The sequence below is a fragment of the Salinicoccus sp. ID82-1 genome (genome assembly GCF_021991715.1).
In the GTDB taxonomy this organism is placed as follows: Bacteria; Bacillota; Bacilli; order Staphylococcales; family Salinicoccaceae; genus Salinicoccus; species Salinicoccus cyprini.
The window spans coordinates 55,732-113,402 of sequence record NZ_JAGFLY010000002.1 but is presented as its reverse complement, the minus strand read 5'-3'; the positions used below and the strand labels follow the sequence as shown (position 1 = coordinate 113,402).

The 57,671-nt window shown below is 48.6% G+C and carries 58 protein-coding genes and 1 other annotated feature (1 of these 59 running past the window's edge); of the genes, 14 read left to right on the top strand and 44 right to left on the bottom strand.

The window, feature by feature from the left end; all coding sequences use genetic code 11:
• Positions 1 to 4 precede the first annotated feature (4 nt).
• A complete protein-coding gene (locus J4760_RS06090; RefSeq protein ID WP_237605103.1) occupies positions 5 to 1,243 on the bottom strand; it encodes a helix-turn-helix domain-containing protein in 1,239 nt (412 codons plus the stop codon).
• Positions 1,244 to 1,353: 110 nt separating this feature from the next.
• Between J4760_RS06090 and J4760_RS06085 the strand changes: the two genes are divergently transcribed.
• Positions 1,354 to 2,721, top strand: a complete 1,368-nt coding sequence (locus tag J4760_RS06085; RefSeq protein ID WP_237605102.1) for an MFS transporter — start codon at positions 1,354 to 1,356, stop codon at positions 2,719 to 2,721.
• Between the two features lie 50 nt (positions 2,722 to 2,771).
• On the opposite strand, the gene J4760_RS06080 is transcribed toward J4760_RS06085, so the two are convergent.
• The 5 genes from J4760_RS06080 to J4760_RS06060 are packed head-to-tail and all read right to left on the bottom strand — an operon-like array spanning position 2,772 to position 7,098.
• Positions 2,772 to 3,671, bottom strand: a complete 900-nt coding sequence (locus J4760_RS06080) for a Cof-type HAD-IIB family hydrolase (RefSeq protein WP_145290005.1) — start codon at positions 3,669 to 3,671, stop codon at positions 2,772 to 2,774.
• Positions 3,672 to 3,721: 50 nt separating this feature from the next.
• The gene (tadA, locus tag J4760_RS06075) at positions 3,722 to 4,192 is read right to left on the bottom strand and encodes a tRNA adenosine(34) deaminase TadA (RefSeq protein WP_145290320.1); all 471 of its coding nucleotides are present in this window, start codon (positions 4,190 to 4,192) and stop codon (positions 3,722 to 3,724) included.
• The gene (locus J4760_RS06070) at positions 4,185 to 4,901 is read right to left on the bottom strand and encodes an HAD family hydrolase (RefSeq protein ID WP_237605101.1); all 717 of its coding nucleotides are present in this window, start codon (positions 4,899 to 4,901) and stop codon (positions 4,185 to 4,187) included. Before J4760_RS06070 ends, tadA begins: the two co-directional genes overlap by 8 nt.
• Positions 4,902 to 4,946: 45 nt before the next feature.
• Entirely contained in the window at positions 4,947 to 5,891 is a 945-nt protein-coding gene (locus J4760_RS06065; RefSeq protein ID WP_237605100.1) for an L-threonine 3-dehydrogenase, read from the bottom strand.
• A 16-nt stretch (positions 5,892 to 5,907) separates the two neighbouring features.
• Positions 5,908 to 7,098, bottom strand: a complete 1,191-nt coding sequence (locus tag J4760_RS06060) for a glycine C-acetyltransferase (protein ID WP_145289996.1) — start codon at positions 7,096 to 7,098, stop codon at positions 5,908 to 5,910.
• Positions 7,099 to 7,234: 136 nt separating this feature from the next.
• Between J4760_RS06060 and J4760_RS06055 the strand changes: the two genes are divergently transcribed.
• Genes J4760_RS06055 through J4760_RS06045 form a run of 3 tightly spaced genes read left to right on the top strand, consistent with a single transcriptional unit; the run spans position 7,235 to position 10,754 of the window.
• Complete coding sequence (locus J4760_RS06055) at positions 7,235 to 8,416, top strand: amidohydrolase (protein ID WP_145289993.1); 1,182 nt, start codon at positions 7,235 to 7,237, stop codon at positions 8,414 to 8,416.
• On the top strand, positions 8,398 to 9,588 hold the full coding sequence (locus tag J4760_RS06050) for an amidohydrolase (RefSeq protein WP_237605099.1): 1,191 nt from the start codon (positions 8,398 to 8,400) through the stop codon (positions 9,586 to 9,588). The genes J4760_RS06055 and J4760_RS06050 overlap by 19 nt, the downstream gene beginning before the upstream one ends.
• Positions 9,585 to 10,754 carry a M20 metallopeptidase family protein gene (locus J4760_RS06045; RefSeq protein ID WP_237605098.1) on the top strand — a complete coding sequence of 390 codons (1,170 nt, stop codon included), beginning with the start codon at positions 9,585 to 9,587 and terminating at the stop codon, positions 10,752 to 10,754. The genes J4760_RS06050 and J4760_RS06045 overlap by 4 nt, the downstream gene beginning before the upstream one ends.
• A gap of 85 nt (positions 10,755 to 10,839) precedes the next feature.
• Here the strand turns inward: J4760_RS06045 and tuf are convergent, their stop codons facing one another.
• From tuf to J4760_RS05895, 30 genes are all read right to left on the bottom strand, one after another.
• Complete coding sequence (gene tuf, locus J4760_RS06040; protein WP_145289984.1) at positions 10,840 to 12,027, bottom strand: elongation factor Tu; 1,188 nt, start codon at positions 12,025 to 12,027, stop codon at positions 10,840 to 10,842.
• Between the two features lie 122 nt (positions 12,028 to 12,149).
• Positions 12,150 to 14,231 (bottom strand): elongation factor G, encoded by a 2,082-nt coding sequence (gene fusA / locus J4760_RS06035; protein WP_237605097.1) that lies wholly within the window; start codon positions 14,229 to 14,231, stop codon positions 12,150 to 12,152.
• A 63-nt stretch (positions 14,232 to 14,294) separates the two neighbouring features.
• The gene (gene rpsG / locus J4760_RS06030; protein ID WP_145289978.1) at positions 14,295 to 14,765 is read right to left on the bottom strand and encodes a 30S ribosomal protein S7; all 471 of its coding nucleotides are present in this window, start codon (positions 14,763 to 14,765) and stop codon (positions 14,295 to 14,297) included.
• 47 nt (positions 14,766 to 14,812) lie between these two features.
• Positions 14,813 to 15,229, bottom strand: coding sequence for a 30S ribosomal protein S12 (gene rpsL / locus J4760_RS06025; protein WP_145289975.1), 417 nt, complete (start codon positions 15,227 to 15,229; stop codon positions 14,813 to 14,815).
• 227 nt (positions 15,230 to 15,456) lie between these two features.
• A complete protein-coding gene (gene rpoC / locus J4760_RS06020) occupies positions 15,457 to 19,080 on the bottom strand; it encodes a DNA-directed RNA polymerase subunit beta' (protein ID WP_145289972.1) in 3,624 nt (1,207 codons plus the stop codon).
• Positions 19,081 to 19,117: 37 nt separating this feature from the next.
• Positions 19,118 to 22,654 carry a DNA-directed RNA polymerase subunit beta gene (gene rpoB, locus J4760_RS06015; protein WP_145289969.1) on the bottom strand — a complete coding sequence of 1,179 codons (3,537 nt, stop codon included), beginning with the start codon at positions 22,652 to 22,654 and terminating at the stop codon, positions 19,118 to 19,120.
• 226 nt (positions 22,655 to 22,880) lie between these two features.
• Complete coding sequence (locus tag J4760_RS06010; protein ID WP_237605096.1) at positions 22,881 to 23,480, bottom strand: class I SAM-dependent methyltransferase; 600 nt, start codon at positions 23,478 to 23,480, stop codon at positions 22,881 to 22,883.
• Between the two features lie 98 nt (positions 23,481 to 23,578).
• Positions 23,579 to 23,947: a 50S ribosomal protein L7/L12 gene (gene rplL, locus J4760_RS06005; RefSeq protein ID WP_145289963.1), complete on the bottom strand. Its 369-nt coding sequence runs from the start codon at positions 23,945 to 23,947 to the stop codon at positions 23,579 to 23,581.
• A gap of 24 nt (positions 23,948 to 23,971) precedes the next feature.
• A complete protein-coding gene (rplJ, locus tag J4760_RS06000; protein ID WP_145289961.1) occupies positions 23,972 to 24,472 on the bottom strand; it encodes a 50S ribosomal protein L10 in 501 nt (166 codons plus the stop codon).
• Between the two features lie 28 nt (positions 24,473 to 24,500).
• Positions 24,501 to 24,646, bottom strand: a sequence feature (ribosomal protein L10 leader region).
• Between the two features lie 49 nt (positions 24,647 to 24,695).
• On the bottom strand, positions 24,696 to 25,391 hold the full coding sequence (gene rplA, locus J4760_RS05995; RefSeq protein ID WP_145289959.1) for a 50S ribosomal protein L1: 696 nt from the start codon (positions 25,389 to 25,391) through the stop codon (positions 24,696 to 24,698).
• Between the two features lie 77 nt (positions 25,392 to 25,468).
• Positions 25,469 to 25,894: a 50S ribosomal protein L11 gene (gene rplK / locus J4760_RS05990; RefSeq protein WP_145289956.1), complete on the bottom strand. Its 426-nt coding sequence runs from the start codon at positions 25,892 to 25,894 to the stop codon at positions 25,469 to 25,471.
• A 139-nt stretch (positions 25,895 to 26,033) separates the two neighbouring features.
• On the bottom strand, positions 26,034 to 26,573 hold the full coding sequence (gene nusG / locus J4760_RS05985; protein ID WP_145289953.1) for a transcription termination/antitermination protein NusG: 540 nt from the start codon (positions 26,571 to 26,573) through the stop codon (positions 26,034 to 26,036).
• A gap of 16 nt (positions 26,574 to 26,589) precedes the next feature.
• Positions 26,590 to 26,766 (bottom strand): preprotein translocase subunit SecE, encoded by a 177-nt coding sequence (gene secE / locus J4760_RS05980; RefSeq protein WP_017549978.1) that lies wholly within the window; start codon positions 26,764 to 26,766, stop codon positions 26,590 to 26,592.
• An 18-nt stretch (positions 26,767 to 26,784) separates the two neighbouring features.
• On the bottom strand, positions 26,785 to 26,919 hold the full coding sequence (gene rpmG / locus J4760_RS05975) for a 50S ribosomal protein L33 (RefSeq protein WP_145289951.1): 135 nt from the start codon (positions 26,917 to 26,919) through the stop codon (positions 26,785 to 26,787).
• Between the two features lie 40 nt (positions 26,920 to 26,959).
• Positions 26,960 to 27,598, bottom strand: coding sequence for an RNA polymerase sigma factor (locus J4760_RS05970; protein WP_237605095.1), 639 nt, complete (start codon positions 27,596 to 27,598; stop codon positions 26,960 to 26,962).
• 62 nt (positions 27,599 to 27,660) lie between these two features.
• Entirely contained in the window at positions 27,661 to 28,188 is a 528-nt protein-coding gene (locus J4760_RS05965) for an NYN domain-containing protein (RefSeq protein WP_237605094.1), read from the bottom strand.
• A 1-nt stretch (position 28,189) separates the two neighbouring features.
• Entirely contained in the window at positions 28,190 to 28,930 is a 741-nt protein-coding gene (rlmB, locus tag J4760_RS05960) for a 23S rRNA (guanosine(2251)-2'-O)-methyltransferase RlmB (RefSeq protein ID WP_145289942.1), read from the bottom strand.
• A complete protein-coding gene (locus tag J4760_RS05955; RefSeq protein ID WP_237605093.1) occupies positions 28,923 to 29,324 on the bottom strand; it encodes a Mini-ribonuclease 3 in 402 nt (133 codons plus the stop codon). The genes rlmB and J4760_RS05955 overlap by 8 nt, the downstream gene beginning before the upstream one ends.
• Positions 29,317 to 30,711, bottom strand: a complete 1,395-nt coding sequence (gene cysS, locus J4760_RS05950; protein ID WP_145289939.1) for a cysteine--tRNA ligase — start codon at positions 30,709 to 30,711, stop codon at positions 29,317 to 29,319. The genes J4760_RS05955 and cysS overlap by 8 nt, the downstream gene beginning before the upstream one ends.
• Positions 30,695 to 31,351 carry a serine O-acetyltransferase gene (gene cysE, locus J4760_RS05945; protein ID WP_237605092.1) on the bottom strand — a complete coding sequence of 219 codons (657 nt, stop codon included), beginning with the start codon at positions 31,349 to 31,351 and terminating at the stop codon, positions 30,695 to 30,697. The genes cysS and cysE overlap by 17 nt, the downstream gene beginning before the upstream one ends.
• 258 nt (positions 31,352 to 31,609) lie before the next feature.
• Positions 31,610 to 33,064, bottom strand: coding sequence for a glutamate--tRNA ligase (gene gltX, locus J4760_RS05940; protein ID WP_281287306.1), 1,455 nt, complete (start codon positions 33,062 to 33,064; stop codon positions 31,610 to 31,612).
• A complete protein-coding gene (gene ispF, locus J4760_RS05935; protein ID WP_237605091.1) occupies positions 33,061 to 33,546 on the bottom strand; it encodes a 2-C-methyl-D-erythritol 2,4-cyclodiphosphate synthase in 486 nt (161 codons plus the stop codon). Before ispF ends, gltX begins: the two co-directional genes overlap by 4 nt.
• Positions 33,539 to 34,225, bottom strand: a complete 687-nt coding sequence (gene ispD, locus J4760_RS05930; protein WP_237605090.1) for a 2-C-methyl-D-erythritol 4-phosphate cytidylyltransferase — start codon at positions 34,223 to 34,225, stop codon at positions 33,539 to 33,541. The genes ispF and ispD overlap by 8 nt, the downstream gene beginning before the upstream one ends.
• Positions 34,226 to 34,227: 2 nt before the next feature.
• Positions 34,228 to 35,280 (bottom strand): PIN/TRAM domain-containing protein, encoded by a 1,053-nt coding sequence (locus J4760_RS05925; RefSeq protein ID WP_145289925.1) that lies wholly within the window; start codon positions 35,278 to 35,280, stop codon positions 34,228 to 34,230.
• An 11-nt stretch (positions 35,281 to 35,291) separates the two neighbouring features.
• Positions 35,292 to 36,668: a DNA repair protein RadA gene (radA, locus tag J4760_RS05920; RefSeq protein ID WP_237605089.1), complete on the bottom strand. Its 1,377-nt coding sequence runs from the start codon at positions 36,666 to 36,668 to the stop codon at positions 35,292 to 35,294.
• A 136-nt stretch (positions 36,669 to 36,804) separates the two neighbouring features.
• Positions 36,805 to 38,100, bottom strand: coding sequence for an NAD(P)H-dependent oxidoreductase (locus tag J4760_RS05915; protein WP_237605088.1), 1,296 nt, complete (start codon positions 38,098 to 38,100; stop codon positions 36,805 to 36,807).
• Positions 38,101 to 38,114: 14 nt separating this feature from the next.
• Positions 38,115 to 38,477 (bottom strand): PTS glucitol/sorbitol transporter subunit IIA, encoded by a 363-nt coding sequence (locus J4760_RS05910; protein WP_145289918.1) that lies wholly within the window; start codon positions 38,475 to 38,477, stop codon positions 38,115 to 38,117.
• 23 nt (positions 38,478 to 38,500) lie between these two features.
• The gene (srlE, locus tag J4760_RS05905) at positions 38,501 to 39,511 is read right to left on the bottom strand and encodes a PTS glucitol/sorbitol transporter subunit IIB (RefSeq protein ID WP_145289915.1); all 1,011 of its coding nucleotides are present in this window, start codon (positions 39,509 to 39,511) and stop codon (positions 38,501 to 38,503) included.
• 12 nt (positions 39,512 to 39,523) lie between these two features.
• On the bottom strand, positions 39,524 to 40,057 hold the full coding sequence (gene srlA / locus J4760_RS05900) for a PTS glucitol/sorbitol transporter subunit IIC (protein WP_145289912.1): 534 nt from the start codon (positions 40,055 to 40,057) through the stop codon (positions 39,524 to 39,526).
• 20 nt (positions 40,058 to 40,077) lie between these two features.
• Positions 40,078 to 40,449, bottom strand: a complete 372-nt coding sequence (locus tag J4760_RS05895; protein ID WP_145289909.1) for a transcriptional regulator GutM — start codon at positions 40,447 to 40,449, stop codon at positions 40,078 to 40,080.
• Between the two features lie 196 nt (positions 40,450 to 40,645).
• Here J4760_RS05895 and J4760_RS05890 point away from each other — a divergent pair, with 196 nt between their 5' ends.
• From J4760_RS05890 to J4760_RS05875, 4 genes are all read left to right on the top strand, one after another.
• Entirely contained in the window at positions 40,646 to 41,626 is a 981-nt protein-coding gene (locus J4760_RS05890; protein ID WP_145289908.1) for a thiamine pyrophosphate-dependent dehydrogenase E1 component subunit alpha, read from the top strand.
• 12 nt (positions 41,627 to 41,638) lie between these two features.
• Positions 41,639 to 42,634: an alpha-ketoacid dehydrogenase subunit beta gene (locus J4760_RS05885; RefSeq protein WP_145289906.1), complete on the top strand. Its 996-nt coding sequence runs from the start codon at positions 41,639 to 41,641 to the stop codon at positions 42,632 to 42,634.
• Between the two features lie 2 nt (positions 42,635 to 42,636).
• Positions 42,637 to 43,908 (top strand): dihydrolipoamide acetyltransferase family protein, encoded by a 1,272-nt coding sequence (locus tag J4760_RS05880; protein ID WP_237605087.1) that lies wholly within the window; start codon positions 42,637 to 42,639, stop codon positions 43,906 to 43,908.
• Positions 43,909 to 43,983: 75 nt separating this feature from the next.
• Positions 43,984 to 44,934, top strand: a complete 951-nt coding sequence (locus J4760_RS05875) for a sugar-binding transcriptional regulator (protein WP_237605086.1) — start codon at positions 43,984 to 43,986, stop codon at positions 44,932 to 44,934.
• Between the two features lie 58 nt (positions 44,935 to 44,992).
• Here J4760_RS05875 and J4760_RS05870 read toward each other — a convergent pair whose 3' ends face one another.
• The 4 genes from J4760_RS05870 to J4760_RS05855 are packed head-to-tail and all read right to left on the bottom strand — an operon-like array spanning position 44,993 to position 49,441.
• On the bottom strand, positions 44,993 to 47,431 hold the full coding sequence (locus J4760_RS05870; RefSeq protein ID WP_237605085.1) for an ATP-dependent Clp protease ATP-binding subunit: 2,439 nt from the start codon (positions 47,429 to 47,431) through the stop codon (positions 44,993 to 44,995).
• 1 nt (position 47,432) lies between these two features.
• Positions 47,433 to 48,461 (bottom strand): protein arginine kinase, encoded by a 1,029-nt coding sequence (locus tag J4760_RS05865; RefSeq protein WP_145290314.1) that lies wholly within the window; start codon positions 48,459 to 48,461, stop codon positions 47,433 to 47,435.
• Positions 48,451 to 48,969 carry a UvrB/UvrC motif-containing protein gene (locus J4760_RS05860; protein ID WP_145289896.1) on the bottom strand — a complete coding sequence of 173 codons (519 nt, stop codon included), beginning with the start codon at positions 48,967 to 48,969 and terminating at the stop codon, positions 48,451 to 48,453. Before J4760_RS05860 ends, J4760_RS05865 begins: the two co-directional genes overlap by 11 nt.
• A 4-nt stretch (positions 48,970 to 48,973) precedes the next feature.
• Complete coding sequence (locus J4760_RS05855) at positions 48,974 to 49,441, bottom strand: CtsR family transcriptional regulator (RefSeq protein WP_145289893.1); 468 nt, start codon at positions 49,439 to 49,441, stop codon at positions 48,974 to 48,976.
• Between the two features lie 203 nt (positions 49,442 to 49,644).
• Between J4760_RS05855 and J4760_RS05850 the strand changes: the two genes are divergently transcribed.
• Positions 49,645 to 50,856, top strand: coding sequence for a NupC/NupG family nucleoside CNT transporter (locus tag J4760_RS05850; protein WP_145289890.1), 1,212 nt, complete (start codon positions 49,645 to 49,647; stop codon positions 50,854 to 50,856).
• A 78-nt stretch (positions 50,857 to 50,934) separates the two neighbouring features.
• Here the strand turns inward: J4760_RS05850 and J4760_RS05845 are convergent, their stop codons facing one another.
• On the bottom strand, positions 50,935 to 51,648 hold the full coding sequence (locus J4760_RS05845) for a Crp/Fnr family transcriptional regulator (RefSeq protein WP_145289888.1): 714 nt from the start codon (positions 51,646 to 51,648) through the stop codon (positions 50,935 to 50,937).
• Between the two features lie 126 nt (positions 51,649 to 51,774).
• Positions 51,775 to 53,670 (bottom strand): heavy metal translocating P-type ATPase, encoded by a 1,896-nt coding sequence (locus J4760_RS05840; protein WP_237605084.1) that lies wholly within the window; start codon positions 53,668 to 53,670, stop codon positions 51,775 to 51,777.
• 190 nt (positions 53,671 to 53,860) lie between these two features.
• Here J4760_RS05840 and J4760_RS05835 point away from each other — a divergent pair, with 190 nt between their 5' ends.
• Both J4760_RS05835 and J4760_RS05830 read left to right on the top strand, forming a co-directional pair.
• Complete coding sequence (locus J4760_RS05835) at positions 53,861 to 54,070, top strand: heavy-metal-associated domain-containing protein (protein WP_145289882.1); 210 nt, start codon at positions 53,861 to 53,863, stop codon at positions 54,068 to 54,070.
• Between the two features lie 173 nt (positions 54,071 to 54,243).
• On the top strand, positions 54,244 to 55,053 hold the full coding sequence (locus tag J4760_RS05830) for a metallophosphoesterase (RefSeq protein ID WP_145289880.1): 810 nt from the start codon (positions 54,244 to 54,246) through the stop codon (positions 55,051 to 55,053).
• 21 nt (positions 55,054 to 55,074) lie between these two features.
• Here J4760_RS05830 and J4760_RS05825 read toward each other — a convergent pair whose 3' ends face one another.
• Both J4760_RS05825 and J4760_RS05820 read right to left on the bottom strand, forming a co-directional pair.
• The gene (locus J4760_RS05825) at positions 55,075 to 55,347 is read right to left on the bottom strand and encodes a hypothetical protein (protein ID WP_145289877.1); all 273 of its coding nucleotides are present in this window, start codon (positions 55,345 to 55,347) and stop codon (positions 55,075 to 55,077) included.
• 95 nt (positions 55,348 to 55,442) lie between these two features.
• Positions 55,443 to 55,730 carry a YerC/YecD family TrpR-related protein gene (locus J4760_RS05820; RefSeq protein ID WP_237605083.1) on the bottom strand — a complete coding sequence of 96 codons (288 nt, stop codon included), beginning with the start codon at positions 55,728 to 55,730 and terminating at the stop codon, positions 55,443 to 55,445.
• Between the two features lie 160 nt (positions 55,731 to 55,890).
• Between J4760_RS05820 and J4760_RS05815 the strand changes: the two genes are divergently transcribed.
• The 3 genes in view from J4760_RS05815 to hisD are tightly spaced (each overlapping or abutting the next) and all read left to right on the top strand, a layout consistent with a single transcriptional unit that may run on beyond the window.
• On the top strand, positions 55,891 to 56,694 hold the full coding sequence (locus J4760_RS05815; protein ID WP_237605082.1) for an ATP phosphoribosyltransferase regulatory subunit: 804 nt from the start codon (positions 55,891 to 55,893) through the stop codon (positions 56,692 to 56,694).
• Complete coding sequence (gene hisG, locus J4760_RS05810) at positions 56,691 to 57,296, top strand: ATP phosphoribosyltransferase (RefSeq protein ID WP_237605081.1); 606 nt, start codon at positions 56,691 to 56,693, stop codon at positions 57,294 to 57,296. The genes J4760_RS05815 and hisG overlap by 4 nt, the downstream gene beginning before the upstream one ends.
• Positions 57,293 to 57,671, top strand: partial view of a histidinol dehydrogenase gene (gene hisD / locus J4760_RS05805; protein ID WP_237605080.1) — the beginning only. Its footprint extends 854 nt past the window's final position; 379 of the gene's 1,233 nt are visible here — the first part of the coding sequence; its start codon is at positions 57,293 to 57,295; its stop codon lies beyond the right edge, outside the window. The genes hisG and hisD overlap by 4 nt, the downstream gene beginning before the upstream one ends.

Sequence of the window (57,671 nt, the reverse complement as noted above, 5' to 3'; positions counted from 1 at the left end):
CTTTTCATTTTTCAAATATGATGTCACGGATCATGTAGAACTCAGTAGTGAAAATGGAATCCTTGATGTCATCGATGGTCGCTTCGATTGTATTGAAAGCTTCACGTGCTTTCTCTTTTTCACTCATGTAATAGAGGCTCAGCGGATAGACACATGAGCGGATCGCCATCAGAATCCGGTCGACTGGGTACTGAGCGGTCGTCCGAATATACATATTGTCATGATAGGCCTCCACAACTTCTTCGTAATCACCTTCAAAATAGGAATGTTCCAGTTCGAAAATCGGTCTGTAGAAAGACATCCCGGTCATCTTGTCATCATCTTGATCATATACCCTCTCGAGCCTCTCCATATAGTCCCTATAAAGTGCCGCCTGCTTTTTTTTATCATCTACCAGCACATAAAACTTCGGTATGGGGTTGTCTTCATCTATAATTTCAATTTCATGCTTATCCTGCTTGTTGAACTTCAAGTATCGCTTTATATTATCATCACATATTTCATACTTGGTTCTCTCTCCAATCAATGCATAGTAGTAGCCGAGTATAACATTTTCGGAGAAAAAGTATTTGAAATTTTCATGTTCATACGACAGTTCAATCGACTGGTTCAGAATATCTTCCAACGTATCCATATTTTTTGCCAGTGCAAATATGCCTTTTACATAATAGTAATCGAGCTCTATACGGGAATCATACTCCTTGAAGGAAAGAATTTCTTCCTCCGATTCGACAAGGCGATCAAATGCTTCAGCATAATCCTGGCTGTACATGAGCGAGACGGCATCATTCATTATATTTTTAACAACTAAATGTTCCATACCCATGCCTCTATAGAAGTTGCTGATTTTCTCAGTATAGTTGTCAGCCTGTCTATGGTCTCCCTTATAGCGATAATAGATGCGTATGATGTAATAGAGCTCCATCCCTTTTACATTTTGGGACACTCTATCGATATGGGGCAGAACCTCTTCTTCAATATAATAAAAAGGAAAAGTGAACATATTATTAAATTCTGCACTATTTAAAATTCCATTCGTCCATGCCTCATCCCCCTCCTGGGTCAGGTAGCCGATCGAAACATCGAGTTTCTTTGCGATATGGTTCAATGTTTCCATGGAAGGCTTCGATTTATCATTTTCAATCAGACTCAGCATGCCTTTGGTAATCTGCTCGCCGGCAAGATCGACCAGGGTCATTTTCCGTTCTTTACGCAGTTGTCTGATGCGTGCTCCAAGACTCATATTTTCATCTCCATAATATTATATGTTTAATTATATTAAACTTTTATTTGACAAGCAAGGTTTTCCGCTATATAATAAGTTTAATTAAATTAAACAAATGAGGTGGAGTAATGATTTTCAATCAGCAGTTGCCTTTACAGGAACGAATCAACTTTGTCGTGTATGCACTGAGCCGCTTCATTCTGAGTGTCGGAAAATATGTATATCTTTTCGCTGTCAGCTACTTCATCATGTACGAGACCGGATCTGCATTCTATTTTTCCATCAATATGGCCATCAGCATTATCGTCACATTGATTCTGCTGCCCTTCTCAGGTGTATTGAGTGATCTTGGCAATAAAAGAAAAATTGTCATCTCGGGTGAGATCTTGAACTCACTGGTGATTATGGGTCTGTTCCTCTATACTGTCATCTACGATATCAACCTGATTGCCATCTATATCGTGACGTTCCTGACATCCATGATTGAACCCTTCGTCTCGAATGCCTTCCAGACTGCCATAACGGAACTGTTTCATAAGGATCGGATTCAGCAGGTGATGGGCTACACTTCAGCCATCCTGTCATCAACCGTCATCCTCGGTCCGATACTCGGAGGCGTGCTGTTCGGCCTCCTGTCCTTCTCGCAAATCATCCTGATCTTCCTTATTGCATTCGCACTCTCTGCGCTGCTCGACTTCTTCCTGAAGTTCGATCTCTACTATCAGGAGAAGGATTATGAAGAAAACCATACTGAGGGTGCCAGCTTTGAAACGTTCAAGCACGACGTCAGCCAAGGTTTCATTTTCATCGCCAGAAATAAAGTGTTCCAGTCTCTTCTGATCATTGCCGCACTGGTCAACTTCATGTCCGGTGTTATAACGATCTTTCCTGAAAAGATGATGATCTATGAATTGGCCTTCCAGCCGGAAACGGTGGGCATCGTCAATGCCATCGCCGGTATCGGTGTTCTGATCGGCGGGGTGACGGTCGCCAGAATAAAAAACCTCAAGAGTCCATTCCGACTGATGAAAAGAGGGCTTTTCGTCTTTGCCGGTCTGGTTGCCCTCTATCTACTCCCGCTCCATCTCGAAGTGGATATTGCCACACTTGTCGTACTGCTCGGATTGATCGGTACCAGCGTGGCCATGACACTCCAGTTCGTTAATATACCAATCAACCTTTTTGTACAGCTCGTCACACCGCAGCATATCAAAGGCAGGGTGTTTTCCACCATGAACCTGTGCTCGATGAGCATCATGCCGGTCGGGGCAATATTCTACGGCTATCTATATGACTTTGAACTCTACTGGGTCATCAATGTTGTCAGTGCCATCCTGATCATCGCAATCGTGTTCACCATCTTCAATGAGAAACTCATAGCAAGATCCAAAGACATGTATGATGCAGCCAAGACGGAAAATGAAGCGCCGGATGAAACAGTACTTGAGACGTCTGATGTATTATTGGATGGCAAAGCCGATCCGCAAAGCATATAGGCATGCAAAAAGCCCATTTCCTATTTCAGGAAATGGGCTTGCATGTTTATCTAGGCTTCTGTATCGCGTGCTCCTGCTTTTTCCTTATCCATTTCTTCAAGCGCCTCTTCAATCGCAATGGCGACGCCATCTTCGATGTTCGTTGCTGTAACCTTGTCGGCTATGCCTTTGACTTCTGAAGCAGCGTTGCCCATGGCAACGGATATGCCGGCGCGTTTGAGCATGGAGATGTCGTTCAGGTTGTCGCCGACTGCCATGACGTCTTTCATATCGATACCCATGATCTCTGCAACGTTGGCAAGTGCAATCCCCTTTTGTGCATTGACGTGTGTCAGCTCTATATTGTGTGGTGCAGATGCGGATACGGCGAGGTTGCCAATCTCATACAGACTGTTCTTTGCCCGTACAAGTTTCGGTTTGCTGGATGAAGCGGCCAGCAGTTTCAGAACATTTTCATCTTCCCGTTCAAAGATCGACTTATAATCATCCGTTTCGATCAACGTACCGCGTTCGAGCCTTTCTTCCATGAACCGGCGGATCTTGTCTTCTTCCGGCTTCTGGCCCATCTGGGTGGAAAGGTCCTTGAATATTTCTATATCCTGTTCGATGCTCGCTGTGTAGATGGCACGGTCTGTATAGACCTGATAGAAGATATCTTCAGCTCTGAACACATCTGCAGCCTGTTCGATCAGCTCGGCATTCAATGCGTTGGTTGTCATGACTTCGCTTGATTCATTGCGGACCTCTGCACCATTCAGACAGATATACGGCAATTTCATATCCAATTTATTGATGATGCCATGTGCTTCGTAGAAAGCACGTCCTGTAGCGACAACAACCTGTACCCCACGTTCCATCGCTTTGCTGATTGCAGCCTTGTTCCGGGGACTGATTTCATGGCCCGGGGTGAGCAGGGTCCCATCCATATCTAATGCGATTAATTTGACCATAAGCGCTCCAAAACTCCCTTATTGTTTTTAACTTCATTTTATCAGAAAATTTAATCAATCGGTTGATTTTTCCGTTTTTCCCTCAAAGCTTTGAAAAAAGACTTCAGCATCCCGCTGCATTCCGCTTCCAGCACACCACTGGTGACGATGGCCCGATGATTGAAGCGGGGTTCATCAAGCAAGCGCATCAGACTGTCCACAGTACCGCCTTTCGGGTCTTTTGCACCGTAGACGACGTGAGGAATCCGGCTCATCACGATGGCACCGGAACACATGACACATGGTTCGAGCGTGACATAGAGTGTACAGTTTTCAAGCCGCCACGATCCAAGGACTTCACTCGCCTTATTGATGGCGATGACTTCCGCATGGGTCAGCGGGTTCTGTGATGTTTCCCTCAGATTGTGGCTGCTTGCGATGACCTTGCCTTCATGGACCACTACTGCCCCGATCGGCACTTCACCGATGGCCTCTGCCTTCCGGGCTTCAGCCAGCGCCAGCTTCATATACGCTTCATGCATGATCCGCACCATCTTCCGCCAGAATGAAACGTCCGTCATCAATGACATCCGTTACACTCTGGAGGATCATATCCGCGCCTTCGAGATCCTCCCTGCGGCACGTGCCGCTCAGTACACCAATCGTCCGCAGTCCTTCTTCATAACCGAGCATCGTATCCGCCCGGTTGTCCCCGATCATCACCATCTCGTCCAATGAATGGCCGGTCTTTCTGCACAATGGCTCCAGAATCCGGATATCCGGTTTGTGGAAAGGGGAATCGTCGCCTGCAACCACTTCATGCACCACACTCTCCAAAGAGAACTTGCGGATGAAATATTCCGTACTCAGCCGGCTGTCACTCGTAACGATGATATTCTTATAGCCGTCTGCTGCAAGCTGGCGCAGCACATCTGCTGCACCGTCTATCAGTTCCATGCTGTCGCGCAGCGCATCAAGGTTCTCCTCATAGAAGTCCTTCATCCACTTGCCACCGCCTGTCTGATAGCGCTCGAATTGATCCTGGATGATATCTCCTGTACCGCTCGCAAGAACGGAATTCGGCGCAATCTGCCCATTGATCAGTCCGAGCCTGTGAGCGAGTTCATCTTTTATATCATGACAGTCGAACGCTTCTGCAAAGGCTTCGATGGACCGCTTGGCATAAGGTGTCCACACTTTATGGTAGTCCATCAGTGTACCATCTTTGTCAAATAGTATTACACGCGTCATTTTGCCGCCTCCGATTAGAAAAAATAAGAAGGCAATCCTGCCTTCCTACTTCTTATTTCGTATCGCTTCCAGCATGGTTTCCGTCATTTTTTCCAAAGTATACTTCGGTTGGAATCCCCACTGGCGCTTTGCTTCGCTTGCATCAATCGCATTCGGCCAGCTCGCTGCGATGCCCTGGCGCACAGGATCGACATCATAGTCGAGCGTAAAGCCTGGTATGTGTTTTCTGATCTCATTGGCAACCATTTCCGGATTGATGCTCATGGCTGTGACATTGAACGCATTGCGGTCGAAAAGCTGATCTGGATCTGCTTCCATCAGCTTGATGATGGCGTCGATGGCGTCGTCCATGTACATCATATCCATATTGGTGCTCTTGTCGATGAACGATGTATAAGCGCCATTTCTGACAGCTTCAAAATATATTTCGACAGCATAGTCTGTCGTTCCGCCGCCGGGCTCCTTGACGTGAGAGATCAGTCCCGGGAAGCGGACACTTCTGGTATCGACACCAAATTTTTCAAAATAGTAGTCACACAACAGTTCTCCGGCAACTTTGTTCACTCCATACATGGTTGTCGGGCGCTGGATTGTGACCTGTGGCGTGTTCTCTTTCGGGGTGGAAGGGCCGAAAGCACCGATCGAGCTCGGTGTGAAGAACTTGAGATCATATTCGCGCGCTGTCTCCAGTGCATTCATCAGACCACCCATATTGATGTCCCATGCGAACTGCGGATTCTTTTCCGCCGTTGCACTGAGCAGTGCCGCCATGTGAAGCATTGTATCCGGTCTGAACTCGGACACAATCCCCTTCATCCGCTCCATATCCCGGACATCCAGAATTTCGAATGGCAGACCTTTCAGATTGTCATCTTCAGGTGCCTTTATATCTGTAGGAAGCACATTGCCTTCCCCATACTTTTCCCTCAGTTTCAAAGTGAGCTCTGTGCCGATCTGGCCGAGCGCACCTGTAATTAGAATTCGTTCCATTGCTGTACTCCTTAGATTATGAGATTACATCCAGTTCCTTGCCGACTTTTTCATATACTTCAAGTGCCCGATCGAGCATTTCCTTCGTATGCGCAGCTGTCGGCATATTTCTCACTCGGCCGGTACCTTTAGGAACTGTCGGGAAGACGATGGACTTGGCATATACGCCTTCTTGCATCAGACGTTTTGAAAATTCCTGTGTCGTCTTTTCATCGCCGATGATGCAAGGTGTAATCGGCGTTTCGGAATTGCCGATCTCAAATCCGAGCTTCTTCAATCCGTCTTTCAGATAGTTGCCATTCTCCCATAGCTTATCATGCAGCTCTGTGGATGCCATGAGCATGCGTACCGCTTCGGTGATTGCCCGTGTATCCCCTGGTGTCAGGGAAGTGGAGAACAGGAATGGGCGTGCTGCCACTTTCAGATAATCGATGAGATCCTTTGATCCTGCAATATAGCCGCCGACAACACCGATGGCTTTCGAGAGTGTACCCATCTGGATATCAATATCCTTCTCGAGGCCGAAGTGCTTCACTGTACCTGCGCCTTTGCCCATGACGCCGGAACCGTGTGCGTCATCCACATAGGTGATGAGGTCGAACTCCTTGGCGATATCGACGATTTCAGGCAGCATGGCCACATCGCCATCCATTGAAAATACACCGTCGGTGATGTACATGACCTTCCTGTACTGGCCGGATTCGACCGCTTCTTTCGCCTTCTGTCTTAAATCAGCCATATCGGAGTGGTTGACGCGGATGATCTTTGCGCGTGACAGCTTGCACCCGTCGATGATCGAAGCGTGGTTCAGTTCGTCGGACAGAATTGCATCCTCCTTGCCCATGACAGCCTGAATGGCCGCCATGTTGCAGTTGAACCCGGACTGGAATGCGACTGCCGCTTCTGTCCCCTTAAATCGAGCGAGCGTCTCCTCCAGTTCCACGTGCAGATCGAGTGTGCCGTTGATTGTACGTACAGCTCCTGCACCGACACCGTGGGAATCGATTGCCTCTTTAGCCACCTGCTTCAATGTCTCATTCGTCGCGAGGCCGAGATAGTTGTTGGAAGACAGGTTGACCAGTCTTTCCCCTTCAATCGTGATTTCCGGACCGTTCGCACCTTCCACCACATTTATCTCATTATAGAGTCCATTTTCTTTCAATTCCTGCAGATTCGATGCAAGATACTCATCCAAAATTCTAGACATTACCAATCTCCTCCTCTTTCTTTTATCATATCATAAGTGCAACCGGTCATAGAATTGAAAACATGCGTTTTAATATGTTTCGAAAAGTACGAAAATTTGATAAAATTGTGTAATATAATTTATGGAGGCGAAATACATGACAATAGATGATATCGTGAAAACCGTCATGCCCGACATGGTCGAGCACAGGCGGTATATGCATATGCACCCTGAAGTTTCATTTCATGAAAAGGAAACCTATACATACATATTGGAGTGTCTCGCGCGCTATCCGGATGTGACTGTAAGAGAAGGTGTCGGCGGCGGAGGGCTGCTGGCGACAATCGGCAGCATGGCCCATCCACATGTTGCCATACGTGCTGATTTCGATGCACTGCCCATACAGGATGAAAAGGATGTACCCTACAGATCGACAGTCGATGGTGTCATGCACGCGTGTGGACATGATGCCCATACGAGCACACTGCTCGGACTGCTCGACCTGGTTCATAAAAATAAAGACCATCTTAAAGGCAGCATCTCATTCATTTTCCAGTTTGCAGAAGAAGTCCAGCCGGGAGGCGCCATCTCCATGGTTGAAGACGGCGTGCTTGAAGGCATCGATAAAGTGTACGGACAGCACTACTGGAGCCAGTACCCGACGCACCAGATCAAAACGAAGACGGGCCCCGTCATTTCAAGCCCGGATATGTTCAAAATAAAAATCCAGGGCACAGGCGGACATGCTGCACACCCGCAGAATGCCGTCGACCCGATTGTCATTGCAGCGGAGCTCATCACCAATCTGCAGACTGTCGTATCGAGACAGGTCTCTCCCCTTGATAATGCTGTTGTCACCGTCGGCAAAGTCAGCTCCGGAGATGCCTTCAACGTCATCCCCGATACAGCTGAAATCATCGGTACGGTACGGACATTCGATTTCAAGGTCAAGGAGAAGATCCGGGATATCTTCCACAAGGAAGCCACGCTCACTGCAGAAAAACGTGGTGCGACAGCTGAAGTGCAGTATGATTTCGGCTACCCGGCGGTCATCAACCATGAATCGGAAGCAGACATCATCCGTCAGGCTGCCGGAGAGATCGGTCTTGATTTTGAAGAAGCGAAGCCGCTGATGATCGGCGAAGACTTCTCCTACTACATCAATGAACGTCCAGGCGCCTTCTTCTTTACCGGCTCCGGAAATGCCGGGAAGCTGAGCGATTATGTCCACCATCATCCAAGATTCGATATGGATGAAGACGCCATGGCAAGCGGTCTGGCCATGTTTATGAAAATACTCGAGATCGAGCAGGTGATTGAATGGAAACATCAGTCGTAGAACAGCTGTCACGCACCCACTACAACGAAATGGTTCGACTGCGCCGGCATTTCCATATGTACCCTGAACTGTCCTTTCAGGAAGTCCAGACGCCTGCATACATTGCCGAATATTTGAGAGAACTCGGGCTGGAAGTCCAGGAAGGGGTTGGTGGCCGCGGTGTTGTCGGCCGCCTGACGATCGATTCTGCGCTGCCTACAGTGGCCCTTCGTGCCGATTTTGATGCACTGCCGATCCAGGATCAGAAGGACGTTCCATACAAGTCCACCGTCCCCGGTGTCATGCATGCCTGTGGACACGATGCCCATACTGCCGTCCTGCTGACAGTGGCGCGCATCCTGACAGAGAATAAAGACCAGCTCCAGGGCAACGTCGTCTTCATTCACCAGCACGCCGAAGAAGTCGATCCGGGCGGTGCCATACAGATGATTGCGGATGGCTGCCTTGAGGATGTCGACGCCATTTTCGGCCAGCATATTTCAAGCAATCTTGATGTCGGTACCATCGGCTATAAATACGGCACCGCAACAGGCATACCGGATGACTTCACCATCAAGATACGCGGACGGGGCGGTCACGCATCAAAACCCCATGCGACCATCGACCCGGTAGCTGCTGCCATCTCATTCTGCAATCAGCTTCAGTATATCGTCACGCGCAAATCGAAACCGATGGAGCCTGTGGTTCTGTCCATTACGATGTTCAACGGTGGACACCAGCATAACATCATCCCGGATGAAGTCGAAGTCGGTGGCACCATCCGTACATTCAATGCCGAAACCCAGAATGTCATGATCAGCGAACTGCAGAAATGCCTCGAAGGCCTGGTGACAACAACGGGCATCTCCTATGACCTTGATTATATGAAAGGCTATCCACCGGTAGTGAACGATACAGACAAGACCGATCTTGTTCTGGCAGCAGCACAGGAAATCAGCACTGTAGATGAAGTACGCGAAATGGCACCGGATCTTGGTGGAGAAGATTTCTCCTACTATCTGCAGCGTGTGCCCGGCACTTTCTACTACACCGGTACAAGAAACTCAAGTTTCAAAGCGGATTATCCGCATCACCACGCCAAGTTCGATATTGACGAAAAAGGACTCACCAATGCAGTATCCGTCATGGTAAAGTCCGTATTCAATTATTTCGAGAAGGAGAATGGACAATGATGGATCTGACCCATGAAATAGAACAGCATTACGAGGATATGGTGAATATGCGCAGACATATGCACATGCACCCCGAAGTGTCATTCAAAGAGGAAAATACGAAGCAGTATATATACGATCAGATTAAAGACCTCGGTTTTGAAGTCAGGCGAGACGTCGGCGGCAATGGTATCACTGCCCGTCTTCAGGTTGATGACAGTTTCAAGACGATCGGCCTGCGCGCGGATTTTGATGCACTGCCGATCCAGGACGAAAAGGATGTTCCCTATAAATCCACAGTGGCGGGTGTAATGCACGCATGCGGACACGATGCCCATACTGCCATACTGATTACAGCAGCACGCATACTGGCGGCGCATAAGAATGAACTGCCGGTCAATGTCGTCTTCATCCACCAGCATGCTGAGGAACTGCTTCCGGGCGGTGCAAAATCCATGGTTGAGGACGGCGCACTGGATGGTGTCGACTACGTCTTCGGCACCCATCTATCGAGCCAGTTCCCTGTAGGGACACTGGCATATACGTATGACCACGCGTGGGCAAGCCCTGACGCCTTTTCAATCGAAGTGGAAGGACGCGGCGGCCATGGCGCCGAACCGCATGAAGCCGTCGATCCGATTGTTGCTGCCGCCTCACTCATCCAGCAGCTGCAGAGCATCGTATCGAGAACAATCGATCCGCTGAAATCCGCAGTTGTGACTGTCGCTACATTCAATGGCGGCTCTTCATTCAACGTCATCCCAAGTACGACTGTCGTCAGTGGTACCGTCAGGACGTTTGAAAAGGAGGTCAGAGAGAGTGTCCAAAAACGTATGGAAGGCATCGCAAATGGCATTGAATCAAGCTTCGGCGTCAACTGTACCCTGGACTACACAGAGGGCTATCCTGCACTGGTCAATGATAATGAACAGCTGAATCATGTACTCGATGTTCTTGAAGATGCTGATTATGTCGAGAAGCGTGAGGAGAACGCACCCTCCATGGGCGGCGAAGACTTTTCCTACTTTCTGCAGGATACACCAGGTGCCTACTTCTACACTGGTGCCAGGAACAGTAGTATAGGTGCTGACTATCCACACCACCATCCAATGTTCGATATCGATGAACAAGGAATGAAGGCCGGCGTAGAATCACTCGTTAAAATCGTCCTCGGATTCCGGAATTAAAAATAAGGCTGTTCTCATAAAGAGAGCAGCCTTATTTACGTACAAAAAAAGGAGCCCGAAGGCTCCTTCTTCAATAATCAAAAGATTACTTAGTGATTTCAGTTACAACGCCTGATCCAACAGTACGTCCACCTTCACGGATGGAGAAACGTGTACCGTCTTCGATAGCGATTGGAGAAATCAGTTCAACTGACATTTCAACGTTGTCGCCAGGCATAACCATTTCAGTACCTTCTGGAAGGTTTACTACGCCAGTTACGTCCGTAGTACGGAAGTAGAACTGTGGGCGGTAGTTACCGAAGAAAGGAGTGTGACGTCCACCTTCGTCTTTTGAAAGTACATAAACTTCTGCTTTAAACTGTGTGTGTGGAGTGATGGATCCAGGCGCAGCAAGTACTTGTCCACGCTGGATGTCTTCACGTGCTACACCACGGAGAAGTGCACCGATGTTGTCGCCAGCTTCTGCATAGTCAAGAAGCTTACGGAACATTTCAACACCTGTAACAGTTGTTTTGCTGTTTTCTTCAGCAAGACCGATGATTTCAACTTCGTCACCGACTTTGATCTGTCCACGGTCAACACGACCAGTAGCAACTGTACCACGACCAGTGATTGAGAATACATCCTCAACCGGCATCATGAATGGCTTGTCGGAATCACGCTCTGGAGTTGGGATATAAGTGTCCACAGCTTCCATGAGTTCCATGATTTTATCTTCGTATGCTTCGTCGCCTTCAAGTGCTTTGAGTGCAGAACCAGCGATTACAGGGATGTCGTCGCCAGGGAAGTCATACTCGGAAAGAAGTTCGCGAACTTCCATTTCAACGAGTTCAAGAAGCTCTTCGTCGTCAACCATATCAACTTTGTTGAGGAATACAACAAGTGCAGGTACGCCAACGTTTTTAGAGAGCAGGATGTGCTCACGTGTTTGTGGCATTGGGCCGTCTGCTGCAGAAACAACGAGGATACCGCCGTCCATTTGAGCAGCACCAGTGATCATGTTTTTAACATAGTCAGCGTGTCCTGGGCAGTCAACGTGCGCATAGTGACGCTTTTCAGTTTCATACTCGATGTGGGAAGTATTGATTGTGATTCCACGTTCTTTTTCCTCTGGAGCATTGTCGATCATGTCGTAGCTTTGAGCTTCGCCAGATCCTCTTTTAGAAAGAACAGTTGCGATAGCAGCTGTCAGAGTAGTTTTACCGTGGTCGACGTGACCGATTGTACCAATATTGGCATGCGTTTTGGAACGGTCGAATTTTTCTTTTGCCATTTCGTATACCTCTCCTTAAATAAAGTAGTAGTTTATATTGAAACTCGAAGCGGGCTTACCCCGCTCGAGGTGTTTCTAAATCACTTATAAATGATTCAGGCTGAAAAATCAAGTGGTGCCGATTATGCACCTTTGTTTTTCTTGATGATTTCTTCAGAAATTGATTTAGGAACTTCTTCATAGTGGCTGAAAGTCATTGTGTAAGTTCCACGACCTTGCGTGTTGGAACGCAGGTTGGTCGCATAACCGAACATTTCTGAAAGTGGTACGAATGCATTGACGATTTGTGCGTTACCACGTGCAGCCATACCTTCAACGCGGCCACGACGGCTTGTAACGTCACCCATGATGTCACCCATGTACTCTTCAGGCATAACGATTTCAACCTTCATGAGTGGTTCAAGAATGATTGGTTCACAGACTTTGGCAGCTTCTTTGAGTGCCAGTGAAGCAGCAACCTTGAAGGCCATCTCTGAGGAGTCGACATCGTGGTATGAACCATCGAAAAGTTTTGCTTTGACGTCTACCATTGGATAGCCGGCAAGTACACCATTTTCCATTGCATCTTTGATACCCGCTTCAACGGATGGGATATATTCACGTGGTACAACACCACCGACGATAGCATTTTCGAACTCGAAACCGCCACCGACTTCATTAGGTGTGAATTCAATGTGAACGTCACCGTATTGACCACGACCACCGGATTGACGCGTGAATTTACCTTGAACAGCAGCCTGTTTTTTGAATGTTTCACGGTAGGATACCATTGGTGCACCTACGTTACATTCAACTTTGAATTCACGTTTCATACGGTCGACAAGGATATCAAGGTGAAGCTCACCCATACCACCGATGATGACCTGTCCAGTCTCGTTGTCAGTGTGTGCTGTGAATGTAGGGTCCTCTTCCTGAAGCTTGACAAGTGCACTCGTCATCTTGTCCTGGTCCGCTTTGGATTTAGGTTCTACAGACAGGTGGATAACCGGTTCAGGGAATTCCATGGACTCAAGAATAACCTGACTCTTTTCGTCACATAGTGTATCTCCAGTTCCAGTATCCTTAAGTCCTACTGCTGCAGCGATATCGCCTGCGTATACAGTCGAAATCTCCTCACGGGAGTTCGCGTGCATCTGCAGAATACGTCCGACACGCTCACGCTTGTCTTTCGTAGTATTTCTGATATATGAACCTGCATCCAGTGTACCGGAATACACACGGAAGAAAGTAAGTTTACCTACGAACGGGTCACTCATTACTTTGAATGCAAGTGCTGCAAACGGCTCGGAATCATCCGGTTTAGCAATGATCTCCTCATCTTCATCGTCCTTCTTGTGTCCAACGATAGGTTTAACATCAAGTGGGGATGGAAGATAGTCGATTGCTGCATTCAGAAGCAGCTGGACACCTTTGTTTTTGAAGGCTGTACCACAGAGTACAGGGTAAAATTCAACATCACATGTTGCCTGACGGATAGCTGCTTTCAACTCATCAGTTGAAATCTCTTCTCCACCCAGGTATTTTTCCATGATATCTTCATTTACATCTGCGAGGCCTTCGATCAGACCTTCTCTGAGAGAATCAACTTTATCCTGGTATTCTGCAGGAATTTCAATCTCATTGATTTCAGTACCAAGGTCATTGTTATAATGGAATGCTTTGTTTTCCACGAGATCGATGATGCCTGTGAAGTCATCTTCAGCACCGATCGGATACTGGATCGGGTGTGCATTCGCTTGCAGACGTTCTTTGATTGTGTTGACTGAGTACTCGAAATCAGCACCGATCTTATCCATCTTGTTGACGAATACAACACGTGGAACACCGTAGGTTGTCGCCTGTCTCCAGACAGTTTCTGTCTGAGGCTCAACGCCGGACTGTGCATCAAGTACAGCTACTGCACCATCAAGTACACGGAGGGAACGTTCAACTTCAACAGTGAAGTCTACGTGTCCTGGTGTATCGATGATGTTTACGCGGTGACCTTCCCACTGCGCAGTTGTAGCAGCAGATGTAATCGTAATCCCACGTTCTTGTTCCTGCTCCATCCAGTCCATCTGGGATGCACCTTCGTGAGTTTCACCAATCTTGTGAATACGGCCTGTGTAATAAAGAATACGTTCAGTCGTCGTCGTCTTACCAGCATCGATGTGAGCCATGATACCGATATTACGCGTTTTTTCTAAAGAGAATTCTCTTGCCATTGGTATCCTTTTCTCCTTCCAGGAATGGGATGAAATTAAGCTTAGCGGCTTGAGCCCCGCCTACTACCAGCGGTAGTGGGCGAATGCTCTGTTTGCTTCAGCCATCTTGTGTGTATCTTCACGCTTCTTGACAGCTCCGCCTGTATTGTTGGCAGCGTCAAGAATTTCATTCGCTAGGCGCTCTTCCATTGTCTTTTCCCCACGCAGACGTGCGTAGTTCACGAGCCAACGAAGTCCAAGAGTTGTACGGCGGTCCGCACGCACCTCTACTGGTACCTGGTAGTTTGAACCACCAACACGACGCGCTTTAACTTCAAGTACTGGCATGATGTTCTCGATCGCTTCATCAAAAACTTCGATTGCATCTCTGCCGGAACGTTCCTGTACAAGATCGAATGCTTTATAGAGAATTCTTTGGGATGTACCGCGTTTTCCATCCACCATCATTTTATTGATGAGTTTCGTCACAAGTTTGGAATTGTGAATCGGATCTGGCAATACGTCTCTTTTAGCAACTGGTCCTTTACGTGGCATAGTCATCCTCCTTTCAAATATTATTTCATCCAGTCATCATGAATGGATTATTTTTGCTTAGGGCGTTTAGTACCGTATAGTGAACGGCCTTGCTTGCGGTCGTTGACACCAGAAGTATCAAGCGCACCACGTACGATGTGGTAACGTACACCAGGAAGGTCTTTTACACGTCCTCCACGGATCAGTACAACACTGTGCTCCTGAAGGTTGTGTCCAATTCCAGGGATATATGCGTTTACTTCGATAGTATTGGAAAGTCTCACACGCGCATATTTACGCAGGGCGGAGTTCGGTTTCTTAGGTGTCATTGTTCCGACACGTGTGCAGACACCGCGTTTTTGAGGCGCACTCTCATCCGTCATACGTTTTTTAAGGCTGTTGAAGCCTCTGTTCAATGCTGGTGATCCTGATTTTTTGCCTTTAGTTTGACGAGGTTTTCTAACTAGCTGATTAATCGTTGGCATGGTATTCCTCCTCTCTTCATTAATCCCACACATCCAGGTGGTTCATTTTTAGGGTATAAAAAATGTGTAAGAACCAAATCTTACATTTCAACATTTTGTCTCTCCATACTGACCTCTCGGATCCCATATAGAGTAACCTTAATAATAATAGCATCTGCCCATGGTCATGTCAACAAAATACACTAAAAAAACAGGTCCTCCCACACATATGAGAGGACCTTGCTTTTTTAATCTTCTATCAGAACTTCTTCTCTCTCTACTGCTTCTTCATTTTTCTCTACATCAATTTCAACGTCGCGGTATTTCGGCATGCCTGTGCCGGCTGGAATCAGCTTACCGATGATGACATTCTCCTTGAGTCCGAGAAGTTCATCACGCTTGCCTTTGATTGCAGCATCTGTGAGTACTCTTGTTGTTTCCTGGAAGCTGGCTGCAGAAAGGAAGCTTTCTGTTTCAAGTGATGCTTTCGTGATACCGAGCAGAACAGGCTTGGCTGTCGCCGGTCTCTTACGCTTTTTGAAGATTTCTCTATTTGCATCAGTAAATGCATGGATATCAACAAGTGCACCAGGGAGCAGTGATGTGTCTCCGGCATCGATGATCCTTACTTTCCTGAGCATCTGTCTGACCATGACCTCGACGTGCTTGTCGTCGATTTCAACACCCTGCATACGGTATACCTTCTGTACTTCTTTCAGGAGGTATTCCTGAGTGTGGTTCAGACCAGCAACACCGAGAAGTTCCTTCGGTTCGATGGAACCTTCCGTAAGGATTTCACCAGGACCAACCTGATCGCCGATTTCGACGAGTACACGCGCTGTTGCCGGCGCTGTGTATGTCTTCGTCTCCTGTTCACCTTTGACCTTGATCTCCTGCTGGCGGTCTTTGACGATTTCAATATCCGTAACTGCACCACGGATTTCGGAAATCATCGCCTGACCCTTCGGATTACGTGCTTCAAAGAGCTCCTGGATACGCGGCAGACCTTGCGTGATGTCACTTCCGGCAACCCCACCTGTGTGGAAGGTACGCATTGTAAGCTGTGTACCTGGTTCACCGATGGACTGGGCAGCGATTGTACCGACTGCTTCGCCCACTTCGACTTTTTCACCAGTTGCAAGGTTTTTACCGTAGCAGCGTTCACATACACCATGACGTGTATTACATGTGAATGCAGAACGGATGTACATTTCCTCAAGACCACTGCTTACAATCTCCTTCGCCAGTTCAGGCGTGATGAGTTCGTTTGACTTCACAATGATCTCTTTAGTTTCAGGGTGTCTTACCGTCTCTTTCGAGTAGCGTCCTTCCAGACGGTCGATGAACGGCTCGATCAGCTCTGAACCTTCTGTCAGTGCACGGACAAGGAGACCTTTGTCTGTTCCACAGTCCTCTTCACGGACGATGACATCCTGTGCCACATCAACCAGTCTTCTTGTAAGATAACCGGAGTCGGCCGTCTTGAGTGCCGTATCGGCAAGACCTTTACGGGCACCGTGTGTGGAGATGAAGTACTCGAGTACTGTCAGCCCTTCACGGAAACTGGATTTGATCGGCAGTTCGATGATCTGTCCGGACGGGTTGGCCATGAGTCCACGCATACCTGCAAGCTGTGTGAAGTTGGAGGCATTACCACGGGCTCCGGAGTCACTCATCATGAAGATCGGATTCAGACGGTGGAGGGAAGCCATCAGACGATCCTGGATGACATCCTTCGCTCTTGTCCACAGTTCAATGACTGCACCATAGCGTTCCGCTTCGGTGATTAGACCACGTGCAAACTGTTTCTGGACCTTCTCGACTTTTTCTTCCGTCTCGTCGATGATCTGCTGCTTGTCCGGCAGGACGACGATATCGGAGACACCGACTGTGATGCCGGCTTTGGAAGAGTATTTGAAGCCGAGATCCTTCATGCGGTCAAGCATGACGGAAGTTTCAGTGATGTGGAACTTGTTGAAGACTTCAGCGATGATCTGGCCAAGGAATTTCTTGTTGAAAGGCTGCACAATCGGCTCATCTTTGAATCTTTCGGCAAGCCCGCCTTCACCGAGCTCTTCGACGGATACGAAATAGCGGTCCGGTATCTGGAACTCGAGGTTTTCCCTTGTCGGTTCGTTCAAGTAAGGGAAGGATGGCGGCATGATTTCATTGAAGATGACCTTGCCTGTTGTTGTCATCAGAATCTTGCCTTTATGCGCCTCTGGGAACTTCGCGGATTCAAGTGAATCTGTGTGCAGACCAATACGTGTATGCAGCTGTACATAACCGTTCTGGTAGGCCATGACGACTTCATTTGCATCTTTGAAGATATGTCCTTCGCGTTTTGTGAACTCTCTTTCGAGCGTCAGGTAGTAGTTGCCAAGTACCATATCCTGTGAAGGTGTAACGACCGGCTTGCCATCCTTAGGGTTCAGGATGTTCTGGGCAGCGAGCATCAGCATGCGTGCTTCCGCCTGCGCTTCTTTGGAAAGTGGTACGTGTACTGCCATCTGGTCACCATCAAAGTCGGCATTATATGCTGTTGTTACCAGCGGGTGCAGACGGATGGCACGGCCTTCAACGAGTGTCGCTTCGAATGCCTGGATACCCAGACGGTGGAGTGTCGGTGCACGGTTCAGAAGTACCGGGTGCTCTTTGATCACATCTTCAAGCACATCCCATACGTCATCTTCCATACGTTCAATTTTGCCTTTGGCATTCTTGATGTTTGTCGCCATTTCACGCGCAACGAGTTCCTTCATGACGAAAGGCTTGAAGAGTTCGAGTGCCATTTCCTTAGGGAGACCACACTGGTACATCTTCAGGCTTGGTCCGACAACGATTACGGAACGGCCGGAATAGTCGACACGTTTACCGAGAAGGTTCTGACGGAAACGGCCCTGCTTACCTTTAAGCATGTGGGACAAGGATTTGAGCGGACGGTTTCCTGGTCCCGTCACCGGGCGGCCACGGCGTCCGTTATCAATCAGTGCATCCACTGCTTCCTGCAGCATGCGCTTCTCATTCTGTACGATGATGCCGGGAGCACCAAGGTCGAGCAGACGCTTCAGACGATTGTTACGGTTGATGACACGACGGTACAGATCGTTCAGGTCACTTGTGGCGAAACGTCCACCATCAAGCTGGACCATCGGACGGATTTCCGGCGGGATGATCGGCAGAACATCAAGAATCATCCATGACGGATCATTTCCGGAGCTGCGGAATGACTCGACAACTTCCAGACGTTTGATTGCTCTTGTCAGACGCTGGCCTGTCGCTGTTTCAAGTTCTTTTCTGAGCATTTCAAGCTCGGATTCGAGATTGACATCCATCAGAAGTTCCTTGATCGCTTCGGCACCCATCTTCGCAGTGAAAGTATTACCATGCTTGTCGTAGTACTCCCTGTACTCGCGTTCAGTCATGAGCTGCTTCTGCTCAAGTCCCGTGGAACCTGGTTTGATTACGACGTAGGACGCAAAGTAGATGACTTCTTCAAGTGAGCGCGGTGACATGTCAAGAAGCAGTCCCATTCTGGATGGGATGCCCTTGAAGTACCAGATGTGGGAGACAGGGGCAGCAAGTTCGATATGCCCCATTCTCTCACGTCTTACTTTTGCACGTGTCACTTCAACACCACAACGGTCACAGACCATGCCTTTGTATCTGACACGCTTGTATTTTCCACAACTACATTCCCAGTCCTTCGTAGGACCGAAAATCTTCTCACAGAACAGACCGTCCCTTTCAGGTTTCAGTGTTCTGTAGTTGATTGTTTCCGGCTTTTTGACTTCTCCGAAAGACCATGAACGGATCTTTTCTGATGAAGCCAGACCTATTTTCATATATTGAAATCTATTTACATCTATCAATGAGCTTTCCTCCCTAAAGTTTTATCAAGCTCAATCATCATTCAGTAACATCTTCAGTTGCAGCGCTTGTTTTCTCGCTTAGATTCATCTGATTGGATGCATCATCCTCTTCAGTATCACGCATCTCTATTTCTTCATCGTTCTCATCGAGGATGTTGACATCGAGGCCAAGACTCTGGAGTTCCTTCATCAGTACGCGGAAGGACTCAGGTACTCCAGGTTTAGGGACATTTTCACCTTTTACGATTGCTTCGTAGGTTTTCACACGGCCTACAGTATCATCCGACTTGACGGTCAGGATTTCCTGCAGTGTATAGGCAGCACCATATGCTTCCAGTGCCCATACTTCCATTTCCCCGAAACGCTGACCACCGAATTGTGCTTTACCACCAAGCGGCTGCTGTGTAACAAGGGAGTATGGTCCGGTACTTCTTGCGTGAAGTTTGTCATCAACCATGTGTGCGAGTTTCAGCATATACATGACACCGACGGAAATACGGCTCTCGAACGGTTCGCCTGTACGGCCATCGTAGAGTACTGTCTTACCATCGCGGGCAAGACCGGCTTCTGCCATCGTATCCCACACATCTTCCTCGTTGGCACCATCGAATACCGGTGAAGCCATTTTCAGACCCATTGCACGGGCAGCCATGCCGAGGTGAAGCTCAAGCACCTGACCGATGTTCATACGGGAAGGTACACCAAGCGGGTTGAGCATGATATCAATCGGTGTGCCATCCGGCATGTAAGGCATATCTTCTTCCGGAAGAATTCTGGAGATTACACCTTTGTTGCCGTGTCGGCCACACATCTTATCCCCTACGCTGATCTTACGCTTCTGGACGATGTAGACACGTACAAGCTGGTTGACCCCTGGAGAAAGTTCGTCGCCGTCTTCACGGTTGAAGACTTTGACATCAAGGACTATACCACCGGCACCGTGTGGCACACGGAGTGATGTATCGCGTACTTCACGTGCTTTTTCTCCGAAGATGGCATGCAGAAGGCGTTCTTCAGCCGTCAGCTCCGTTACACCTTTAGGCGTTACTTTACCGACGAGGATGTCGCCATCCTTGACCTCGGCACCAATGTGAACGATACCGCGCTCGTCGAGTTTCTTAAGCGCATTATCGGACACATTCGGGATATCTCTTGTGATCTCTTCAGGTCCGAGTTTTGTATCTCGGGATTCGGACTCGTATTCTTCGATATGGATGGAAGTGTAGACATCATCTTTCACAAGACGTTCACTCATGATGACGGCATCCTCATAGTTGTAGCCGTCCCATGTCATGAATCCGACGACAACGTTCTGTCCGAGTGCCATTTCACCATTGTCCATGGAAGGACCATCACCGAGGATCTCACCTTTCGACACGATGTCGCCTTTGGCAATGATCGGCTTCTGGTTGTAGCATGTACCGGAGTTTGAACGGATGAATTTGGACAGTCTATAGACGTCCTTTTCCGTTTCGATTTCTTTTCCATTCTCCTCGACGATGCGGCGGATATGGATCTCTTTCGCTTCCACGTGCTCAACACGGCCTCTATGGCGTGCAACAACTGCTGCACCGGAGTCGCGTGCAGCGACGTGCTCCATGCCTGTACCGATATGTGGAGATTGCGGTATCAGAAGCGGCACTGCCTGACGTTGCATGTTCGCACCCATCAGGGCACGGTTGGAGTCATCATTTTCAAGGAACGGGATACATGCTGTCGCGGCAGATACAACCTGCTTCGGCGATACGTCCATGTAGTCCATGCGTTCTCTCGCCATTCTCGTGTTGTTCCCACGGAAGCGGCAGACGATTTCTTCTCTGATGAATGAACCATCCTCATCGAGGAGTGCATTGGCCTGTGCTACTACATAGCTGTCTTCTTCATCAGCTGTCAGGTAGTCGATCTGGCTGGTTACACGGTTTGTTTCCGGATCCACTCTTCTATATGGTGTTTCGATAAAGCCGAATTCGTTCACTCTTGCATAGCTGGACAGCGAGTTGATCAGCCCGATGTTCGGTCCCTCAGGCGTTTCAATCGGACACATGCGCCCGTAGTGGGAATAGTGTACATCTCGTACTTCCATACCTGCGCGTTCACGTGTCAGACCGCCGGGCCCAAGTGCAGACAGACGTCTTTTGTGTGTCAGTTCGGCAAGCGGATTCGTCTGGTCCATGAACTGTGACAGCTGGGAGCTGCCGAAGAATTCTTTGATTGATGCAATGACCGGTCGGATATTGATCAGCTGCTGTGGCGTAATGGATTCCGTGTCCTGGATGGACATGCGCTCCCTGACGACACGCTCCATACGGGACAGTCCGATTCTGAACTGGTTCTGCAGCAGTTCGCCGACAGAACGCAGACGACGGTTGCCCAGGTGGTCGATATCGTCAGTGTCGCCTACACCATGAAGCAGGTTGAAGAAATAGCTCATGGAAGCAATGATGTCGGACGGTGTGATTGATTTCACTTCAACATCCGGGAATGCATTGCCGATGATGGTAGTCGTACCATCTTCCTGGTTCGGTGCCTCTACTTTGATGGACTGGACTTCGATCGGTTCATCGAGCAGGCCATTTTCAAGGTGGAATGTTTCAAGATTCGCATCTGCCTCAAGTACGTCAATGATGCCATCCAGTGTGCGACGGTCGATCGTCGTACCTGCTTCGGCTATGATTTCACCGGTTTCCCTATCAACAATAGGTTCAGCAAGCACCTGGTTGAACAGGCGATTCTTAAGATGTAATTTTTTATTCATTTTGTAGCGTCCAACACTCGCAAGGTCGTAACGCTTCGGATCGAAGAACCTTGAATAGAGAAGATTTCTGGCATTCTCCACAGTTGGTGGTTCACCTGGGCGAAGTCGTTCGTAGATTTCTAGGAGTGCCTGATCCACTGTTTCTGTCGTGTCTTTTTCAAGTGTGTTTCTGATATATTCATTGTCACCAAGAAGATTGATGATCTCCTGGTCTGTAGAAAATCCAAGCGCTCTAAGCAGTATTGTCATTGGAAGCTTACGCGTACGGTCGATTCTTACATATACAATATCTTTAGCATCGATTTCGTATTCAAGCCATGCACCACGGTTTGGTATCACTGTTGCACCAAAGCTCGCCTTACCATTCTTGTCCGTTTTTTCCGAGTAGTACACAGATGGACTTCTGACAAGCTGCGATACGATTACGCGCTCTGCGCCGTTGATGATGAAAGTACCTGTATCCGTCATCAGTGGGAAATCGCCCATGAACACTTCCTGTTCCTTGACTTCACCCGTCTCTTTGATGACAAGACGTACTTTTACACGCAATGGTGCAGAATATGTGGCATCATGGTTCTTTGCTTCATCCTCATCATACTTGGGCTCGCCAAGCTTGTAGTCCACAAACTCCAAAGACATGTTCCCAGTGAAGTCCTCTACAGGCGAAATGTCCTTGAACATTTCAATAAGACCCGTTTCAAGGAACCAATCATAGGATTTTGTCTGGATTTCGATCAGGTTCGGCAGATCCAATTTCTCTTCGATACGTGCATAGCTTCTGCGTTTAGCGTGTCTTCCATATTGAATCAGTTGACTCATCGACAGATTCACCCCTAATAAAAATTACGTAAAACATTCACCGAAGCAAGTTAAACAGTTAATAAGACAAAAAGAAAACGGAATCGAAACCAACCCCATTTTCTATTTATTAACAATATTTAATACGCTCCTGCCAATCGCAGCTCAAAAAGCGCATACGGATTGACATTATATTTTTACATTCTATAACTATACCATAGTACATTTGTCAAGTCAAACTTTATTACTACGCTTTGATGCCCTTCAGGACATGGTAGCCTTTATCCTTTGCAATCACTTCCACATTGCCGAACTGCGATTCGATTTCTTTTCTGTATGATGCCATGCCCTGCTTCTTCTGGACCACCATATAGAAGGCACCGCCTGCACCAAGCCGATCATGTGCATCTCCAATCATCCCGATGACTGTGGGCTTGCCTGCACGGAACGGCGGATTCGTCACGTAGAAGGACACCGCCCCGGCGGAACGCGCATCAAATTCCTCGCGATCCATGACTTTGGCCGCGACCCCATTGCGCCCGGCATTCTCTTCGCACAGCGCGAGCGCATCGGAATTGACCTCGACCATCAGCGGGCTTGCCTGCAAAATATCTGCAAGGACAGTACCGACGGGCCCATAACCTGCACCCATATCTATGAATGCATCATCTTCCGCCGTGCTCCGGTCTTTGGCAACAGCATCGATCAGAACATGGGAACCGTAGTCGACGCGATCTTTTGAGAAGACGCCGCGATCCGTCCTGAAACGATAGACTTTGTCATTGTAGCGGAATTCGATTTCCTTGTATTCGTGTTCCGTGTTGTTTCCAGTAAAATAATGGCTCATGGACATCACTCCTATGTAAAGACAATTGCATAAGATAAGAAAGAGGCTCATTTAAACAATGGATGTTTAACATGAGCCTCAAAATACCTACACAAAAATTATTTAAGTTCTACGCTAGCGCCAACTTCTTCAAGTTGGGATTTAAGCTCTTCAGCTTCTTCTTTGGAAAGTCCTTCTTTAACGACTTTAGGTGCGCCGTCGACAACTTCTTTAGCGTCTTTAAGACCAAGACCAGTTGCTTCGCGAACAACTTTGATGACTTTTATTTTGGAAGATCCAGCGCTTGTAAGTTCAACGTCGAATTCAGTCTGCTCTTCAGCAGCTGCTTCACCAGCGCCAGCGCCTGCTGCTGCTACCGGTGCTGCAGCTGTTACGCCGAATTCTTCTTCAATTGCTTTAACAAGGTCGTTAAGTTCGAGTACGGACATTTCTTTAATTGCTTCAATGATTTGTTCGTTAGACATTATAATTCCTCCGTTTTTTAGTTTGGTTTAGGCTTCTTCGTTTTCTTTCTCTTCACCGATTGCTTTAACTGCATAGGCGAAGTTGCGTACTGGAGCCTGAAGTACAGAAAGTAGCATGGAAACAAGTCCATCCTTGTTCGGAAGCTTTGCGATCGCTTTTACATCTTCAGCTGGTGTGAACGCTCCTTCGATGATACCCGCTTTGATTTCCAAAGCTTCATGTGTCTTAGCGAATTCGTTGATGATCTTCGCAGGTGCAATCACATCTTCGTTGGAAAATGCAAGCGCGTTCGGACCTGTAAGGAACTCATTGATTTCAGTAAGTTCAGCTTTTTCAGCTGCACGGCGTGTCATCGTGTTCTTGTATACTTTGAACTCGATGCCCGCATCACGAAGCTGCTTACGCAGTTCAGTCATTTCTGATACTGAAAGTCCACGGTAGTCTACAAGTACTGTAGATACGGAGTTCTTAAGCTGGTCAGAGATCACATCTACGTGCTGCTTTTTAGCTTCAATCACATTTGACATAGTTACACCTCCATAATTTTTGTGTATTCGGTGCATTAAAAAAACACCTTTTACCCACGGCAAAAAGTGCTTGAATGTTTTAATATGAATTCAAGTCGTCATCATTTGCCTCGGCAGGATTGTGTTTTAAGCACAGGGTGCTCCTACTGTCTTCGGGAATATTAAAATACAACTGCAACTATACAGACTATAGATGCAGTTGTCAACATTTATTTTGCTGCTGTTAGACTCTTACTTCACCAGGGTCGACTTTGACACCAGGGCCCATAGTTGAAGTCACTGCTACGGATTTGAAGTAGACACCTTTGGCGGAAGCTGGTTTCGCTTTTGACAGCGCATCAGAGAGTGCTCTGAAGTTATCAGCGAGTTTCGCTTCATCGAAGGAGACTTTACCGATCGCTGCGTGTACAATACCAGATTTCTCTGCACGGTATTCAACTTTACCTGCTTTGATTTCTTCAACTGCTTTAGTAACATCCATAGTTACCGTACCTGTTTTAGGGTTTGGCATCAGACCTTTTGGTCCAAGCACACGGCCGAGTTTACCAACCTCACCCATCATGTCCGGTGTCGCTACGATGACATCAAAATCAAACCATCCACCATTGATCTTCTGGATGTAGTCCTGGTCGCCTACGTAGTCTGCACCTGCTGCTTCTGCTTCTTTTGCCTTGTCGCCTTTGGCGAATACCAATACACGTTGTGACTTGCCAGTACCGTGCGGCAGAACGATTGCTCCACGGATCTGCTGATCGTTTTTACGCGTATCAATACCCAGACGGAAAGCTACTTCTACAGAAGCGTCGAAGTTTACAGTGCTTGTTTCTTTAGCAAGTTTGACTGCTTCTTCTATACTATAAGACGCATTTTGATCAAACTTCTCAAGAGCAGCCTGATACTTTTTACTTCTCTTAGCCATTACTATTCCTCCTTGTGGTTATAGCGGGTTATCCTCCCACGTTTGTATTAATACTTTAATCTTATGGTCAATTCAAATTAGTTTTCTACAGTGAAGCCCATGCTTCTTGCTGTACCTGCGACCATACGCATAGCCGCTTCCACGTCTGCTGCATTAAGATCTTCCATTTTAGTTTCAGCAATTTCACGTACTTGCGCTTCAGTTACTGTTGCCACTTTGTTTTTATTAGGTTCGCCTGAACCTTTTTCAACATTGGCAGCTTTCTTAAGAAGAACTGCTGCTGGTGGAGTCTTTGTAACGAATGTGAAAGAACGGTCCTCGAATACGGAAATTTCAACCGGAATGATGAGACCAGCGTCCTCCTGTGTACGTGCATTGAATTCTTTACAGAATCCCATGATGTTTACACCTGCTTGACCTAGTGCCGGACCTACCGGTGGCGCCGGATTCGCTTTACCTGCAGGAATCTGCAATTTTACTACGTTGATTACTTTTTTAGCCACGATGTGCACCTCCTCGTTATCGTGATGTGGTCATAGGATGTCAGTTTTCATCCTCCCACTCGCATCATAAAAAAGATGGTCGAACAAAAATTCGACCATGATAATATACCATTATTTCACTGATAATACAAGACACTTATTACAATTTTTCAATCTGATCGAACTCCACTTCAACCGGCGTCTCGCGACCGAACATTTCCACGAGTACTGTAAGCTTGTAATGCTCTTCGTCGATCGAACGGATTTCTCCGGTCTGGTTTTTGAAAGGTCCATCGACGATGTTGACCGATTCTCCAACTTCGACTTCGAAATCCACTGTACGTTCCGTCATGCCCATGGACTTCAGAATGAACTTGACTTCTTCCGGCAATAGCGGATTCGGCTTGCTGCCTGCACCCTGTGAACCAACAAAGCCGGTTACACCGGGCGTGTTGCGCACGATATACCATGATTCATCCGTCATGACCAGTTCCACAAGCACATAGCCCGGAAATGTCTTTTTCATCGCCGTCTTGCGCTTGCCGTCCTTCACTGTCGTCTCCTCATCTTCAGGAATGATGACACGGAAGATCTGATCCTGCATGTTCATGGATTCAAGGCGGGCCTCGAGATTCGCTTTTACTTTATTTTCATATCCGGAATAGGTGTGCACGGCATACCAGTTCTTTTCTCCAGACATAGTATCTCTCCTTTGGTTACATTAAGTCTATGATAGCGGAGATACCCAGGTCCAGCGCATAGAAGAACGCCAGAAAGAATATCACTGTGAGCATGACGACGGTTGTATAGCGTACTGTTTCCTGACCAGTCGGCCAGCTTACTTTTTTCATTTCGCTGACGACATTCTGCAGGAAATTTTTATTGTTTGCCATCGGTTGCTTCCTCCTGTATCAGATGGAACTCTTATGAGTCGTATGCCGGTTGCACGTCTTGCAGTGCTTTCTGAGAACGAGCCTTTTCTTATGCTCGGTTTCAGTCGTGTAGTTGCGCGACCCGCATTCGGTGCATATCAATGCCACTTTCATCATAAAATCCTCATTTCAATTCTAATTTACTATAACGATTTCAGTCGACGTTGTCAAATGCATCCTCGGCCCATTCAGCCGAGACCAGGCGCTCTTTTTTACGTCTGATGCGGTGGAGCGTATTGATGACACTTTTGCGTTCAAGCGCAAATTCCCTGCATACATCATCGATATCATGGCCCTTGCCAAGGTATTCAAGCACCATCCGCTCAAGCGGCGAGCATACGCCCTTCTTATGCATCAGATACTGGAGCTGCTCCTCCCTGACCATCATGTTGATCGGGTCGGCTTCCTCCTCATCCTTATCCACCGGCTTCGGCAGCCGCCTGTCCTCGACCGTCATGCCTTCGTTATAGTACTTCAGACCGTGCGTCCGCATGCGGGATTTCATTTCAAAGCGCAGTGTGCGGAACAGATAGTGGCGGTAGCGCCCCCGCCCGCTCTGATAGCGGTGGCACAGCCTGAGTGCCGCCTCCATCATATCCTGCTCCATATCCTCCCGTTCATGGAAGTGGTCCATGTACCGGTAGCTCATCCGGCTGATCTGCGGCCTCAGCTTCTCATCCATGAGATCGAAGGCTTCCATATCGCCTTCACGTACTCTGGCTGCCAGTGCATCCAGTGTATCGTCGATATTTTTCTCCCTGACTGTAAAATGAAATGCAGTAATCTGGTACATGTCCCCACTCCCCCTGTCCATCTAAAGAAATAATAAGAGGGAATGGCGCCAAGTTCAATACGCTAGAATCGGCCCCGGCGCCATTTTTCAAGTTTTGCCTGGACATCCTCGCCGATATTCAATTTCTGCCTGGGCATTTTCTCGTTAATCGAGTCTATCTTCCTGCTGATATTTTTTTCAGCTTCCGCCAGGTTCACCCACATCTCCCTGGAAGATATCCGGTAGGCACCGAGAGCAAAAATGGCATTCTGCTCCGTGAGATCGCTGGTCACTACACTGATTTCGCATAGATGCGGATGATAGTGGTCATGGACGAAACGCTCGATGTACTCATCGGCCGTCTCTTTTTCCTTCGTGTAGACTACTGTTACGCCATGAAAGTCCAGCAGACTTTCGTTCGAACGGACTTCGTAGGCATCGAATACACATATGATTTCATAGTTTGCGACCGACTGGTACTCGGCCAGTGCACCAAGCACCTTTTCTCTCGGAATTTCTAGCGACTGGAAGGATTCCCTGTGCAGTTCCTGGTTCGCGCCGATCAGATTATAGCCATCCACTATCAGTATGCGTCTCTTTTTTCGCTGCATATCATCCACGCCCGATATCATTCTGCTTACGGAACACTTCATACATCAGAAGCGCCGCTGAAACCGAAGCATTGAGGCTCGTAATATGGCCGACCATCGGAATGCGTACGACAAAGTCGCACTTTTCGAGTGTTTTTCTGCTGATGCCATTCCCTTCGCTGCCGACAACGAGCACTGTATTGACATCTGCTGCCATCTCCCTGTAGTCCATCTGTCCTGCGCCGTCACTGCCGGCAACCCAGAACCCCTTCTCCTTCAGCTTGTCGATCGTCTGGTTGATGTTGGTCACCCGCACGACCGGCACATGCTCTATGGCACCGGTTGATGTTCTGGCGACCGTATCGGTAAGCTGCACCGACCGCCGGTTCGGTATGATGACACCATCAAATCCGGTGGCATCACACGTTCTCAGTATGGAGCCCAGGTTATGCGGATCTTCCAGGCCATCGAGGATGACCAGGTTTGCCTGTTTCCCTTCAACACGGGCCATCAGTGTTTCAAAAGGCATGTACTCATGGGGACTGCCAAGGGCGATGACACCCTGGTGCCGCTCGTCGGTCAATCCATCGAGCTTCGATTTCGGCACTGTCTGGACAATCACCTTCTTGTTTCTCGCAGCATCCATAATTTCCTTGACCTGCCCTTTATTCACCGAATCCTGGATGAGCACCTTGTTGATGTCGGCACCACTCTGCAGTGCCTCACGTACCGCATGGCGGCCTGCAATTACTGAATCACTCATCATTATCCCTCCCTGTTTCCAAAATGATTTCCATCAGCTCATCAATCCGGTTACGATTGCCGGAAATATGAAGATGGCCGACAAGCGCCTCCAGTCCGGAAGCATTTCTATAGTCTTTGATTGAAGCATTCTTCGCTCTTGTGGCACTTGACTTGTTTCTCGCTTTCCTCGCAATATCCCACTCATCCTCAGTCAGCACATTCTTGCGCAGATGATCAAGTGCTTCGGCCTGCGCCCCTGCATTGACCAGCCTGTTGGCCTCCCGATGGATGGCATCCGGCTTCAGATAGGGCTTTTCAATCAGCAGGTGGGTGCGTACATATACCGAATATACGGCGTCCCCGACAAAGGCCAAGGACAGCGGCTGCATCGTCTCCGGTCGGTGATCAGCCACGTCTGAAGCGCACGCCTTCCTTCGTATCCTCGAGAATGATGCCCTGGTCCTTCAGTTCATCACGAATCTGATCTGCACGCGCAAAGTCCCTGTTCTTCCTTGCTTCATTGCGTTCTTCGATCAGCGCTTCGATCTCCTCATCGAGCAGCACTTCCGCTTCATCAAGCTCAACGCCGAGAACTCCGCTGTATACATCGAAGGCCTGGATGAAGCGGTTCAGAACATCTTCGGATGTTGTCGTGCGGCGCAGGTATTTATTGAGTTCGGTTGCCAGATCATGCCATGCCGTTATGGCATTGGCCGTATTGAAGTCATCATCCATATGGGACTCGAACGTTGCAAGGTTGTCGGTAATGATCTGGTTGAGCACTTCATCGCCACCATTGCCGACGGCCGTACCTAGCCGCTCCTTGGCCTGCAGGTAGCTCGACTGGATGCGCTTCAGTCCGTTCTCAGCCGCTTCCACGAGTTCGCGGTTATAGTTGATCGGATTGCGGTAATGGACACTGATCATGAAGAAGCGCAGCACATTCGGATTGATCTCCTTGATGATATCGTGGACGAGGATGAAGTTGCCGAGGGACTTCGACATCTTTTCGTTGTCGATATTGATGTAGCCGTTATGCATCCAGTAGTTTGCAAATGTGCTGTCCGTCATGCATTCACTCTGCGCAATTTCATTTTCATGGTGCGGGAAGGTCAGATCCTGTCCGCCGGCATGGATGTCGATTGTATCACCGAGATGACGGTGTGCCATGACACTGCATTCGATGTGCCAGCCGGGACGGCCATCACCCCAAGGTGAAGACCATTTGATTTCATCCGGTTTCGCCTGCTTCCACAGCACGAAATCGAGTGGATCCTGCTTCTTTTCACCCGTTTCGATTCTTGCACCCACTTTCAGATCATCGACCGACTGGTGGGAGAGCTTGCCATACTGGTCGAAGGAACGTGTTCTGAAATAGACATCCCCTTCCGACGCGTAGGCGTGTCCCTTGTCGACCAGTACCTGGATGAATTCGATGATGTCATCCATATGATCCATGACGCGTGGATGATGTGTCGCCCGTTTGACATTGAGAGCGCCTGTATCCTCAAAAAATGCATCGATGAAGCGGTTCGCAATGACCGGCACTTCCTCTTTCAGCTCGATCGATGCCTTGATGAGCTTGTCATCGACGTCGGTGAAGTTGGAGACATAGTCCACTTCGTAGCCTTTGTATTCAAGATAGCGTCGCACTGTATCGAATGCGATGGCCGGACGTGCATTGCCGATATGGATATAGTTGTATACTGTCGGACCGCATACGTACATTCTGACTCTACCCGCTTCAATCGGTTCGAATGTTTCCTTCTGCCGTGTTAAAGAGTTAAATATGAGAACCATTTTCTACCTCGTTCCTGACTTCGTTCCTGAAGTCTTTGATTTCGTCTTCCAAGCCCAGAATCATGTCCAGAATGGGATCTGGCAGATCGGCATGGTTCAAGTCTCTTGCATTTTTCACTTTTTCCCCCGCCTGTTTGACGACATATCCCGGAATGCCGACGACGGTCGAATCCCTGGGAATGTCCTTCAGGACGACGGAATTTGCCCCGATTTTCGAGTTTTCATGAATCCTTATATTCCCCAGCACTTTAGCTCCGGCGGCAATAAGTACGTTGTCATCAATATCAGGATGCCGCTTCTGTTCTTCCTTACCTGTCCCACCAAGTGTTACACCTTGATAGATGGTTACATTGTTGCCGATGCGGCACGTTTCACCTATGACGGTTCCCATGCCATGATCGATGAACAATCTGCGTCCGACCTCGGCGCCAGGATGAATTTCAATGCCGGTCAAAAAACGGGTCAATTGGGAGATGATGCGTGCACTTGTCGTAAAGTTCCTCTTATACAGCTTATGGGCGATCAGGTGCGACCAGATGGCATGAAGTCCCGAGGAGGTGGCAAGCACTTCCATACGGTTCTTGGCCGCCGGATCCATTTCCAGCACCATATCGACATCTTCTTTGATCCTGCTCAGCATTCTACAGTTCCTCCCTCCTATCTAAAAAAGGCCCCTGTCCGATTAGGACAGAGGCGCATCATTGCACGGTTCCACTCTGCTTGCAGCACATGCTGCACTCATGAAATATCAAATTGGACACAGAGGGCAATTCTGATCAATGGACGGTTATCCTCACACCTGCCGGATAATCTCTGGTTTCCGCCCGAAAATCATACTGGATTCTCTGTGCTAATAATCATAAAGGATTATGCAGCATGCTGCAACTTGTTTGTCCGGCTATTTCAGCTTGCCGATACGCTCCAGCGCCTTCTCTTTGCCGATCAGCGAAATGGTGTCGGGCAGTTCCGGACCGCGGGTCTGTCCTGTAACTGCCACACGAATCGGCATGAAAAGCTTCTTGCCTTTAAAGCCGGTCGACTTCTGCACATCCTTGATTGCTGCCTTGATGGCTTCGGGAGTGAAGTCCTCAAGTGCATCAAAACGATCGTACAGTGCCGCCATCAACTCGGGGATATGGTCATCGGCGATGACCGCATTGGCAGCCTCATCGAATTCGATCTCCTCTTTGAAGAACTGTTCGGAGAGTGTTGTAATCTCTCCGGCAAAACTCATCTGCTCCTGGTAGAGTGCGACGAGCTTGCGCGCCCAGTCCAGCTCCTCATCTGAAGCATTCTCCTCGACAAGCCCTTCCTTTACAAGGTGGGGCAGTGCCATCTGGAAGACTGTTTCCGCATCCTTTTCCTTCATGTACTGGTTATTGATCCACGTAAGCTTCTGCTTATCGAAGAAAGCAGGTGACTTCGACAGCCTCTTTTCATCGAACAGTTCGATGAACTGCTGCTTGGAGTAGATTTCATCCTCACCTTCAGGTGTCCAGCCAAGCAGGGCAATGAAATTGAAAAGTGCCTCAGGCAGGTAGCCGAGATCTTTGTACTGCTCGATGAACTGGATGATGGAACCATCACGTTTTGAAAGCTTCTTCTTGTCTTCATTGACGATGAGGGTCATATGGCCGAACTTCGGCTCTTCCCAGCCCATTGCTTCATATATCATCTGCTGTTTCGGTGTGTTGGATATATGGTCATCTCCGCGCAGAACATGAGAGATCTCCATTTCGTGGTCATCGACGACCACGGCGAAATTGTACGTCGGTACACCATCTCTTTTGACGATGACCCAGTCGCCGATACCATTGGACTCGAACGATACTTCACCTTTTACGATGTCATTGAACGTATAGGTCCTATCCTTCGGCACACGGAAGCGGATGCTCGGCTCTCTGCCCTCATCGATGAATGCCTGCTCCTCTTCAGCTGTAAGATTCGCATGCTGGCCGCCATATCTCGGCATCTCACTGCGGGCGATCTGTGCTTCGCGCTCCGCTTCGAGCTCTTCTGATGTCATGTAGCAGCGGTACGCCTTGCCTTCTTCCAGCAGTCTGTCTATTACAGGCTGGTAGATATGCTGGCGTTCGGACTGCCGGTATGGACCGTAGCCGCCATCCTGATCCACACTTTCATCCCATTCAAGGCCGAGCCACTTCAAATAGTGAAGCTGTGATTCTTCACCTGTCTCCACGTTTCTTGCACTGTCCGTATCTTCGATGCGGATGATGAAATCCCCATCATAGCGACGGGCGAAAAGATAGTTGAACAATGCTGACCTTGCATTGCCGATATGCAGATAGCCGGTGGGGCTTGGTGCATATCTTACTCTTACTTTATCCATTATGATTCCTCCACTTTTTCAATTAGAACCACCGCTTCAGAAGCGATGCCTTCGCCTCTGCCGGTGAATCCAAGCTTTTCAGTCGTTGTTGCCTTAATATTAACATTCGAGACATCCGTCTTCAAAAGGGATGCTGAGACATCGCGCATCTCGTCGATATACGGTCTGAATTTGGGGCGTTCCGCCATGATGACGGCATCGATATTTCCGAGCCTGTATCCTTTTTCGTGCATCATTGCCACCACTTCACCAAGGAGCACCTTGGAATCCATATCCTTGAAGACTGCATCGGTGTCCGGAAAGAATTTGCCGATATCTCCAAGCGCCAGTGCGCCAAGTATGGCATCCGCCATCGTATGGAGGAGGACGTCGGCATCGGAATGACCTTTGAGCCCCCGGTCATAGGGGATTTCGATGCCGCCGATGATCAGCTTGCGGCCTTCTTCGAATGCATGTACATCGTAGCCATGTCCAATTCTAAACATGCTGGTCCGCCACCCTTTTGATGATGGATTCAGCCATGATGAGATCCTCCATCGTGGTGATTTTTATATTGTCGTAATTGGAAGTCACCACATGCACTTCCTTGCCGAGTGCCTCCACCATGCTGGAATCATCCGTCACTTTCAGGTCATTCTTCTCTGCCGCTTCATAGGCCTGCATGATCAGGTCATAGGAGAAGGCCTGCGGGGTGTGCACAACAAACAGCTCTTCCCGGGGGATTGTTTCCGATACTTTCCCGTCCTCCACCTTCTTGATTGTATCTATGACATTGACGCCACAGATGACAGCACCTTTATGCTTTACGTTCTGATACAGCTCAAAAAGGATATCCTGGGAGACGAAGGGGCGCGCACCATCATGAATCAGTACATGGTCACAGGGCGGTATCTGTTTCAGGACATTATAGATGCTGTCCTGACGCTCCTTCCCACCTTCATATATGCCTTTGACTTTAGGTGAATCCGAGAATAGACGCCTCATGCTATCAAGTTCATCCTTGCGGGCAGCAAGATATATCGCATCGCAGCTGCCATCGTTTTCAAACTGCCTGACCGTCATCTGTATGATTGCGATATCGTTGATCTGTATGAAGATCTTGTTATAGTCGTAGCCCATTCTTTTGCCAAGGCCTGCTGCTGGTATAACTGCTACATATCCCATATCTAACTCACTTTCTTCGAGAAAATTATTCTTCCAGAGTTTGTCTGGAGCACGCTTGTCACTTCCACTTTAATTGTCTGATTGATATATTTCCTGCCGTGATCCACGACAACCATCGTACCATCTTCCAGATAGCCGACACCCTGTCCTTCTTCTTTACCCACTTTCGAGACAAGAATGGTAATTCTGTCGCCTTGGAGGACGACCAGCTTGATGGCATCGGAAAGTGCATTCACATTGAGCACTTTTATCTGATGAAGCTGGCAGACACGGTTGAGGTTGAAATCCGTTGTGATGATATCGCCGTTTTCCTTTTTTGCCAGGTCGATCAGCTGATGATCCACATCCAGTTTATCATATTCGATTTCGCGGATTTCAGTCTGATCACTGATCTCCTGCAGCTGGCTCAGCATGTCGAGACCTCTTTGGCCCTTATCCCTTTTTATCGGGTCGGTCGAGTCTGCAATCAGCTGGAGCTCATCCAGTACAAATTGGGGAATGACAAGCTGTCCTTCAATAAACCCCGTCTTCATTATGTCAACAATTCTACCATCAATGATTGCACTTGTGTCGAGAAACTTCACTGAAGTCTCGTTCGTACGGGACACTTCCCTGCCCTTGTTGCGTGCAGGGAGAAGATCGACAATCTCACCAAGTTTGCTGATGCCGATCTGAAAGCCGAGATAGCCGAGCACTACGGCAAGTATGAATGGTATGATGTCACCGATTATCGGTAACGCGATTGTATTTATTATTAAAGAAATTAAGACAGCAATCAATAGACCGATGATCATACCAAGCGTCGCCAGGGATATCTCAAGCAGGCTTCTGTTCAGCAGCAGCCGCTCGCTGCTTTTTATCCAGCGTTCCACATGCCTTATCGTCCAGAAAAATAAAATATATATGAGTACGATGCCGAATACCGCATTGACGATATTGTTGTCGAGCCACCCCGGTGGATCAAAAGGCATGACCTGATAGATTTCAGGCATCAGCCATATGCCTCCGGATAGGCCCAGGAGCAGATAGCATACATATAGTAAGTATCGCAGCATCCTGTCACCTCCTAATCTTTGCTGAATGCTACTTTAAGCGCCTGACTGAGCGTCTTCACCCCGACCACTTCCATTCCATCGACCGGTTCCATCTTTGCATTGTTCGATGCGGGTATGAATGCTCTGGTGAATCCGAGTTTCGCCGCTTCCTGCACACGCTGCTCGATTCTTGTCACCCGACGGACTTCCCCTGTCAGGCCGACTTCTCCGATGAAACAGTCGGTGCCTCTGACCGATGCCGATTTGAAGCTTGAAGCAATGCTGACAACGATGCTCAGATCGACAGCCGGTTCATCGAGCCTTACGCCGCCTGCAACCTTCACGTAGGCGTCATGCTGCTGCATGAGCAGCCCCTCACTCTTCTCGAGTACCGCCATGAGCAGCGACAGCCGGTTATGATCGATGCCTGTAGCCATCCGCCTCGGATTATGGAAGTGCGTCGGTGTCACCAGGGACTGCACTTCGACGAGCATCGCCCGTGTACCTTCCATTGTAGCGACGATTGCAGATCCCGGGCTGTTCTTCGATCTTTCCTCCAGAAATATTTCAGAAGGGTTGAGCACTTCCTTCAATCCTGTATTCTTCATCTCGAATATGCCCATTTCATTCGTCGAGCCGAAACGGTTCTTCACCGCCCTGAGCAATCTGTGTGTATGATGCTGTTCCCCTTCAAAATAAAGCACCGTATCCACCATGTGTTCGAGCAGCCGGGGTCCGGCAATCTGACCTTCCTTGGTGACGTGTCCGACGATGAAGGTCGCAATCTGCTGACCCTTCGCGATGTTCATGATACTCTGTGTACTCTCCCTCACCTGTGCCACACTGCCCGGTGCACTTGTGACGTCCGGATGGAAGATGGTCTGGATGGAGTCTATGATGAGGAAATCCGGTTCGAGCCGCTTCACTTCATCATGAATATAGAACAGATTGGTTTCAGCCAGTACATTCAGCTCCTCGCTGGACTCTTCAAGACGGTCCGCTCTGAGCTTGATCTGCTCCACCGATTCCTCCCCTGATACATACAGCACTTTGGCACTCTCTGACAGAATCAGTGCCGTCTGCAGCAGTATCGTCGATTTACCGATACCCGGATCGCCACCGATAAGTATGAGCGAACCAGGAACGATGCCGCCCCCAAGCACCCTGTCGAATTCCTGGATGCGTGTCTTCGTCCTCGGTGTATGCTCCTTCCTGACCCGGCTCAGCTTCTCACTCTTTGTTTTCTTGCCGTTATCAACCTTGCCAAGTGTGCCTTTGACCTTGGTCTCTTTATGAACAATCTTCTCTTCCATGCTGTTCCAAGCCCCGCAATTCGGACACTTGCCCATCCACTTGGGCGACTCGTAACCGCATGATAGACATTCGAAAATATTCTTCGCTTTTGCCATCAAACAGGCCTCCATAAATATAATTATTACTATTATATATTTTCTGGAAGAAAATATATAGTTATAGCATCCATACAGCGGACAGCACAAAAACAAGGCTGCCCGAGGCAGCCTTGTCCAGTGTAGACGGTCGTATCTATTTTTTCAATAATTCATCCTGCTTCCTTCTCAGTTCCCATATGAGGGAGGATTCGCCGCCCTCGACATCTGCGTATGTGATGACTTCACCTTTCGCAATATCCCGCTGAAGCACCAGATTGCTGTTCACCAGTCCGATCGGCAGAGCATCCTGTGCCTTTGCCTCTTCATATTTGTAGACCTGGCCGTAGACGGTATATCCACCGATGCTGTCCAGATGGTCTCCTTTTTTAAGATCGATCTTGGCGACTGTGACAGTCTCGGCAACCATGCCTTTATAAGGGGCAATGGTCGGCGTGCCGCTCAAGTATGCTTTCGCAATCGAAAGCGGCGTCTCGAGGCTCGTCAGGTGATACGGTCGATAGAGGACGTAGTTTGGTCCGGGTCCCATGCTCAAGTACTTGAGTTCCGCATTCACTTCCTCCTTGTCGGAGGCGATGATGATGAAGACACCCGGCGCCACGCCGTTGATGTATTCGACAATATACTTGTTCTGCACCTTGCCGCCATCCGCTTCCAGTCTGAAGATTTCAGGCAGATCCTTCACTCCACCGGAGAAGCCGTGCATTCCTGGAATATCCGGCACATACCCGGTCGCATTGGCCACCGCATTCATTTCGACCATCGTCTTTGTACCATCCTGGAAGGAGGCGATCATCTTGGGACTGGATCCCTTCTCTTTCGCCACCTCCTTGACACTGTCCGGATTGGCTTCAAGGTTCAATGGATTATTCTTTCCTTTGCCGAGTGCCACAACATCGAACCCGAGCGCATCTGCAAAATCGTAGAGCTCCATGATGGCACCCGGTTCGTCACCGGCAGAACCGGTATAGATGACTCCGTTCTCCTCGGCCAGCCGATAGAGGTAGTAGCCGATGGTGATATCCGCTTCGACATTCAGCATAACGATGTGCTTTTTATTTTCAATCGCCTTGATTGCAACGGATGCACCCACTTCAGGGACACCTGTCGCATCAACGACCACATCCACCCCATCCAGTTCACTCATCAGACCGGCATCCGTCAATGCGACACTCCTGCCTTCAGCTATTGCCTTGTCAGCATCTTCTTTATTTTCAGCCGTGGCAATGTCCGCTTCTTCAAGACCGGCGTTTCTATAGGCCGATGTGATGCTGTCCAGATTGATGTCTGCTGTGGCGACGACCTTCATGCCATTCATCGAGGCAATCTGGGAGATCATGCCCCTCCCCATCTGTCCCGCGCCGACCAGACCGACTCCGATATGCTTCCCCGACTCCTGCAGCTGCTTCAGTTCTCTATTTACTCCTAACATGACATCCTCCTTGATTAACTGTTTTTTATGATGATTTCCTGGCCTTCCCGAAGTTCAGGAATCTCCTTCTTTTCGAGGCATACGGTGCCCGGCAGGTCGGAGTGGCTTTCGCCGTTGAAATTGAAGGTCGCATGTCCGAGATCCCTCAAAGTCTCGTTGGCGACATCTCCCACAAAGAGGATTTCAAATGATGTATCGCCGAGATGCATATAGTCGCCGGCAGCCACTGGTTCGGTGACGCCCGAACCGTTGTGGATGACCGCAATATCTTTCAGTTCCTGCGGTGCAGTTTCATTAAAAAGGATGAGCATATCGCCTTCCTTCATCATTTCCCACTCTTTTCCGAGTTCGACGATTGTGGATTTTAGTTTTTCCATGAAATTCTACAGCTCCTTGTTTCCTAGTAGATTGTAAAGCTCAGTGCAAAGGCGATCAGTACGGCAACAGGTCCTGTAATGACCCGCGAGAACAGTACCGCCGGTACACCGACTTCGATCGTTTCCGGCTCCGCTTCACCCAGAGTGAGTCCAACCGGTACAAAGTCCGCGCCGACCTGTGGGTTGATGGCGAAGAGCGCTGGCAGTGCCATTTCCGGCGGAATGTTTCCGTTGCCGATTTCGACACCGATCAGTACACCGACGACCTGGGCGATGACTGCACCCGGACCAAGGACCGGGGAGAGGATCGGGAGTGAGATGATGATTGATAGGATCAGCAGCCCCATGATGTTGCCTGCAAGCGGCGTCACAAGGTTGGCGATGATATCACCGATGCCGGTGAATGTGATGATACCGATGAGCATCGATACGAAAGCCATGAATGGCAGAATGTTCTTGATGACCTGGTCGATCGTTTCACGCCCGGCCTGGTAGAATACGCTGACGACGCCACCCATTGCGCGTCCGATCTTTTCGATGAAGTTCGCCTTTTTCGGTTCCCTATAGTTCTCCGCAACTTTCTGTCTGGCCTCCGCCTTCAATTCCTGCGCGGTCTTCTTGCCTGAGACCGGTGCGTCCGGTAGCGGTCTGTCCTCGCCCGGAGCAGCGTTCGTCACCTCGACGTTATGGTTTCTCACCCCGGAGACAAAGTTGTCTTCTTTTATGAACTGCATGAGCGGACCCGATGGACCGGTACCATGCACGTTGATTGTCATGACATCATTTTTCGGATAGATGCCGCATCGTGCCGTGCCCCCGCAGTCGATGACGACACATGCCATTTCATCGTAGTCGACTTTCGTACTGAAGGCGTCGACAGCAGTCGCTCCTGTTTCGTCCGCAATGTGCTGTGCCAAAGGATGGATGCCACCGCCGGTCACTGACGCAATGTAAGGTTTTTCATCACTCGGCGAGATGGTGAGGGGACCTCCCCAGCCTCCCGAACCCTTTGAAATCTTGACTGATTTGTACATATGGTAGACCCCCTATTCCTTCTCTGTATAGCCTTGTTTTTTCATCATTCTTACAGTAATGAACTCGGTAACCACACCTCTGATCAGAATGACGATCAGGCCGGTTACAAAGTACATGATGGCCAGCGGTCCAAGTGGCAGCCCGAGCGTCGTCAGTCCTGCAGAGATTCCCAGATAGACGAAAAGCTCCGCCGGATTCGCATGCGGGAAAAGCCCGGTGATCGGGTGGACGAAGGATACGGCAGAATCATAGAATGCCGGCTTCTGCTTCTCAGGCAGAAATCGTCCGAACGTATAGGCCATCGGATTTGTCAGAAAGAATACTGCAAGCAGCGGAAACAGTGTATATCTGAAAATGAAGAATTTGGTAAGCTTCTGTGCAAACCTGGCAACGCGTTCTTCTCCGACAAATTTGACGACAGCATTTACAGCCGTGATCAGAACAATCAGAAGCGGGATGATTCCGGTGACCATACCCATGAAAGTTTCTCCACCAGCTTCAAACATGCCGATGAATCCTTCAGCTATCCTTACAATGAAATCCATGGTCATAACCTACTTTCCTGTCATTTTTTCTCTACTTCTATTTTTTCAATTGCCTTATATAGCGCCTGCTGTGTCTGGGGATCCGTATTGAAAGCAAGTAGTGAGGAAAGGTTTTCCCCGATTGCTTCGGAATACTTCTCAAACCGTGAGAACACTGTGACCCCGCTCATCCTCTTGGCATCCACTACAACATCATGTTCGTCACTTACAAGCACCATGACGACACCCTTTCCAAAACGCTTCTTGCTGACACCGACACCCAAGTATCCAGAACCCCTCCGACTCATCTCATGGATGGTGCTGTAGTAGTTCTTCATCTGGAAATGGGTCATCATGAACTGCGCTGCCCATAGCAGGACGAAAACCGCACCTATGAAAATCCAGGTCTGCACACCGACCGCCCCCTTTACATTCGTTCCTTTCTAGAACTTATGTAAATAATAAAGCGCTTTCAATTTAAAGTCAATAGATTTCTGAAAATTTTTAAAAGGACCTAAAAACTGTAATTAAAATTTGACAAACTTAACGTAATCCCTTACATTATTATCAAATGTTCTGTTTATGAACAAATGTAAAGGGAGGCGTATTATGAATCTACAGGTTCCTGAGAAAGTAACTGATGAGAAACTGCTTGAGCTTTACGAACAGATGTGGCTGATAAGGCTATTCGATGAGAAGGTGGACGAGTTCTTCGCGAAAGGAAAGATTCATGGCACCACTCACCTGGCTGTCGGCCAGGAAGCGTCAGCGGCTGGAGTATGTGCGCTGCTCGATGATACGGACAAGATTACGAGCACACATAGGGGACACGGACACTGCATCGCCAAAGGGGCGGACGTCAATAATATGATGGCGGAACTTTTCGGCAGAACGACCGGCTACTGCAAGGGCAAAGGCGGGTCGATGCATATTGCAGATCTTGAGAAGGGCAACCTCGGCGCCAACGGCATCGTCGGTGGCGGCTTCGCGATTGCGACAGGTGCGGCACTGACTTCAAAGATGCGTAATGAGGGGTACATCGTCGCCTGCTTCTTCGGGGATGGCGCATCAAATGAAGGCAGCTTCCATGAAGCAATCAACCTCGCCTCCGTCTGGCAGCTGCCCGTCGTCTTCGTATGCGAGAACAACCAGTACGGCATGTCAGGCTCGGTGAATGACATGACCAACATTAAAAATATCGCAGATCGTGCGGCTTCCTACGGTATTCCAGGAACAGTCGTCGACGGCAATAACATTTTCGATGTAATGAACGCGATGGAAGAAGCAGCCGACTTTGCCAGAAATGGTAACGGTCCAAGCATCATCGAATGCAAGACCTACCGCTGGAAGGGACACTCGAAGAGTGACGCCAAGAAGTACAGGACTCGTGATGAGGAGCAGGAATGGCGGGCCAAGGATCCGATCAAAAGAATGCGCGATAATATGATCGAGCACGGCATCTTTACTGAAGAAGACGCCGAAAGAATCAAAAAAGAAGCTGTCCAGAAAATAGAGGATAGCGTGGAGTTCGCCCTCAACAGCCCGGAGCCGGATGTATCAACACTACTCGAAGATGTCTATGCTGAATAGGAGGATATGATAATGAGGGAAATAACTTATTTGGAAGCAGTCAGGGAGGCACTCTCCCAGGAAATGAGAAAGAATGATGATGTCTACATGCTCGGGGAGGATATCGGAGTATATGGTGGTGCATTCGGTGTATCCCGCGGCATGATCGAGGAATTCGGACCGGAGCGTATCCGGAACACCCCTATTTCCGAAGCAGCCATTTCAGGCGCAGCTATCGGCTCTGCTCTGACAGGCATGCGTCCGATTCTGGAGCTGCAGTTCTCCGACTTCATCACCATCGCGATGGATAATCTGGCGAACCAGGCAGCCAAGATCAGGTATATGTATGGCGGCAAGGGGACCATCCCGATCGTTGTCCGGACACCATCCGGCTCAGGTACAGGCGCAGCAGCCCAGCACTCGCAGAGTCTTGAAGCATGGGTGGCCCATATACCGGGACTGAAAGTCGTCCAGCCATCAACAGCAAGCGATGCCAAAGGGCTGCTGAAAGCGGCAATGGATGATGACAACCCGGTCATCTTCTATGAGCATAAGCTGCTCTATAAAACGTCGGAAGACGTACCCGAAGAGCAGTACAGCATTCCGCTCGGCAAAGCGGATATCAAACGGGAAGGGACGGATGCGACGATTGTCGCGACCGGTGTCATGGTCCACAAGGCGCTTGAAGCAGCTGAGAAACTTGCTGAAAATGGCATTGAAGTCGAAATCGTCGATCCGAGGACTCTCGTGCCATTCGATGTGGAGACTGTCGTCGAATCGGTCAAGAAGACAGGACGTCTGCTCGTTGTGCATGAAGCAGTCAAGTTCGGTGGCATCGGTGGGGAGATTGCATCCATCGTCGCTGAAAGCGAGGCATTTGATTACCTGGACCACCCGATCAGACGTCTTGGCGCAGCCTTTGTACCAGTACCCTACAACCCTACGCTTGAAAAAGCAGCCATCCCGTCGGTTGAGGAAATTATCGCAAATGTTGCCGAAATGGTGAACTACCAGTCCGAGGAGGGATAGAGATGGCAAATGAGATTTTCATGCCCAAATTGAGCAGTACGATGGCTGAAGGTACCGTCATAGAATGGTTTAAAGAAGAAGGCGATACGGTGGAAGTCGGCGAACCGATCTTGGAAATCATGACCGACAAGATCAATATTGAAGTTGAATCCTATAACGACGGTATATTACTGAAAAAATATTTTGAAGCGGATGATGTCGTTCCGGTCAACCACGTCATCGGCTTCATCGGTGAAGCGGGAGAATCCGTTCCCGATGAAGCACCCGGCGAGAGCGGGGCCGCCTCTGAAGAAGGTTCAGATGCACCTGCAGAGAGCAAGCAGCAGGATGATACTGCAGAAAGTGCAACATCCAAATCTGAAGTTTCTGGCAAAAGGGAGTCGATGATCGGCAAAGTGCGGGCCACACCGGCTGCACGGGCACACGCTAGAAACAATGACGTGGATATCAAACATGTCACAGGCAGTGGGAGAAATGGACGCATCCATAAGGCCGATGTCGTCAATCATCTCTCCACGCAGACGGAAACGCCAGCAAAACAGACGAGCAGCGTAAATGAACCTGTATCATCAGCTCCGGAAAGCCAGGCTGCACCTGTCCGGACCGAGAAATTGAGAGGTTCACGCAAAGTGACAGCAGACCGCATGGCCGACAGCAGTTCGACCATCCCCCATGTCACATTGAATTTTGAAGTGAATATGGATACGCTGATTGAACTGAGGAAGAATCTGAACGCAAGGCATGAAGATGTAAAGGTATCCTTCAACGATCTGTTCATTCTCATCACGTCAAAAGCATTGAATCTGCACCCGGATGTCAACATCACTTTCCAGGACAATGAAATCAGCTACCACGAAGAAAGAAACATCTCGCTGGCTGTTGCTGTGGATAAGGAGCTGTTTGTCCCTGTCGTCAAAAATACCGAGAAGATGGGTTTATTCGGCATCAGCAAAGAAATCAGACGCCTGATTGAGGATACACGCAGCCGCAAGCTCGCCCAGGAGGATATGACCGGCGGCACATTCACCATCTCGAACCTCGGCATGTACAGCATTACAAGCTTTACCCCCATCATCAATAAACCGCAGGCGGCCATACTCGGTATCGGTGCCACAACCGATCAGCCGGCATTGAAGGATGGTGCGCTCCATAACAGGAAAGTGGCGACACTCAGCCTTTCATTTGACCACAGAGTCATCAATGGTGCCCCTGCTGCAGCTTTCTGTGACACCATCAAGAAGCTGGTGGAACATCCGATTGAACTGATCCTGTAACGAGAATGCCATCCTTATAATGGGATGGCATTCCGTAATTGAGGTGGTATAATTTACCTATGAGAGGATGAGTTTATGAGAGCCATTGTAGATGATAGAAAACTGATTGTTAAAGTATGCAAACTCTATTACTTCGATGGAATGACACAGGCTCAGATTGCCAAAAGAATCGGCGTATCCAGACCGATCGTCTCCAAAATGCTGTCAAAAGCAAAGGAGGAAAAGATTGTAGAAATCTTCATCAAGGACGAGAGTGCTCATACAGTGGATCTCGAACTGCATATAGAAAAGAAATACGGCATAAAAGAAGCCATCGTCGTATCAAAGTCCGGCTATGAGTCGGGTGTCCTGCTGGATCTGCTCGGCCAGGCGGCCGCTTCCTACGTATCCAAGAAAATAGGCAGCATCGAATCCCTCGGCATCAGCTGGGGAAAATCCGTTTCGAGCTTTGTCGATGCCTACCCATTCGAAAAGAATGAGAATGTAAAAGTTGTTCCGCTGATTGGTGGCATGGGCCGCAGCGAGCTTGATCTGCACTCCAATATGCTGGCACTCAAACTGGCGCAGAAACTGCATACGCAGTGCAGCTACCTGTACGCACCCGCCATGATCGAAAATGCCGATACAAAAAATAGGCTGCTTGAATCCGAGGATATCAATGGGGTGCTCCAGGAAGGGAATGAGGTGGACATGGCAATCGTCGGCATCGGCAACCCTGTCGTCGATTCCACCATGGAAAAGATCGGTTACCTTTCCAATGAAGATGTAGCATCATTGAAGGAAGCCGATGCCATCGGGGACATTAATTCCTTCTTCTTCGATATTGATGGCGTGCCCATCCCCCATCCCCTGAACGACAGCATCATCGGGGTCGACCTCGAGTCGCTCAAGGCGATTGATACGACCATTGCTCTTGCCACCGGCGACAATAAGACACTGAGCATCCATTCCGCTCTCCTCAGCGGTGCGGTGGATGTGCTGGTGACCGATGATGAAACAGCGCAGAAGATACTGGATATCGAATAGAACAGAAAAAACGACGGACCATCATGTCATCAGACGATGGTCCGTCGTTTTCGTTATATTATTCTGCTGTAACACTTTCTTTGGTCGTCACACTGAATTCATCATCTTTATAGTCGATCGTTACAATTCTGCCTTCAAGCTCTTCCCCGGAAAGGAGTGATTCACTGAGTCTGTCCTCAATATGACGCTGGATGGATCGTGCAAGCGGGCGTGCACCATATTCCGGATCATATCCTTCATCGGCAATCTTCTCGGTTGCAGACTCGGTCACTTCAAGATGGATATCCTGGCTGTCGAGGCGTTTCGTGAGCTGATCGATCATCAGCTTGACGATTTCTTTGAGATGCTCTTTCTCCAGACTGTGGAATACGATGATATCATCCACACGGTTGATGAATTCCGGACGGAAAGTATTTTTCAATTCCTTCATCATCGTGTTGCGGATTGTATCATAGTCACGTGCCTGGTCTGTTGTACCGAAGCCGGCGAACTTATTGTCCTTGAGCTCCTGCGCACCGACGTTTGATGTCATGACGATGATGGTGTTGCGGAAATCGACTGTACGTCCATTGGAATCTGTCAGACGACCGTCATCCAATACTTGGAGCAGCATGTTGAAGACATCCGGGTGCGCTTTTTCTATTTCATCGAATAGGACGAGTGAATAAGGCTTTCTTCTCACTTTTTCAGTCAGCTGTCCGCCATCTTCATATCCTACATACCCAGGAGGTGAACCGACGAGACGGGAGACGGAATGCTTCTCCATGTACTCACTCATGTCCACGCGAATCATCGCATCCTCTTCACCGAACATCGCTTCGCTGAGTGCGCGGCCGAGCTCGGTCTTACCGACACCTGTCGGTCCGAGGAAGATGAAGCTGCCGATCGGACGCTTCGGATTCTTCAGTCCGGCACGTGCCCTTCTGACCGCCTTGGCGATGGATGTTACTGCATCCTCCTGTCCGATGACACGGTTGTGCAGAATGGATTCGAGATTCATCAGTCTATCGGATTCATCCTCGGCAATTTTTGCGAGCGGGATGCCGGTGATGCCGCTGATGACGATTTCAATATCACTTTTCTTGACGGACTGTGACGCCTGGCCCTGTTCCTTCTTCCAGTCATCCTCACGTCTTTTCAGTTCCTCTTCGAGTTTCGTCTGCTGATCCCTGTAGTTTGCCGCTGCTTCGAACTCCTGGCTCTGTACAGCAGAATCCTTTTCTTTCTTGATTGCTTCCAGTTTGCTTTCCAGGTCTTTAAGATCCGGTGGGGACGTGTAGCTTCTCAGCCTTACTTTGGAGGACGCTTCATCGATCAGGTCGATTGCCTTGTCCGGCAGGAACCTGTCCTGGACGTAGCGGTCACTCATGACTGCAGCTGCTTCCAGCGCCTCATCCGTGATTGTGATTCTGTGATGCGCCTCATAACGGTCGCGAAGACCTCTGAGAATAAGAATGGCATCTTCCACACTCGGCTCATCCACCTGTACCGGCTGGAAACGGCGTTCCAGTGCGGCGTCTTTTTCGATGTGCTTGCGGTACTCATCAAGCGTTGTCGCACCGATGCATTGCAGTTCACCACGTGCCAGTGCCGGCTTCAGAATGTTGGATGCATCGATCGCACCTTCTGCGCCGCCTGCACCGATCAGTGTATGGAGCTCATCGATGAAGAGGACGACGTTGCCCGCCTTATGGATTTCCTCCATGACCTTCTTCATGCGCTCTTCGAACTCACCGCGGTACTTTGTACCGGCGACAACCGTACCCATGTCGAGTGACATGACGCGTTTGTCCTTCAGTGTTTCCGGCACTTCATTTTTGATGATTGCCTGTGCAAGTCCTTCAGCGATGGCTGTTTTACCAACACCCGGTTCACCGATCAGTACCGGGTTGTTCTTCGTTCTTCTGCTGAGTACTTCGATGACACGTGTAATCTCCTTGGAGCGTCCGATGACCGGGTCGAGCATCTCATCACGGGCAATCTGGGTCAGATCACGTGCAAGTGAATCGAGTGTCGGTGTATTGTGGTCCTTTTTCATGCTGTCCTTCTGCTGGAACGATTCGGGATTGCCGAGCATCTTGATGACTGCAGCACGGGCTTTGGTGATGTTCAGGTCAAGATTCGACAGTACACGTGCTGCCACGCCTTCACTCTCTCTGATCAGACCGAGCAGCAGGTGTTCAGTGCCCACGAAATTATGGTGCAGCTTGCGGGCTTCATCCATGGAAAGCTCGATGACTTTCTTCGCTCTCGGTGTATAGTGGATGGAAGAGGACGGTTCGGTACCTTCGTTGATCAGGTTGAACACTTCTTCTTTCACTTTCTCTTCAGTGATATTGAAGGATGCGAGTACTTTGGCTGCAATGCCTTCATTTTCTTTGACCAGGCCGAGCAGCAGGTGCTCTGTGCCGATATTGGAGTGTTTGAGGTTGATTGCTTCTTCCTGTGCATAAGCGAGCACTTTCTGCGCTCTTTCAGTTAATCTGCCAAATAGCATATTATTCCCCTCCTAGTAATTGTCTCATCAGCGTCGCACGCTCTTCTTCCACAGCGCGCTCCAGTGATGCTATTTCTCTATTCTGCTCATTCAGGCGCATTTTGATGAATGCAGGCTGAATCAATTGAATCCATTTCTGGAATTGAAAATCTTCATGTTCCATCAGCTCGAGGTCGATTCCGAGTTTGATATCACTCAGGCATTTGGCCGCTTCCTTGAGCGGCAGCTTATAGGCGTGCTTCAGGAGACCGTATGAACGGTAGACCGAATCCTTCACTTCAATCAGATGTTCACTTTTGAACTGTGAGCGCATCTCGATCTCCTCTTCCACAATCCGTTCCTTCAATTCATCTAGGTTGCTGATGATTTCTTCTTCCGTCTGGCCAAGGGTCAGCTGGTTGGAAAGCTGGTAGATGTGGCCGAGCGGAATGGATCCTTCCCCGTATATACCTCTCAATGTAAAACCGAAGCGGCTCAGATTCGCCGCCAGCGTCTGAATTCTGCTGCCGAACGTCATGGCCGGCAGATGCAGCATGACCGAAGCCCTGAGACCGGTACCGATATTGGTCGGACATGCTGTCAGATAACCATACTGGTCGTCGAATGCATAGCTCACTTCAGCTTCTATTCTATCATCAATTTCATTCGCTTTACTGTAGAGCGACATCAGGGGCATGCCGACACCCATTGTCTGAATGCGCAAGTGGTCTTCCTCATTGATCATGATGGAAACCGATTCTTCTTCATTGATGTAGCTGAGCAGTCCCCGCTTTGTGAACAGTGGACTGATCAGATGCTTTTCAACAAGCAGTGCCTTGTCCTCAAACTGAAGTGCGTCCATCTGTATACGTCTGTACCCTGTCAGTGTACCATCCAATCTATCCAATACAGGTGCAAGATGGGCTTCGTCATTCATCATATGGGGAAAAGGCAGATTGCTGATATTTCTGGCCAGCCTGACCCGTGTCGACATCTCGACAGGCAGCTCTTTTACATTCTGCATCCATGGGCTGATATGGTTATATTCCATTGCTGTCACCTGCCTGTTCCAGTGCTCTGATTTCATCCCTTACAATGACCGCTTCCTCGAATTCCTGAGTTTCGACCAGCTGTGCCAATCTTTCCTTCAGCTCTTCTATTTTTCGCTTGGTCTGCAGATGCGCCCGTGACTTCATCGGTACTTTGCCGATATGTTCCGACTGGTGGGCCTGTACACGGCTGATGATGTCAGGCACCTGTACTTCGAATGCATCATAGCAGTCCGGACAGCCGAACTTGCCCATATGGACGATGGTGTTGATCGTCGAACCGCATGTTTCGCACTGTTTCGGCTGCTGCTTTGCCTGGTGCAATGATGGATGCTGGGACAGTGACTGCAGCAGCTTCTGAATGTTGAATGTATCATCCGGATAGCTGAAATCATTTTCAAATGAAGCATTGGCGCACTGCTCACAAAGGAACTTTTCCGTCTTTTCGAGACCGTTGCCCTTTGATATGTGGATCGTCGCTTCCCTTTCGTTGCAGGATTCGCACTTCATCCGCTCACTCCTCACTGTAGAGAATGACGTCGATCACCCTCGTCAGAATATTTGCCCTGAGGCGGTCACGATATGGCAGGTCGAGCATGAGGCTCTCCCTTTCCAGTACCGCATCTATGATCTTTGCTTCTTTTCGTGTCACCACTTCGTTCTCCATCAGGGACTGGACGATGCGATTGGCATTCTGCTGCGAGATGCCGTCCCCGATCAGCTGCTTCAGGCGTGCCAGATAATCGGATTTGGAATGTGTTTCGACTTTCGTAATCCGGATGTATCCGCCGCCACCTCTTTTGCTTTCGACGGTGTAGCCATGCTCATTAGTAAAACGGGTCTTTATTACATAGTTCAGCTGTGAGGGGACACAGTCGAACTTCTCAGCGATATGCGCACGCTTGATTTCGACGACTTCACCGCCGGACTGCTCGATGAGCTGTTTCAAGTACTGCTCGATTATATCCGACATATTGCGCATTTCATCACCCCTTTTGACCTTCTTTGACTATAATTATATATCCTATGATTGAATATGGCAAATGGAATGTTTTGCAAATTCGCTCTTTATTTCTGTAACCGTTTGCATTATAATTAATCAGGATGTTCCATCAATCTTACATATACAGAAGGAAACAGTCTATTATATAATGTACAAAAATTATCAATTATGAGGTGACAGATTTGAATATTCTTATGGGTATCGTCGGGATTGCGTTTACATTCTTCCTGGCGTGGATCGTCAGCAGTGACCGCAAGCGTGCTTTCAGCAAATGGAAGAACATACTGATCCTGCTCGCCATCCAGTTGCTACTTGCCTTCCTTCTACTTTCCACTGGTGCCGGTGAAGCACTGATTGGCGCACTTGCAACCGGCTTCAACGCATTGCTCGGATTTGCAGCTGAAGGTGTCGCATTCGTCATGGGTGACCTGACAACACTTGGCGACGGTTCTGCAGCCGACGTATTCTTCTTTAACGTATTGCTGCCGATCATCGTTATTTCCGCTCTGATCGGCATCCTGCAGTTCACAAAGATTTTGCCATTCATCATCCGCGGACTTGGCTTCCTGTTGACCAAGATCACAGGCATGGGATATCTTGAATCCTATAACGGTGCCGCTTCCATGATTCTTGGCCAGTCCGAAGTATTCATTTCACTCAAGAACCAGCTGCCGCATCTGCCTAAGCACCGTCTCTATACATTGTCTGCACAGGCGATGAGTTCGGTTTCACTGTCCATCGTCGGCGCATATATGACGATGCTTGAACCACAGTACGTGGTTACAGCAATTGTACTCAACCTGTTCGGTACATATGTCATTGTACATATCATCAATCCATATGATGTGACGGAGACTGAAGACGCTGCAGACGTGGATGATAATCCAGACGCAGGGAAGTCATTCTTCCAGGTTCTGGGTGACTACATCATGGATGGTGCGCGTGTTGCACTGACTGTTGCAGCAATGCTGATCGGTTACATTGCGCTCATTGCCATTCTGAATGAAGCATTCCTGCTCATCCCTGGCATGAGCATCACCTTCCAGGACGTTCTCGGCTACATCTTCATGCCAATCGCATTCCTCATTGGTATTCCGTGGTCTGAAGCCCAGCAGGCGGGTGCCCTGATGGCAACCAAGCTGATTACGAATGAATTCGTTGCGATGCTCGACTACACTGCCATTGCAGAAGAGTTCAGCCGCAAGTCCCAGGCGATGGTTTCCGTATTCCTGGTATCATTTGCGAACTTCTCAAGTATCGGTATCATTGCGGGCTCCGTCAAAGGTCTGCATAATGAAAGCGGCGATAAAGTTGCGCGCTTCGGTCTGAAGCTTGTCTACGGTGCTTCCCTTGTCAGCGTTCTGACAGCAGCGGTTGTCGGTTTCTTCGCATAACAATTACAGAGTAAGAATAAAAGACAGGCCCGCGGGTCTGTCTTTTTTATTTACGGATTATAATTTCCATCCGTCCTATTAATCATCGGCAGTCAATAGAGCCTCCTGATTCAAAATACGGATCACACGGTGATCTTCTTGTTCAATCCATCCCGCATCTTCGAACTTGGCAAGTTTCCGGCTGATCGTTTCAGGTGTGGTTCCAAGGAACGAGGCAAGATCCTTCCGTGACATGGATAGCTTGAAATCTGTAGATTCATTTTCCTCCACTTGTTGAGCCAGATAGGAAGCAATACGTGTCTCTATATCTTCTGTGACAAAACTTGTCATTTGAAGTTCTGTCCGTTCAAGCCGATTTGAGAACTCACTCAGTATTTTCAATGAAATGTCCGGAAATTTCCTTAGGAGTAAGTGCAGATCCGTACGGTGTATGCTGCAGATCTCCGTCTTTTCCATGGCTTCTGCATAAACTTCATGTATCGATTCCGTAAAAAGGGCAAGTTCACCTGTAAAATCGCCTGGCTGCAAAATTCTGATCAGCTGCTCTTTTCCATTCTCAGAGAGACGGTAGATTTTAATCTTCCCTTGGTGAATAATATATAAGGAATCCGAGACATCTCCAGCCTGGTATAAGGACTCGCCCCTTTTTAAAGATATCGGACGGGTTGCTTTCACGACTTTCTTCATTTCTTCCTCTTGAAGATGGTTGAAGATCGGAACGATGGAAACACATGAGTGAGCGGCTTTTCTGTTGTTTTCCACTGTATGACTGCACAATTCCCGATGCTCCATGCTTATCCCCCTCTATGCGTTGTTCTATATCTACTATTCTACTCAATTGCCAGTCCTAAATACCATTAACCCACTCGAAGACTTGATGTGAAAAGATGGATGTCTCGATCCTTCCTCTCTCCAAGATCATGTATGCAGCAATTTCATAGACTCTCTTGATTTTTTGGATGGTCGATTGAAACCCATCAGCCGCATAGCATTCAAGATGACAATGAGGACGCTCGCTTCGTGGATGAACATGCCGGACGCCAGATGGACCGAACCCATAAGCACACCGGTCAGCAGAATGGCGACGATGCCGACGGCAAAGGAGGTATTCTGTTTCATATTACGGAGTGTTGCTTTTGATAATGAATAGGCGTGGGAAAACTGCATCAGCCTATCGGCCATCAGGACGATATCTGCAGTTTCCATCGAGATGTCTGTACCGCCTTCACCCATCGCGAGACCGATATCCGCTGCAGCGATTGCTGGTGCGTCATTGACACCATCCCCTGCCATGGCCACTACATGCCCTTGTTCTTTCAATTGTTTTACGAAAGACACTTTGTCTTCCGGCAGCAGTTCGGCATGGAATTCATCTAATCCGAGGCTTGTGGCGACCCGTTCAGCTGTATGCTGGTTGTCACCAGTCAGCATGATGATTCTTTGGATGCCACTTTTTCTCATCTGAGCAAGTGCTGCCACCGCATCTTCACGAATCTCATCGGCAATCGAGAAGATGCCCGCCACCTCCTTGCCCACGGCTGCAAAGATTGCGGTATTCCCGGCCTTTTCTCGTTCTACCGCATAAGCTTCTACTTCCGCTGGGATGACGATATTTTTCGCTGCCATCAGGTTGCGGTTGCCGATTGTCAGAACACGCCTTTCCATGGCAGCTGTCAGTCCGTTGCCTTTGATGACCTCAACATGTTCAGGTTCCTGGTCGAGAGCCATCCCCAGATCTTGCGCTTCTTTGACAATCGTCTGTCCAAGAGGGTGTTCAGACACCATCTCCGCCTGCGCCACCCATTGAAGCAGTTCCTGCTCATTATAGGCATGAAATACTTTGATGTCTGTCACTGCCGGTTGTCCTCTGGTCAATGTACCCGTCTTGTCAAATACGAGCGTATCGACTTTCGAGAAGCGGTCCATCACTTCGCCGCCTTTGATCAGCACCCCATTCTTCGCACCATTGCCTATACCCGCCACACTGGAAACCGGTGCACCGATGATCAGCGCACCTGGACAAGCGATAACAAGGAAAGTGATTGCGAGATGCAGGTCTCTTGTCAGAATATACACCAGAATGGACAGCACAATTACTGCAGGTGTATAGATATCAGCGAATCTGTCCAGGAATTTTTCTGTTTTCGTTTTTGATTCCTGTGCTTCTTCCACAAGTTCAATAATTTTTGCGAATGTTGTATCATCCCCGACTTTTTCAGCGATCATTTCCATATAGCCGGTTTCCACAATCGTACTGCTGAATACGATATCCCCAGGTTTTTTGGACACCGGCACAGATTCGCCTGTGATGGCCGCTTCGTTCAGCGCAACCTGTCCAATGATAATTCTACCATCCACCGGCACTTTCCCACCGCTACGGACGATGACACGGTCGCCTTCGGCCACTAACCCCACCGGCACCATCAGACTGGTACCATTACGTAGTACGGTCGCCTCCTGTGGCGCCATATCCACCAGGTCTTTCAGGGAAGAACGGGTTTTTTCCAACGTACGTGCTTCCAGATGATCTCCAAACAGGAACAGGAACGTCACGACAGCCGACTCCACATATTCCCCGATGAAAAGCGCACCGATGACCGCAATCACAACCAGGACTTCAATGGTGAATGCTTTCATATGGATTGCCTGGTAGGCCTTCATGGCAATCGGCAGTCCTGCCATGACAGTCGCAATGATTAATGTGAACTTCCGCACGGCATCATGATCCGTGAAGTATAGAATAAATGCCAGGGCCAGCAGTAGTGCAGAAAGAAAAGTAATCGTCCTTTTATATTTATAAATGAAATGTGCCATTTCTGTTCATCTCCTCTTTTTCTGTGTATTTTTCTTACACTCTTATCATAGGTAATTTCAACGGAGAATAACTTGACCCCCATCAAGGATCAGAGTTTATTTTTTCCTTTTAAAAAAATTGATGGGCGTCAAGGAATGATATGAATGGACATTCTATACTTGAGATAGAAAAAATAAAGGAGAGATTGAAATGAACACAGTCAAATTCCAATTGGAGCCCCTCACCTGCCCTTCCTGCATCAAAAGAATCGAAGGCAAAGTAGGGAAAATGGAGGGTGTCGAAGAAGTGAAAGTCCTCTTCAGCTCCAACAAAGTAAAAGCCGGTTACGATAAAAATAAAGTAACACCGGATGAACTGAAGGCAGTCATCGAAAAACTTGGATATCCGGTAGTCTCTTAAAGTCAGCAATAGAACTCATAGCTGGTGTCAAAAATACGAGCCTCCTTGGTGTAGGAGGCTCGTATTTCCACTTTTAGGAAATATGCATGCTGGTTCTTTGAATCCACTTCAGTTGACTTCGACCCGTCATACCCATAAAATTTTTCAGTATATGAATACGATGGAGAGATAATATGAAAATAGGCATCATCGCCGATCTGCATATCGATCGGATCAGGACGGAATATACAATAGAAGACTTCAGGCAGGTCCTGTCCCGTGAAATTCTCGGGCGAAACATCGACCTGCTGCTCATTGCCGGTGATATCTCCAATGACTACCGGACCACTTCTGATTTTATCCAGTCTCTGATGGAATCGACAGATATCGATATCCGTTTTGTTCCAGGCAACCACGACTACTGGCAGCCGGAAGGTATTTCAAGCACGGAAGTGTACCGGTTCTACAAGGAACATCCCCAATGCCTCATCGAGTCTCCGCTCATCCTGGACGATGACTGGGCGATTGTCGGCCATAGCGGCTGGTATGACTACTCCTATGCCGATCCGCGCTTCACCCTGGAGAAGCTTGCAAGCGGTAAGTTCTACGGCGGTACATGGCAGGATAAGGTCAGAATCGACTGGCCGGTCGATGATCCGGAACTCTCCCGCACCTTTGCCGAATCGGTACAGAAGGACCTCGAGACGGTCAAAGACCGCAACGTCATACTGATGACCCATGTCGTGACCCATCACAGATTCACCGTGCCCACACCCCACAGACTGTTCGACTTCTACAATGCCTTCATCGGTACATCCGATTTCGACACCTTCTATAAGGACTACCCCATCCGCTACAGCATCATGGGACACGTCCATTTCCGCCATCAGTTTGAAGAAGACGGCATCCGGTATATCTGTCCGTGCCTCGGCTATCAGCGGGAGTGGCGGACGGATGACCTGACTGCAGAAGTCAGAAACACGTTCAGAGTGGTTGAAATATGATATTCACTGTATCAGAATGTGCTATCCCTTCTTTGAAAACAACCGGAGGATGAAATAATAGGTCACTGTAAGAGCGATGAATGTAAAAATGACAGGCATTATATTGCTGATTCCAAACGTCATATTGAAGGCATCTGGAGACGTCGGTATACCTTCGAAGAATATCGCCCCGAAATATCCGGTACGACGATCAATTTCTGCACTCGAAAATAGCAGTATCAGAAAGCTGACTGTCAAAACAGCGAGAGTTGTCACCAGCGAAGCAGCAGCACTGTTGATGATTCGTCTTCCCAATCCCAACACCCCATTCCTTTTTTAATATCATACCCATTTTAAATAATTCCGTTAATTTTTACTGAAAAAAATGACTTTGACCAGGTCAAAGTCATTCATTCCATCCGGTCGATGATTGTGTGGTAGCCTTCGCTGCCATAGTCGAGACACCGCTTTACGCGGGAGACTGTCGCACTCGAAGCACCGGTCTCTTCCTGCACTTTCGAATACGTGTACCCTTCCTTCATCATCTTGGCCACCTGGAAACGCTGCTTCAATGAAACGAGTTCGTTCGTTGTACATAGATCATCGAAAAAGTGGTAGCATTCCTCGACCGATTCAAGCTTCAGCATACCCTCGAACAGATCATCCAGCTCTTTGCCCCTCAGTTTATCTATCTGCATATACTTCCCTCCATTAATACGATTATCATAACAAATCACTTTAGCGTTTTAAAGCGTTAAACAAAATTGTCTTAACTGTCTTGTCATTGTCAGTTTATTTTGCTATTATCTAATTTATTGATTATTCTTTATCACGCTAAAGTATTAAAGGAGATTACACATGAAAAATGAACTGATCATCCGACGACTGGTATTTGCACAGGATTATACACAACTGCTTGCTGATGAGGACTATCAGCTGGTCGATATGAATATGGTGGAACCGTTCAATATCGACGACAAGCGGCATCATTCTTCAACCATCATCTTCGAGAAGAATGAACAGCTCTTCTCCATCCGCAGCGACTGGACGCGCTCGCTTTTGAACTACAATGAAAACTATACGCTTGATGACCGCTTCTTCGGCTACTTCGGACCGGTGGTGAGGGACTATAAAACTTTCTATCAGGCAGGTGTTGAACTGTATCGTCCATCCAACGAAGAGATTCTTTCAAGCATCGATATGCACCTGTCGTTCATCACGGAAAGATATGACGAAACATTCCAGTCCATCGTCGTCAATGACGATACGCTGCTTGATCTGTATATCGAAAAATATGCGCTCGATGCTGACATCCGTACGCTCGTCCACGAGAAAAACCTGTCGGAAATAAAAAAACGGCTTGGTGGCACGCATTCCCTCTACACCCTGCTATCGGCCAAGGTGAGCGACCAGATCGACCTGGTGAATGCGGAATTCGGCGACAGTGATATCATGCGTTTCATAGAGGAACTGAAGCAGCTGCTCGCGAAATACGATATGAAATTCATCCTCGACCTGTCGTTCCGTTCGCCCCAGTCCTACTACAACGGCTTCTATTTCCAGGCCTTCCTGAACCACGACTATCCATTGCTCAGTGGTGGGGAATACAATAGCAGCGCCTTCGGCATTGCAGTGAATCTATCTAATGGGGGATTGCTATGATTACAGTGGCACTGACAAAAGGACGCCTTTTCAAGGACTTCCTGAAATATATGAATGAGAACGGCCTGACCGTCTATAACGAGGCGCTGGAGGAAGAGACACGGTCGCTATATACCGTTGTCGATAACGTCAAATTCATCTTCGCCAAAGGACCGGATGTACCGACCTATGTCGAAAGCGGCGTAGCGGATCTCGGAATTGTCGGTTCGGACATCATCGCCGAGGATGCTTTCAATATCCTAAATGTCTCCCAGCTGCCGTTCGGCGAATGCCACTTCTCGGTGGCTGCACTGCCCGAGCAGCAGGAATTCAAGGTCATTGCGACGAAGTATATGAACATCGCCCACACCCACTTCAAAAATAAAAGGCAGGACGTCTCCCTGATCCATCTGAACGGTTCCGTGGAACTCGCACCTCTGCTCGGCCTGTCTGACGGCATCGTCGATATCGTCCAGACCGGCGGTACGCTGCGGGACAATGGACTCGTCGAACATGAGAAGATCATGGAGATCCACGCCAGGCTGATTGCCAATAAGCGGACATTCTATACGAAAGAGGACGAAATCTATGACTTCATCAAGGAAATCGGGGTGATTGAATGAATGTCGCAGAATTCAAATCGACTTTCGGTGTGAAGCGCGGCTCTGCCGGTTTCGATGACTATAAAGGTGTGATGGAGATCATAGAGCAGGTCCGGACGGATGGTGACCGGGCACTCCATGACTATACTGAGCAGTTCGACAATCAGGCACTGGATACCTTCAAAGTGGACAAGGCAGCACTGAAGGAGAGCTATGACGCCATTTCCGATGAGGAGCGGGAAGCGCTCCAGACCATCAAGCAACGCATTGAGCAGTATCAGGAAAGCATCAAGTATACGGATATGGATAACGGCGAGTTCCAGTACGTCTACCACCCGATCGAGAAAGTCGGCGTCTACGTACCCGGTGGTACAGCGCTCTACCCTTCAAGTGTAC

Coding starts and splice junctions, on each gene's coding strand:
- J4760_RS05925 (WP_145289925.1), bottom strand. CDS start 35,280: ATGCTGCGATACTTACTATATGTATGCTATCTGCTCCTGGGCCTATCC.
- J4760_RS05880 (WP_237605087.1), top strand. CDS start 42,637: ATGGCAAATGAGATTTTCATGCCCAAATTGAGCAGTACGATGGCTGAA.
- J4760_RS06060 (WP_145289996.1), bottom strand. CDS start 7,098: ATGTCTAGAATTTTGGATGAGTATCTTGCATCGAATCTGCAGGAATTG.
- J4760_RS05845 (WP_145289888.1), bottom strand. CDS start 51,648: ATGGAGCATCGGGAATTGTGCAGTCATACAGTGGAAAACAACAGAAAA.
- J4760_RS05910 (WP_145289918.1), bottom strand. CDS start 38,477: ATGGAAAAACTAAAATCCACAATCGTCGAACTCGGAAAAGAGTGGGAA.
- nusG (WP_145289953.1), bottom strand. CDS start 26,573: ATGTCTGGAGAAAAGAACTGGTATGCCGTGCACACCTATTCCGGATAT.
- J4760_RS05870 (WP_237605085.1), bottom strand. CDS start 47,431: ATGCTATTTGGCAGATTAACTGAAAGAGCGCAGAAAGTGCTCGCTTAT.
- J4760_RS05915 (WP_237605088.1), bottom strand. CDS start 38,100: ATGTTAGGAGTAAATAGAGAACTGAAGCAGCTGCAGGAGTCGGGGAAG.
- cysE (WP_237605092.1), bottom strand. CDS start 31,351: ATGCTGAGCAGGATCAAAGAAGATGTCGATATGGTGCTGGAAATGGAT.
- J4760_RS06055 (WP_145289993.1), top strand. CDS start 7,235: ATGACAATAGATGATATCGTGAAAACCGTCATGCCCGACATGGTCGAG.
- cysS (WP_145289939.1), bottom strand. CDS start 30,711: ATGGTTCTCATATTTAACTCTTTAACACGGCAGAAGGAAACATTCGAA.
- J4760_RS05820 (WP_237605083.1), bottom strand. CDS start 55,730: ATGCAGATAGATAAACTGAGGGGCAAAGAGCTGGATGATCTGTTCGAG.
- J4760_RS05885 (WP_145289906.1), top strand. CDS start 41,639: ATGAGGGAAATAACTTATTTGGAAGCAGTCAGGGAGGCACTCTCCCAG.
- J4760_RS06065 (WP_237605100.1), bottom strand. CDS start 5,891: ATGGAACGAATTCTAATTACAGGTGCGCTCGGCCAGATCGGCACAGAG.
- J4760_RS05875 (WP_237605086.1), top strand. CDS start 43,984: ATGAGAGCCATTGTAGATGATAGAAAACTGATTGTTAAAGTATGCAAA.
- J4760_RS05835 (WP_145289882.1), top strand. CDS start 53,861: ATGAACACAGTCAAATTCCAATTGGAGCCCCTCACCTGCCCTTCCTGC.
- J4760_RS05970 (WP_237605095.1), bottom strand. CDS start 27,598: ATGTACCAGATTACTGCATTTCATTTTACAGTCAGGGAGAAAAATATC.
- J4760_RS06080 (WP_145290005.1), bottom strand. CDS start 3,671: ATGGTCAAATTAATCGCATTAGATATGGATGGGACCCTGCTCACCCCG.
- hisG (WP_237605081.1), top strand. CDS start 56,691: ATGATTACAGTGGCACTGACAAAAGGACGCCTTTTCAAGGACTTCCTG.
- J4760_RS05865 (WP_145290314.1), bottom strand. CDS start 48,461: ATGGAATATAACCATATCAGCCCATGGATGCAGAATGTAAAAGAGCTG.
- secE (WP_017549978.1), bottom strand. CDS start 26,766: ATGGCAAACAATAAAAATTTCCTGCAGAATGTCGTCAGCGAAATGAAA.
- J4760_RS06070 (WP_237605101.1), bottom strand. CDS start 4,901: ATGACGCGTGTAATACTATTTGACAAAGATGGTACACTGATGGACTAC.
- J4760_RS06050 (WP_237605099.1), top strand. CDS start 8,398: ATGGAAACATCAGTCGTAGAACAGCTGTCACGCACCCACTACAACGAA.
- radA (WP_237605089.1), bottom strand. CDS start 36,668: ATGGCAAAAGCGAAGAATATTTTCGAATGTCTATCATGCGGTTACGAG.
- J4760_RS05840 (WP_237605084.1), bottom strand. CDS start 53,670: ATGGCACATTTCATTTATAAATATAAAAGGACGATTACTTTTCTTTCT.
- srlA (WP_145289912.1), bottom strand. CDS start 40,057: ATGGATTTCATTGTAAGGATAGCTGAAGGATTCATCGGCATGTTTGAA.
- rlmB (WP_145289942.1), bottom strand. CDS start 28,930: ATGAGTGATTCAGTAATTGCAGGCCGCCATGCGGTACGTGAGGCACTG.
- srlE (WP_145289915.1), bottom strand. CDS start 39,511: ATGTACAAATCAGTCAAGATTTCAAAGGGTTCGGGAGGCTGGGGAGGT.
- J4760_RS05855 (WP_145289893.1), bottom strand. CDS start 49,441: ATGCGCAATATGTCGGATATAATCGAGCAGTACTTGAAACAGCTCATC.
- J4760_RS05860 (WP_145289896.1), bottom strand. CDS start 48,969: ATGAAGTGCGAATCCTGCAACGAAAGGGAAGCGACGATCCACATATCA.
- J4760_RS06045 (WP_237605098.1), top strand. CDS start 9,585: ATGATGGATCTGACCCATGAAATAGAACAGCATTACGAGGATATGGTG.
- J4760_RS05830 (WP_145289880.1), top strand. CDS start 54,244: ATGAAAATAGGCATCATCGCCGATCTGCATATCGATCGGATCAGGACG.
- J4760_RS05965 (WP_237605094.1), bottom strand. CDS start 28,188: ATGCAGCGAAAAAAGAGACGCATACTGATAGTGGATGGCTATAATCTG.
- J4760_RS06010 (WP_237605096.1), bottom strand. CDS start 23,480: ATGAGCCATTATTTTACTGGAAACAACACGGAACACGAATACAAGGAA.
- fusA (WP_237605097.1), bottom strand. CDS start 14,231: ATGGCAAGAGAATTCTCTTTAGAAAAAACGCGTAATATCGGTATCATG.
- J4760_RS05890 (WP_145289908.1), top strand. CDS start 40,646: ATGAATCTACAGGTTCCTGAGAAAGTAACTGATGAGAAACTGCTTGAG.
- J4760_RS06090 (WP_237605103.1), bottom strand. CDS start 1,243: ATGAGTCTTGGAGCACGCATCAGACAACTGCGTAAAGAACGGAAAATG.
- rplA (WP_145289959.1), bottom strand. CDS start 25,391: ATGGCTAAGAGAAGTAAAAAGTATCAGGCTGCTCTTGAGAAGTTTGAT.
- J4760_RS06085 (WP_237605102.1), top strand. CDS start 1,354: ATGATTTTCAATCAGCAGTTGCCTTTACAGGAACGAATCAACTTTGTC.
- tuf (WP_145289984.1), bottom strand. CDS start 12,027: ATGGCAAAAGAAAAATTCGACCGTTCCAAAACGCATGCCAATATTGGT.
- rpoB (WP_145289969.1), bottom strand. CDS start 22,654: ATGAGTCAACTGATTCAATATGGAAGACACGCTAAACGCAGAAGCTAT.
- rpmG (WP_145289951.1), bottom strand. CDS start 26,919: ATGAAAGTGGCATTGATATGCACCGAATGCGGGTCGCGCAACTACACG.
- tadA (WP_145290320.1), bottom strand. CDS start 4,192: ATGCATGAAGCGTATATGAAGCTGGCGCTGGCTGAAGCCCGGAAGGCA.
- ispF (WP_237605091.1), bottom strand. CDS start 33,546: ATGTTTAGAATTGGACATGGCTACGATGTACATGCATTCGAAGAAGGC.
- ispD (WP_237605090.1), bottom strand. CDS start 34,225: ATGGGATATGTAGCAGTTATACCAGCAGCAGGCCTTGGCAAAAGAATG.
- J4760_RS05815 (WP_237605082.1), top strand. CDS start 55,891: ATGAAAAATGAACTGATCATCCGACGACTGGTATTTGCACAGGATTAT.
- rpsL (WP_145289975.1), bottom strand. CDS start 15,229: ATGCCAACGATTAATCAGCTAGTTAGAAAACCTCGTCAAACTAAAGGC.
- rplJ (WP_145289961.1), bottom strand. CDS start 24,472: ATGTCAAATGTGATTGAAGCTAAAAAGCAGCACGTAGATGTGATCTCT.
- rpsG (WP_145289978.1), bottom strand. CDS start 14,765: ATGCCACGTAAAGGACCAGTTGCTAAAAGAGACGTATTGCCAGATCCG.